52 protein-coding genes (2 of these 52 only partly in view) are annotated in these 56190 nt (G+C 64.9%); 17 read left to right on the forward strand and 35 right to left on the reverse strand.

Features of this window, described 5'->3' with window-relative positions:
• Both trpA and trpB read right to left on the reverse strand, forming a co-directional pair.
• Positions 1-409 carry the 5' portion of a tryptophan synthase subunit alpha gene (trpA, locus tag ACWKV7_RS07325; protein ID WP_483857003.1) on the reverse strand. It extends 401 nt beyond the left edge of the window, so only the first 409 of its 810 coding nucleotides appear in the window; its start codon is at positions 407-409; its stop codon lies off the left edge, out of view.
• The gene (gene trpB, locus ACWKV7_RS07330) at positions 406-1617 is read right to left on the reverse strand and encodes a tryptophan synthase subunit beta (RefSeq protein ID WP_483857004.1); all 1212 of its coding nucleotides are present in this window, start codon (positions 1615-1617) and stop codon (positions 406-408) included. Before trpB ends, trpA begins: the two co-directional genes overlap by 4 nt.
• 206 nt (positions 1618-1823) lie before the next feature.
• On the opposite strand from trpB, the gene ACWKV7_RS07335 reads away from it, so the two are divergent.
• Positions 1824-2729: a LysR family transcriptional regulator gene (locus ACWKV7_RS07335; protein ID WP_483857005.1), complete on the forward strand. Its 906-nt coding sequence runs from the start codon at positions 1824-1826 to the stop codon at positions 2727-2729.
• Between the two features lie 48 nt (positions 2730-2777).
• On the opposite strand, the gene ACWKV7_RS07340 is transcribed toward ACWKV7_RS07335, so the two are convergent.
• Positions 2778-3689: a LysR family transcriptional regulator gene (locus ACWKV7_RS07340; protein ID WP_483857006.1), complete on the reverse strand. Its 912-nt coding sequence runs from the start codon at positions 3687-3689 to the stop codon at positions 2778-2780.
• Between the two features lie 106 nt (positions 3690-3795).
• Between ACWKV7_RS07340 and ACWKV7_RS07345 the strand changes: the two genes are divergently transcribed.
• The 3 genes from ACWKV7_RS07345 (at position 3796) to ACWKV7_RS07355 (ending at position 5316) form a co-directional block, all read left to right on the forward strand.
• A complete protein-coding gene (locus ACWKV7_RS07345) occupies positions 3796-4677 on the forward strand; it encodes an MBL fold metallo-hydrolase (RefSeq protein WP_483857007.1) in 882 nt (293 codons plus the stop codon).
• Between the two features lie 89 nt (positions 4678-4766).
• Positions 4767-4889, forward strand: coding sequence for a hypothetical protein (locus tag ACWKV7_RS07350; protein ID WP_483857008.1), 123 nt, complete (start codon positions 4767-4769; stop codon positions 4887-4889).
• Between the two features lie 211 nt (positions 4890-5100).
• Positions 5101-5316 (forward strand): dodecin, encoded by a 216-nt coding sequence (locus ACWKV7_RS07355; protein WP_483857009.1) that lies wholly within the window; start codon positions 5101-5103, stop codon positions 5314-5316.
• A 68-nt stretch (positions 5317-5384) separates the two neighbouring features.
• On the opposite strand, the gene ACWKV7_RS07360 is transcribed toward ACWKV7_RS07355, so the two are convergent.
• The gene (locus tag ACWKV7_RS07360; protein WP_483857010.1) at positions 5385-5801 is read right to left on the reverse strand and encodes a PA0061/PA0062 family lipoprotein; all 417 of its coding nucleotides are present in this window, start codon (positions 5799-5801) and stop codon (positions 5385-5387) included.
• Positions 5802-5852: 51 nt separating this feature from the next.
• On the reverse strand, positions 5853-6272 hold the full coding sequence (locus ACWKV7_RS07365) for a PA0061/PA0062 family lipoprotein (protein WP_483857011.1): 420 nt from the start codon (positions 6270-6272) through the stop codon (positions 5853-5855).
• A 51-nt stretch (positions 6273-6323) separates the two neighbouring features.
• Here ACWKV7_RS07365 and ACWKV7_RS07370 point away from each other — a divergent pair, with 51 nt between their 5' ends.
• Positions 6324-7406, forward strand: a complete 1083-nt coding sequence (locus tag ACWKV7_RS07370; RefSeq protein ID WP_483857012.1) for an aminopeptidase — start codon at positions 6324-6326, stop codon at positions 7404-7406.
• On the opposite strand, the gene ACWKV7_RS07375 is transcribed toward ACWKV7_RS07370, so the two are convergent.
• Positions 7385-8353: a hypothetical protein gene (locus tag ACWKV7_RS07375; protein ID WP_483857013.1), complete on the reverse strand. Its 969-nt coding sequence runs from the start codon at positions 8351-8353 to the stop codon at positions 7385-7387. The genes ACWKV7_RS07370 and ACWKV7_RS07375 overlap by 22 nt on opposite strands.
• Positions 8354-8529: 176 nt before the next feature.
• Between ACWKV7_RS07375 and ACWKV7_RS07380 the strand changes: the two genes are divergently transcribed.
• Positions 8530-8700 (forward strand): hypothetical protein, encoded by a 171-nt coding sequence (locus ACWKV7_RS07380; RefSeq protein WP_483857014.1) that lies wholly within the window; start codon positions 8530-8532, stop codon positions 8698-8700.
• 58 nt (positions 8701-8758) lie between these two features.
• Here the strand turns inward: ACWKV7_RS07380 and ACWKV7_RS07385 are convergent, their stop codons facing one another.
• Positions 8759-9706, reverse strand: coding sequence for a hypothetical protein (locus ACWKV7_RS07385; protein ID WP_483857015.1), 948 nt, complete (start codon positions 9704-9706; stop codon positions 8759-8761).
• A 213-nt stretch (positions 9707-9919) separates the two neighbouring features.
• Complete coding sequence (locus tag ACWKV7_RS07390; RefSeq protein ID WP_483857016.1) at positions 9920-10462, reverse strand: gamma carbonic anhydrase family protein; 543 nt, start codon at positions 10460-10462, stop codon at positions 9920-9922.
• 130 nt (positions 10463-10592) lie between these two features.
• Here ACWKV7_RS07390 and prlC point away from each other — a divergent pair, with 130 nt between their 5' ends.
• The 4 genes from prlC (at position 10593) to ACWKV7_RS07410 (ending at position 14821) form a co-directional block, all read left to right on the forward strand.
• Positions 10593-12641, forward strand: coding sequence for an oligopeptidase A (gene prlC / locus ACWKV7_RS07395; protein ID WP_483857017.1), 2049 nt, complete (start codon positions 10593-10595; stop codon positions 12639-12641).
• On the forward strand, positions 12638-12913 hold the full coding sequence (locus ACWKV7_RS07400) for a YheV family putative zinc ribbon protein (protein ID WP_483857018.1): 276 nt from the start codon (positions 12638-12640) through the stop codon (positions 12911-12913). Before prlC ends, ACWKV7_RS07400 begins: the two co-directional genes overlap by 4 nt.
• A 51-nt stretch (positions 12914-12964) precedes the next feature.
• Complete coding sequence (locus tag ACWKV7_RS07405; protein ID WP_483857019.1) at positions 12965-13603, forward strand: Vat family streptogramin A O-acetyltransferase; 639 nt, start codon at positions 12965-12967, stop codon at positions 13601-13603.
• Between the two features lie 156 nt (positions 13604-13759).
• Entirely contained in the window at positions 13760-14821 is a 1062-nt protein-coding gene (locus ACWKV7_RS07410; protein WP_483857020.1) for a PA0069 family radical SAM protein, read from the forward strand.
• Between the two features lie 7 nt (positions 14822-14828).
• Here ACWKV7_RS07410 and ACWKV7_RS07415 read toward each other — a convergent pair whose 3' ends face one another.
• Complete coding sequence (locus ACWKV7_RS07415) at positions 14829-15734, reverse strand: HD-GYP domain-containing protein (RefSeq protein ID WP_483857021.1); 906 nt, start codon at positions 15732-15734, stop codon at positions 14829-14831.
• A gap of 130 nt (positions 15735-15864) precedes the next feature.
• On the reverse strand, positions 15865-16116 hold the full coding sequence (gene bufA2 / locus ACWKV7_RS07420) for a BufA2 family periplasmic bufferin-type metallophore (RefSeq protein WP_483857022.1): 252 nt from the start codon (positions 16114-16116) through the stop codon (positions 15865-15867).
• Positions 16117-16391: 275 nt separating this feature from the next.
• Here bufA2 and ACWKV7_RS07425 point away from each other — a divergent pair, with 275 nt between their 5' ends.
• Positions 16392-16784: a DUF4280 domain-containing protein gene (locus ACWKV7_RS07425; RefSeq protein WP_483857023.1), complete on the forward strand. Its 393-nt coding sequence runs from the start codon at positions 16392-16394 to the stop codon at positions 16782-16784.
• A gap of 164 nt (positions 16785-16948) precedes the next feature.
• Here the strand turns inward: ACWKV7_RS07425 and ACWKV7_RS07430 are convergent, their stop codons facing one another.
• The 12 genes from ACWKV7_RS07430 to tssB form a co-directional block, all read right to left on the reverse strand.
• Positions 16949-17497 (reverse strand): toxin-antitoxin system YwqK family antitoxin, encoded by a 549-nt coding sequence (locus tag ACWKV7_RS07430; protein ID WP_483857024.1) that lies wholly within the window; start codon positions 17495-17497, stop codon positions 16949-16951.
• Positions 17497-19503 (reverse strand): type VI secretion system Vgr family protein, encoded by a 2007-nt coding sequence (locus ACWKV7_RS07435; protein ID WP_483857025.1) that lies wholly within the window; start codon positions 19501-19503, stop codon positions 17497-17499. Before ACWKV7_RS07435 ends, ACWKV7_RS07430 begins: the two co-directional genes overlap by 1 nt.
• A gap of 46 nt (positions 19504-19549) precedes the next feature.
• Positions 19550-20212 (reverse strand): endonuclease/exonuclease/phosphatase family protein, encoded by a 663-nt coding sequence (locus ACWKV7_RS07440; protein WP_483857026.1) that lies wholly within the window; start codon positions 20210-20212, stop codon positions 19550-19552.
• Between the two features lie 46 nt (positions 20213-20258).
• Positions 20259-20528 carry a hypothetical protein gene (locus ACWKV7_RS07445; protein ID WP_483857027.1) on the reverse strand — a complete coding sequence of 90 codons (270 nt, stop codon included), beginning with the start codon at positions 20526-20528 and terminating at the stop codon, positions 20259-20261.
• 26 nt (positions 20529-20554) lie between these two features.
• Positions 20555-21163, reverse strand: coding sequence for a hypothetical protein (locus ACWKV7_RS07450; RefSeq protein WP_483857133.1), 609 nt, complete (start codon positions 21161-21163; stop codon positions 20555-20557).
• Between the two features lie 52 nt (positions 21164-21215).
• Positions 21216-23762, reverse strand: coding sequence for a type VI secretion system ATPase TssH (gene tssH, locus ACWKV7_RS07455; protein ID WP_483857028.1), 2547 nt, complete (start codon positions 23760-23762; stop codon positions 21216-21218).
• 1 nt (position 23763) lies between these two features.
• Positions 23764-24783 (reverse strand): type VI secretion system baseplate subunit TssG, encoded by a 1020-nt coding sequence (gene tssG / locus ACWKV7_RS07460; protein ID WP_483857029.1) that lies wholly within the window; start codon positions 24781-24783, stop codon positions 23764-23766.
• Positions 24747-26540, reverse strand: a complete 1794-nt coding sequence (tssF, locus tag ACWKV7_RS07465) for a type VI secretion system baseplate subunit TssF (RefSeq protein WP_483857030.1) — start codon at positions 26538-26540, stop codon at positions 24747-24749. The genes tssG and tssF overlap by 37 nt, the downstream gene beginning before the upstream one ends.
• Entirely contained in the window at positions 26524-26973 is a 450-nt protein-coding gene (gene tssE / locus ACWKV7_RS07470) for a type VI secretion system baseplate subunit TssE (RefSeq protein WP_483857031.1), read from the reverse strand. The genes tssF and tssE overlap by 17 nt, the downstream gene beginning before the upstream one ends.
• Before the next feature lie 3 nt (positions 26974-26976).
• The gene (locus ACWKV7_RS07475) at positions 26977-27474 is read right to left on the reverse strand and encodes an Hcp family type VI secretion system effector (protein ID WP_483857032.1); all 498 of its coding nucleotides are present in this window, start codon (positions 27472-27474) and stop codon (positions 26977-26979) included.
• 77 nt (positions 27475-27551) lie between these two features.
• The gene (tssC, locus tag ACWKV7_RS07480; protein ID WP_483857033.1) at positions 27552-29033 is read right to left on the reverse strand and encodes a type VI secretion system contractile sheath large subunit; all 1482 of its coding nucleotides are present in this window, start codon (positions 29031-29033) and stop codon (positions 27552-27554) included.
• A gap of 31 nt (positions 29034-29064) precedes the next feature.
• Complete coding sequence (gene tssB / locus ACWKV7_RS07485; protein WP_483857034.1) at positions 29065-29613, reverse strand: type VI secretion system contractile sheath small subunit; 549 nt, start codon at positions 29611-29613, stop codon at positions 29065-29067.
• A gap of 184 nt (positions 29614-29797) precedes the next feature.
• Here tssB and ACWKV7_RS07490 point away from each other — a divergent pair, with 184 nt between their 5' ends.
• The 5 genes from ACWKV7_RS07490 to tssA all read left to right on the forward strand — a co-directional run bounded on the left by ACWKV7_RS07490 (position 29798) and on the right by tssA (position 37389).
• Positions 29798-30268 carry a type VI secretion protein gene (locus ACWKV7_RS07490; RefSeq protein WP_483857035.1) on the forward strand — a complete coding sequence of 157 codons (471 nt, stop codon included), beginning with the start codon at positions 29798-29800 and terminating at the stop codon, positions 30266-30268.
• 69 nt (positions 30269-30337) lie between these two features.
• The gene (gene tssK, locus ACWKV7_RS07495) at positions 30338-31663 is read left to right on the forward strand and encodes a type VI secretion system baseplate subunit TssK (RefSeq protein ID WP_483857036.1); all 1326 of its coding nucleotides are present in this window, start codon (positions 30338-30340) and stop codon (positions 31661-31663) included.
• Positions 31664-31672: 9 nt separating this feature from the next.
• Complete coding sequence (locus ACWKV7_RS07500; protein WP_483857037.1) at positions 31673-32437, forward strand: DotU family type IV/VI secretion system protein; 765 nt, start codon at positions 31673-31675, stop codon at positions 32435-32437.
• On the forward strand, positions 32434-36300 hold the full coding sequence (locus tag ACWKV7_RS07505) for a type VI secretion system protein (protein WP_483857038.1): 3867 nt from the start codon (positions 32434-32436) through the stop codon (positions 36298-36300). Before ACWKV7_RS07500 ends, ACWKV7_RS07505 begins: the two co-directional genes overlap by 4 nt.
• A 15-nt stretch (positions 36301-36315) precedes the next feature.
• Positions 36316-37389 (forward strand): type VI secretion system protein TssA, encoded by a 1074-nt coding sequence (tssA, locus tag ACWKV7_RS07510; RefSeq protein WP_483857039.1) that lies wholly within the window; start codon positions 36316-36318, stop codon positions 37387-37389.
• A gap of 194 nt (positions 37390-37583) precedes the next feature.
• On the opposite strand, the gene ACWKV7_RS07515 is transcribed toward tssA, so the two are convergent.
• The 7 genes from ACWKV7_RS07515 to ACWKV7_RS07545 all read right to left on the reverse strand — a co-directional run bounded on the left by ACWKV7_RS07515 (position 37584) and on the right by ACWKV7_RS07545 (position 47084).
• Complete coding sequence (locus ACWKV7_RS07515) at positions 37584-38453, reverse strand: RHS domain-containing protein (protein ID WP_483857040.1); 870 nt, start codon at positions 38451-38453, stop codon at positions 37584-37586.
• A gap of 355 nt (positions 38454-38808) precedes the next feature.
• Positions 38809-38943, reverse strand: a complete 135-nt coding sequence (locus tag ACWKV7_RS07520) for a hypothetical protein (protein WP_483857041.1) — start codon at positions 38941-38943, stop codon at positions 38809-38811.
• A 221-nt stretch (positions 38944-39164) separates the two neighbouring features.
• Positions 39165-39842, reverse strand: a complete 678-nt coding sequence (locus ACWKV7_RS07525; RefSeq protein WP_483857042.1) for a DUF1963 domain-containing protein — start codon at positions 39840-39842, stop codon at positions 39165-39167.
• Positions 39832-40377 carry an imm11 family protein gene (locus tag ACWKV7_RS07530; protein WP_483857043.1) on the reverse strand — a complete coding sequence of 182 codons (546 nt, stop codon included), beginning with the start codon at positions 40375-40377 and terminating at the stop codon, positions 39832-39834. Before ACWKV7_RS07530 ends, ACWKV7_RS07525 begins: the two co-directional genes overlap by 11 nt.
• Before the next feature lie 4 nt (positions 40378-40381).
• Positions 40382-44602, reverse strand: coding sequence for an RHS repeat-associated core domain-containing protein (locus tag ACWKV7_RS07535; RefSeq protein ID WP_483857044.1), 4221 nt, complete (start codon positions 44600-44602; stop codon positions 40382-40384).
• 45 nt (positions 44603-44647) lie between these two features.
• Positions 44648-45097: a DcrB-related protein gene (locus ACWKV7_RS07540; RefSeq protein WP_483857045.1), complete on the reverse strand. Its 450-nt coding sequence runs from the start codon at positions 45095-45097 to the stop codon at positions 44648-44650.
• A 34-nt stretch (positions 45098-45131) separates the two neighbouring features.
• Complete coding sequence (locus tag ACWKV7_RS07545) at positions 45132-47084, reverse strand: type VI secretion system Vgr family protein (protein ID WP_483857046.1); 1953 nt, start codon at positions 47082-47084, stop codon at positions 45132-45134.
• 357 nt (positions 47085-47441) lie between these two features.
• Between ACWKV7_RS07545 and ACWKV7_RS07550 the strand changes: the two genes are divergently transcribed.
• The gene (locus ACWKV7_RS07550) at positions 47442-49226 is read left to right on the forward strand and encodes an HAD family acid phosphatase (RefSeq protein ID WP_483857047.1); all 1785 of its coding nucleotides are present in this window, start codon (positions 47442-47444) and stop codon (positions 49224-49226) included.
• A gap of 194 nt (positions 49227-49420) precedes the next feature.
• Here the strand turns inward: ACWKV7_RS07550 and glmS are convergent, their stop codons facing one another.
• The 6 genes from glmS to atpG all read right to left on the reverse strand — a co-directional run.
• Positions 49421-51256 (reverse strand): glutamine--fructose-6-phosphate transaminase (isomerizing), encoded by a 1836-nt coding sequence (gene glmS / locus ACWKV7_RS07555; protein WP_483857048.1) that lies wholly within the window; start codon positions 51254-51256, stop codon positions 49421-49423.
• A gap of 13 nt (positions 51257-51269) precedes the next feature.
• Positions 51270-52040: a DeoR/GlpR family DNA-binding transcription regulator gene (locus ACWKV7_RS07560; RefSeq protein WP_483857049.1), complete on the reverse strand. Its 771-nt coding sequence runs from the start codon at positions 52038-52040 to the stop codon at positions 51270-51272.
• A gap of 149 nt (positions 52041-52189) precedes the next feature.
• Positions 52190-53554, reverse strand: coding sequence for a bifunctional UDP-N-acetylglucosamine diphosphorylase/glucosamine-1-phosphate N-acetyltransferase GlmU (gene glmU / locus ACWKV7_RS07565; protein ID WP_483857050.1), 1365 nt, complete (start codon positions 53552-53554; stop codon positions 52190-52192).
• A 113-nt stretch (positions 53555-53667) separates the two neighbouring features.
• Positions 53668-54093, reverse strand: coding sequence for a F0F1 ATP synthase subunit epsilon (locus ACWKV7_RS07570; RefSeq protein WP_483857051.1), 426 nt, complete (start codon positions 54091-54093; stop codon positions 53668-53670).
• 39 nt (positions 54094-54132) lie between these two features.
• Positions 54133-55509: a F0F1 ATP synthase subunit beta gene (atpD, locus tag ACWKV7_RS07575; RefSeq protein WP_483857052.1), complete on the reverse strand. Its 1377-nt coding sequence runs from the start codon at positions 55507-55509 to the stop codon at positions 54133-54135.
• A 30-nt stretch (positions 55510-55539) separates the two neighbouring features.
• Positions 55540-56190, reverse strand: partial view of a F0F1 ATP synthase subunit gamma gene (gene atpG, locus ACWKV7_RS07580; RefSeq protein WP_483857053.1) — the 3' portion only. 210 nt of this gene lie beyond the right edge of the window; the window shows 651 of its 861 coding nt (coding positions 211-861); its start codon lies off the right edge, out of view — the gene reads right to left on this strand; it ends in the stop codon at positions 55540-55542.

The raw sequence follows: 56190 nt of genomic DNA on the forward strand, positions 1-56190 counted from the left end.
CGTTGTGCTCCGGCGGCAGGTCCACCACGATCAGGCCGTCGACGCCGGCGTCCTTGGCATCGGCGATGAAGCGCGGCACGCCGTACTTGTGGATCGGGTTGAAGTAACCCATCAGCACCAGCGGGGTGCTCCGGTCGTCCTGGCGGAACTCGCGAACCATCTGCAGGGTCTTGGCCAGGTTCTGCTTGGCCGCCAGGGCGCGAATGTTGGCCAGCTGGATCGACGGGCCGTCGGCCATCGGGTCGGTGAACGGCATGCCCAGCTCGATCACGTCGGCGCCGGCTTTCGGCAGGCCCTTGAGGATCGCCAGGGAGGCGTCGTAGCCGGGGTCCCCGGCGGTGACGAAGGTCACCAGGGCGGCGCGGTTCTCTTGCTTCAGCTCGGCGAAGCGGCTCTGCAGGCGGCTCATATGTGTTCTTCCTGTTCGTCGTAGTGGTGCATGACGGTCTGCATGTCCTTGTCGCCGCGGCCGGACAGGTTGACCACCATCAGGTGATCCTTGGGCAGGGTCGGCGCGCGCTTGAAGACTTCGGCCAGCGCGTGGGCGCTTTCCAGGGCCGGGATGATGCCTTCCAGGCGACAGCACTTGTGAAAGGCGGCGAGCGCTTCCTTGTCGGTGATTGAGGTGTACTCGACGCGGCCGATGTCGTGCAGCCAGGCGTGTTCCGGGCCGATGCCCGGGTAGTCGAGGCCGGCGGAGATCGAATGGGCGTCGATGATCTGGCCGTCGTCGTCCTGCAGCAGGAAGGTGCGGTTGCCGTGCAGCACGCCGGGTACGCCGCCATTGAGGCTGGCGGCGTGCTGGCCGGTCTCGATGCCGTGGCCGGCGGCTTCGACGCCGACGATCTGTACCGACTTATCGTCGAGGAACGGGTGGAACAGGCCCATGGCGTTGGAGCCGCCGCCGATGCAGGCGACCAGGCTGTCGGGAAGGCGGCCCTCCTTCTCCTGCAGCTGCTCGCGGGTTTCCTTGCCGATCACCGCCTGGAAGTCGCGCACCATCGCCGGGTACGGGTGCGGGCCGGCAACGGTGCCGATCAGGTAGAAGGTGTTGTGCACGTTGGTCACCCAGTCGCGCAGCGCCTCGTTCATCGCGTCCTTGAGGGTGCCGGTGCCGGCGGTGACCGGGATCACGGTGGCGCCCAAGAGCTTCATGCGGAACACGTTGGCCTGCTGGCGATCGATGTCGGTGGTGCCCATGTAGATCACGCAGTCGAGGCCGAAGCGCGCGGCCACGGTGGCGGTGGCCACGCCATGCATGCCGGCGCCGGTCTCGGCGATGATGCGCTGCTTGCCCATGCGCCGCGCCAGCAGGATCTGGCCGATGCAGTTGTTGATCTTGTGCGCGCCGGTGTGATTGAGCTCTTCGCGCTTCAGATAGATCTTGGCGCCGCCGCAGTGTTCGGTCAGGCGCTCGGCGAAGTACAGCGGGCTCGGCCGGCCGACGTAGTCGCGCTGGAAGTACGCCAGCTCTTTGGCGAACTCGGGATCGGCCTTGGCCTTCTCGTATTCAGCGGCGAGGTCGTGGATCAGCGGCATCAGGGTCTCGGCGACGTACTGGCCGCCGAACTGGCCGAACAGGCCGGTGGCATCCGGGCCGGTGCGAAGTGAAGTCATGGCAGGGCTCCTGCTTTTGCCCCCCTCTCCCCGTGGGAGAGGGGCTGGGGGTGAGGGTTAACGGCGGGCCGGGCTGGGCAATGCCTCATCCGGCCTGCGGCCACCTTCTCCCGGTAGGAGAAGGACATGGCCGCCATTCTACCCCTGGCCGATCCGTCGAAAAGCGATTAGATTGCCTCTACCTGTCAGAAAAACTCACAGATTACATGAGCCGAGACCTACCCCCGCTAAATGCCCTGCGCGCCTTCGAGGCTGCCGCCCGCCTGGGCAGCGTAAGCCGAGCGGCCGAGGAGCTGCATGTCACTCACGGTGCGGTGAGCCGCCAGATCCGGACCCTTGAGGAGCAGCTCGGCGCGAGCCTGTTCGACAAGGATGGACGCGGCGTAAAACTCACCGATGCCGGCCTGCGCCTGCGCGATGCGGCCAGCGAGGCCTTCGCCCGCCTGCGCAGCACCTGTGCCGAGCTGCAGCGCCAGCAGGTGGACGCGCCCTTCGTGCTCGGCTGCCCTGGCAGCCTGCTGGCACGCTGGTTCATTCCGCGGCTGGACCGGCTCAATCGCGAACTGCCCGACCTGCATCTGCAACTGGCCACCAGCGAAGGCGAGCCGGACCCGCGGCGGCCGGGCCTGGACGCCGCCCTGCTGTTCGCCGAACCGCCCTGGCCGGCGGACATGCAGGTGCACGAGCTGGCGGTGGAGCGCATCGGCCCGGTGCTCAGCCCGCGCTATGGCCGCTATGCCGAGTTGGCCGGCGCGCCCGCCGCCGCGCTGCTCGGCGAGCCGCTGCTGCACACCACTTCGCGGCCGCAGGCCTGGCCGACCTGGGCCACGGGAGTCGCGCTGGCTGCCGGCCAGTTGAAGCTCGGCCAGGGCTTCGCCCATCTCTACTACCTGCTGGAAGCGGCGGTAGCCGGCCTCGGGGTGGCCATCGCCCCACAGCAACTGGTGGCCGACGACCTGGCCGCCGGCCGCCTGGCAGCGCCCTGGGGCTTCATCGAGACGCCGGCACGGCTGGCACTGTGGCTGCCGGTACGCGGCACCGACCGGCGCGGCGAACGCCTGGCGGCCTGGCTGAAGCAGGAGCTGCGCGGCACTCCACCCCAAGCCGCGTAGCAAACCGCGAAGGCAAAGGCAGGAGCGCCACGGGCGTCGACCCGCCGCTCAGCGCGCCAGCAAGCGCTCCCCGTCGGCATCGGCCGCCAGGCGCTCGACCAGGAAGTCCAGCAGCGCGCGCAGCGCCGGCAGCATCTGCCGGCGCGAACCGTAGAGCGCATGGATGCCCAGGCTTTCCACCTCGTACTCCGGCAGCAGCGCCACCAGGCGCCCGTCGCGCAGCAGCGGAGCCACCGAATACAGCGGCTGCAGGCTGATGCCGGCCCCCGCCAGGGTGGCTTCCAGCAGCACGGTGGACTCGTTGGCGCTGATGTTGCCGCCCACCGCCACGCTGAGCGGCTCGCCGTCCCGGCTGAACTGCCAGAGGCTGCGGCCGAAGTAGGTGTAGGTCAGGCAGTTGTGCAGCGCCAGCTCCTGCGGTCGCTGCGGCGTGCCCTGGCGCGCCAGGTAGGCCGGCGCGGCGCAGACCAGCGAACGGCAGGTGCCGAGGCGCCGGGCGATCAGGTTGGGGTCGAGCTGGTTGGTGATGCGCAGCGCCAGGTCGATGCGTTCTTCCACCAGGTTCACCGCCTGGCTGTTCACCAGCAGGTCTACGGACGTGGCCGGGTAGCGCGCAACGAACGCGGTCACCGCCGCTGCCAGCCAAGCCTGCGCCAGCGACTGCGAACAGGTGATGCGCAACAGGCCGCTGGGGCTGTCGCTGGCCTGGCGGCCGGCGGCCTGCATGCCGTCGGCCAGGGCCAGCAGCTGCCGGCAGCTGGGCAGCATCTCGCTGCCGACGCCGGTCAGGCTCAGCCGCCGCGTGCTGCGGTGCAGCAGACGCGCCCCGACCCACGTCTCCAGCTCCGCCAGGTAGCGCGAAACCATCGCCCGCGACATGTCCAGGCGCTCGGCCGCAGCGGTCTGGCTGCCGCAGTCGACCACTTCGACGAAGACCCGGGTTGCCGTGAGCCGGTCCATGATTCGCTCGATCCATGCAATAGATTGCCGCAGATTACGGGGCTTTTTGCGGCGTTTCCAGCAACTAACATGGCCTCCTCTTCCCAGCCCCTATCGAGGTGCGCTCATGTCCCTTTCCCGTGTACGTTCCATCGTCGCCGCCGGCCTGCTGATCGCCGCCGGCAGCACCCAGGCCGCCCCGGCGCCGCTCGCCTTGCAGGTCTACAACCCCGGCGAGCAGGCGATCTTCCCGGTCAGCTCCACGTTGATCACCGGCGAAAACGATGCCCTGCTGGTGGATGCGCAGTTCTCCAGCCATGAGGCCAGACAATTGGTCGACCTTGTGCGCGCCAGCGGCAAGCGCCTGACCACCATCTACATCAGCCATGGCGATCCCGACTTCTACTTCGGCCTGGAAACGCTCACCAAGGCCTTCCCCGACGCCAAGGTGCTGGCCACGCCGCAGACCATCGCCCATATCGAGCACACCCAAGCCGGCAAGCTGGCCTACTGGGGGCCGATTCTCAAGGACGGCGCACCGACACGCGTCATCGTGCCGCGCCCCCTGGCAGGCGACAGCCTGAGCCTGGAAGGCCAGACCATTCAGGTGCTCGGCCTGGACGGCCCGGACCCGGAGCGCACCACCCTGTGGATCCCGGCGCTCAAGACGGTGGTCGGCGGCGTGCTGGTGGACGTCGGCGAACACGTCTGGACTGCCGACACCCAGACCCCGGCCTCGCGCCGGGCCTGGCTGGACATGCTCGCCCGCATCGAGGCGCTGCAGCCGCGGACCCTGGTGCCCGGCCACTACCTCGGCGACACCGCCCACGACCTCGGCGCCCTGCGCTTCACCCGCGACTATCTGCTGGCGCTGGAGGCCGAGCTGCCCGAGGCGAAGAACGCCGCCGCCCTGGTGCAGGCCATGCAGCGCCGCTATCCGGGCCTGCCGGGCGAATCCAGCCTGGAGCTGAGCGCCAAGGTGCTCAAGGGCGAGATGCAGTGGCCCTGAAGCCGGCCCTGCTTGCGCCGGCAGCCGCCTTTGGTTAGCGTTCGCGGCCGCCAGCCCGGCGGCCAACCAGCAGAACAGGGAAACGCAGCATGAGCGAAAGCAGAGACTATTTGGAAATGGCCTTCCGTTCGATCAAGTGCTTCGCCGACGACGGCAGGCTGCAGGTCGAGGAGCTGGAAAGCCTGGTGGACATCGCCCGCCGCGACGGCTAGGTCGACGACAACGAGAAGCGCATCCTGCAAGGCATCATCGGCCGCCTGAACAGCGCCGAACTGACCCCGGCGATGAACGAGAAGATCGCCAGCCTGCGGGCCGAGCTGCACCTCTGAGCCAGCGACTCGCCGCACTTTCCGACCTCGACTACTGTCAGTAAAAGAGCGCGCCATCCGGCGCGTCTCTTTTTCGGCAATCAAGGAGAGGCAGATGTCCAATCACCACACCTACAAGAAGGTCGAACTGGTCGGCTCGTCGCCCACCAGCATCGAAGACGCCATCAACAATGCCCTGGCCGAAGCGGCCAAGAGCATTCGCCATCTGGAATGGTTCGAAGTCACCGAGACCCGCGGGCACATCGCCAACGGCGCGGTGGCGCACTTCCAGGTCACCCTGAAGGTCGGTTTCCGCATTGCCAACAGTTGACCTGTAGGGGCGAATTCATTCGCCCGGATCGGCAGGCGAATCAATTCGCCCCTACGGAAACAGCCCCCCTAGAACGTCCCGCAGCGCACCACCTCGCCCCTGGCAAGCAGCCTGCGCTGGTCGTCGTACAACCAGGCCTGGGCACGCATCGCCAGCGGCCGCGCCTCGACCCGGTAACGCTGGCCGGCGGCGAAGTCGTCGTAGCGAACGCGCAACTGGCAGGTGATCTCCCGCGGTTCGGACGGCTCGTCCATGCCGCCGCCGCTGACTTCGTACTGGAAGCGCATCTGCAATTCATGAGCGCCCGGGGCGACCTGGAAATACCGACCGTCGGCGACCCGCGCGTCGTCCAACTGGTCGGCCATCAGCGTCTGACCCGGCGTGGCGTAGAGATCGACCCAGGCCATCTGCGCATTGTGCGGCGGCAGCGGGCTGGCGCAGGCGGTCAGCAGCCAGGTCAACGGCAACAGGGAAAGGGCACGCATGGCAACCTCTGCAAAGCCAGGGACGCTTCAGGATACCCCTGCGCGCCGTATTCAAACACCGCCGCAGCGGCTTTCCCGCGCGCGGGTCAGCAACCGCCCCTGCTGGTCGTACAGCGTGGCCCGCGGGCGGAAACCGACGCGGCCGGCCTCCAGGCGATAGCGCTGGCCCGCCTCGAAATCCTCGAAATGCAGCTCGAGCCGGCAATCGCGGGGCAGCGGCTGGTCGGTGAAACCGACGTTGCCCGGCTTGACCTCGAAGCGATAGCGCATCAGCAGCGCATGGCTACCGGGGCTCACCTGGAAATAGCGCGGATCGCGCAGCGGCTGGTCGTCCACCTCCAGCGCCAGCAGCTTGCTGCCTTTCGGCGCCTGAAGATCGATCCAGGCCTGCGCCGGATCGGGACGCGGCAAGGGCAACAGCGAGCAACCGCCCAACGCGAGCGCGGCGAATAGCAGGACAAGTGAGCGCATGACGAACTCCAACGGTTGAGCGCCGACAGCCGGCGGGTTAGGGTCGCCGGCATGATCCGACTACGCACCCCGTCACTCGACCGTAGCCGCACGCGCTGGGTTCCCCTGGCGCTCGCCGCGGCGCTCTCCGGCTGCTCCAGCCTCGGCTACTACGGCCAGTTGCTCGATGGCCAGCTCGACCTGCTGCGCCGCCGCGAGCCCATCGCCGAGGTCATCGCCGATCCGACACGCGCCCCCCAATTGCGCCAGCGCCTGGCCCTCGCGCTGCAGGCCAGAGCCTTCGCCAGCGCCGCACTGCATTTGCCGGACAACCGCAGCTATCGTCTGTATGCCGGGCTGGATCGACCCTACGTGGTGTGGAACGTCTTCGCCACGCCGGAGTTCTCCCTGGCGCCGAAGACCTACTGCTTTCCCATCGCCGGCTGCGTCGCCTACCGCGGCTACTACCGCCAGGGCGCCGCCCGTGGCGCGGCGGCCGTCTTGCAGCAGGACGGCTGGGACACCTACGTCGCCGGCATCCCGGCCTACTCCACCCTCGGCTGGTTCGACGACCCGATCCTCAGCAGCATGCTGCACTGGGACGACGACCGCCTGGCCGCGGTGATCTTCCACGAACTGGCGCACCAGCAGCTCTACGTGACGAACGACACCGCCTTCAACGAATCCTTCGCCAGCTTCGTCGAGCAGGAGGGCCTGCGCCAATGGCGCGCCAGCCGCGGCCTGCCACCGGTCGACCCGCGCGAGCAACGGCAGCGCGAGCAGTTCACCGCCCTGGTGCTGGACGCCCGCGAGCGCCTGCAGCGGCTGTATGCCCAACCCCTGGAAGAAGCGCAGATGCGCCCGCGCAAGCAGGCCGAGTTCGAGCGCCTGCGCCGCGACTATCGCCAGCTACGCGACCGCGAGTGGGCCGGCGACCGCCGCTACGACGCCTGGATGGAGGGCCCGCTGAACAACGCCAAGCTGCTGCCGTTCGGCCTCTACGACCAGTGGGTACCGGCCTTTGCCGCGCTGTTCGCGCAGGTGGGCGGGGATTGGCAGGCGTTCTACCGCGCAGCGCAGCGCCTGGCCGAGCAACCGGCAGCGATGCGACAACAGGCGCTGGAGCAATCGACTCACGCCGCCTCGGGGCGATAGGTCCATTTCAGCGCCAGTCGCGAGAACGACCACAGCAAGGCAACGTGCGCCAGGCCATAGAGCAATAACAGCCCCGCCGCCAGATCCGGCTCGATGTAGGTGGCGACTATGGCCGCTACCGCCATCGGGACCGAAACGACGGCCAGGAGCAGGAGCGCCACCCCGCTGGCCAGCAGCATGCTGCCAGGCCGCAAGCGGTGCGCATACCGGGGAAGACGGGCGCTTGCGCCCCGGTACAAGGTGACCACGATCAACACGACGAGGGCGAACACCAGCACGCCGTGGATCCAGTCGCCAAACACATCGCTCAGCATATTGCCGAACAAACAGTCGACCACCTCGAAATAGAGCGAACCGGTGCAAAAGGCGAAGAGCCACGCCACACGGGGCCCTGAGATGCGGTAGCCCGCCCGGTCGACCTGCGCCCTGCCCTTGAACAACGACAGGCTGATCCAGAGCGGCAACAGCGTGTCCACGGCCATCCAGAGCCACTCGATGAGCCGCGCCAACAGCTTTGCCACGGTCATGTCGAACTGCTCGTAGAGCGCCTCCATCAGCTTGAGGAAGTAATCCATGCTGGCCCAGGCCAGCCCGTGATAGAGAACGAGATTGAGCACCACAAAGCAGATCATCGCCGGCACCACGGCCGGATAGCCGACGATGCCGTAACGCTCCTCGAACACGCCAAGCAGCAATAGGCTCGCCGCGGCGACCTGGATGAGCACGCGCAGCCACATGCCCAGGCTCCAGGCGAACATCTCGAGGTCGAACAGGGTATTGCTGCTTCCCCCGTCATCCACCTGCAAGCTTTGCCAGGCGTACGATGCCAGCCAACTGAGCAGGCTCAGCACCACGACCGTCGTCACCACTGGCAATGCCAGCGACGAGGTCGGTGCGGGACGGCAGACGTCCGGGCGGGTAGCGTCGGCGAACGGATTGGCATGCATGGCTGGGGTCTTGTCCCATTGAAAGGCACGGGCGCCTGGGTGCAGGGAGGATAGGCAATGGCGTTTTGCCTCACCAGGCCGGCGGTGCCTGCCCGTGACGACCGTCACGAGCTACTGAACCTGCGGGCGTCGGATATTTCCAAACAAGGGCCTCTCGCGGTTTTCAGGAGCTAGCCATGACCACCCGTAAACCATCGTCCAGGAAGGCCACGCCCAACGGAACGCCAAAGCAACAGCGCGGCCAGCGCCAGGCCGAAGAACTCGCAATGCCGGACAACGACCGCATGGCCCCGGACCAGGAGCTACCCACCGATGATCCGGACATCATGGGCGGTACCGTGCCGTAGGCCGGCGCCGCCCTGCCGGGTTTGGCCGGAGGGCAAGCATTACCCTGCGGCGGCTGGCTCAGGTGGCGACCGGGCGGTAGATCCATTTCAGGGCCACGCGCGTCAGCGGCCACAGCAGCGCACACTGCGCGAGGCCCGCCAGCAGCAGCCACAATCCGCTCAGCGAGTTGCGGAAGTCCAGGGAGAACACCAGCAGCAGCCCGCCCAGCATCACCGCGGCAAGCAACAGCAGCACTGCGGTGAGCGCGGCCAGCAGCAGGCTCCCGGCCCGCAGCCGCGCCAGCCGGACCGGAAGCGCGGCCCGGGCAGCCAGCAGGATGATGACGCCGTTGATCAGCATGCCGCCCAGCCCGGCCAGCAGCTGCCAGGGCTCGTGCCTCAGTCCCGAGGCGCCCAGGCCGACCATGCTGAGGAACTGGTACGACAGCGCACAGACGCACAAGGCGAACACCAGCGCCACGAAGGCGCCGCTGACCGGATCGGCATCGGGCTTCCGTTGCGCATGGGGGCTGAACAGCGACAGGCACACCCAGAGCGGCAACAGCGTACCCACGGCGAACGAAGCCAGGCTGACCACGCTCAACACCAGCGTCTGCTGCACGAGATCCGGCAACCATTCGAATAGCCTCAAATAGAGCGGTTGCAGGACCAGCGGCAAGGTCAGCTGGCAGAGCAGGCTCAGCAATGCATAGCAACTCAGCAACTGTGCCGGTTGGCGGTAGCCGACGATGCCATGGCGTTCCTGGTAGCTGCGCGTCAGCAGCATGACCGTGGCGGCCGCCAGCAACGACCTGTACGCCCAGCCGGCGAGATACGTGGGCAGCAGCTCGAGCCAGAACGCCCCGGACCTGTCGGGGAACTGCTGCCACATCAGCAGCCAGGACAGGCAAGCGCTCACCAGCGCCATGCCAATCGCCACGCCGGCCATTGGATAAGCCAGCGGTGAACGCCGCGCCAAGGCAGGCTCGGCGGTGGCGACGGCTTCGCTGAACGGATTGCTGGCCAAGGGGAGGTCCTTTTCTCTGAGAGGGGCATGCGAGCCCGGGCGGCGCGAGCATAGGCAATGGCGTTTTGCCCCACCAGGCCACCGTTGCCCAGTCGTGACGCCAGTCACGGCCAGGTCGACGGCGGAAACCTTCGGACTCCCCCGTACGCCGGAATGATGTGCGGGGATACCGGCTATACCGACTCGACCCCGCGAGCGAAGACAGGCAACGCGTCAGCCCATGTAGGTCTCGGCCAGATGTTGGTCCTTCAAGCGCACGTAGTTGTCGGCGCTGTAGCGGAAGTAGCTGCGCTCCTTGTCGGTCAGCGGGCGCATCTGTTTTGCCGGGCTGCCGACATAGAGGAAGCCGCTCTCCAGGCGCTTGCCCGGCGGCACCAGGCTGCCAGCGCCGAGCACCACTTCGTCCTCGATCACCGCGCCATCCATGACGATGCTGCCCATGCCGATCAGCACCCGGCTGCCGATCTCGCAGCCGTGCAGCACCACCTTGTGGCCGACGGTCACGTCGTCGCCGAGGGTCAACGGGAAGCCGCCGGGGTTGAACGGGCCGGCGTGGGTGATGTGCAGCACGCTGCCATCCTGCACGCTGGTGCGCTGGCCGATGCGGATGCTGTGCATGTCGCCGCGGATCACCGCCAGCGGCCACACCGAGCTGTCTGCGCCGATTTCCACGTCGCCCAGCACCACGGCGGACGGGTCGACGAAAACCCGCTCGCCGAGCTGCGGGGTGAAGGTCTGGTAACTGCGAATGGTCACGATAGAAACCTCTTGGGCTGCGGTAAGCAGCGATTGTAATTAAGATGGCCACCATACACCCGGCTGTGCAAACCCGGCCCGCCGGCCATGGTCACAACAGCATTAACCGCATTCCTTCGAAGGTGAACCCTTGAGCGCGAACAATCCCCTGCTGCAAGACTTCGATCTGCCGCCTTACTCCGCCATCCGCCCGGAACATGTCGAGCCGGCCATCGATGCCATTCTCGCCGACAACCGCGCGGCCATCGCCAAGCTGCTCGGCGAGCGCAACGGCTCGCCGAGCTGGGACGGCCTGGTGCTGGCGCTGGACGAAATGCACGCCCGCCTCGGCCAGGCCTGGAGCCCGGTCAGCCACCTCAACGCGGTGTGCAACAACCCCGAGCTGCGCGCCGCCTACGAGGCCTGCCTGCCCAAGCTATCCGCCTACTGGACCGAGCTGGGACAGAATCGCGCGCTGTTCGACGCCTACCAGGCGCTGGCGCAGAGCGCGGAAGCGGCACACTTCGAAGTGGCCCAGGCGACCATTCTCGACCATGCCCTGCGCGACTTCCGCCTGTCCGGCATCGACCTGCCGGAAGCCGAGCAGAAGCGCTACGGCGAGATCCAGATGAAGCTCTCCGAGCTGACCAGCACCTTCTCCAACCAGCTGCTCGACGCCACCCAGGCCTGGACCAAGCACATCACCGACGAGGCCGCCCTGGCCGGCCTGACCGACTCGGCCAAGGCGCAGATGAAGCAGGCCGCCGAGGCCAAGGGCCTGGACGGCTGGCTGATCAGCCTGGAATTCCCCAGCTACTACGCGGTAATGACCTATGCCGACGACCGCGCGCTGCGCGAAGAGGTCTACACCGCCTACTGCACCCGCGCCTCCGACCAGGGCCCGAACGCCGGCCAGCACGACAACGGCCCGCTGATGGAGCAGATCCTCGACCTGCGCCAGGAGCTGGCGCGGCTGCTCGGCTTCGCTCACTTCGCCGAGCTGAGCCTGGCGACCAAGATGGCCGAGTCCACCGACCAGGTGCTGCACTTCCTGCGCGACCTCGCCGTGCGCAGCAAGCCCTACGCCGCCAAGGATCTGGAAGAGCTGCGCGCCTTCGCTGCCGAGCAGGGCTGCACCGATCTGCAGAGCTGGGACGTCGGCTACTACAGCGAGAAGCTGCGCGAGCAGCGCTACAGCATCTCCCAGGAAATCCTTCGCCCGTACTTCCCCATCGACAAGGTGCTCTCCGGCCTGTTCGCCATCGTCGAGAAGCTCTACGGCATCCAGATCGTCGAGCTGAAAGGCTTCGATGCCTGGCACCCGGACGTGCGCCTGTTCGAGATCACCGAGAACGGCCAGCATGTCGGCCGCTTCTTCTTCGATCTCTACGCCCGCGCCAACAAGCGCGGCGGCGCCTGGATGGACGGCGCCCGCGACAAGCGCCGAACCGCCAGTGGCGATGTGGTCAGCCCGGTGGCCAACCTGGTGTGCAACTTCACACCCGCCGTGAGCGGCAAGCCGGCACTGCTGACCCACGATGAAGTGACCACCCTGTTCCACGAATTCGGCCATGGCCTGCATCACCTGCTGACCCGCATCGAACACGCCGGCGCCTCCGGCATCAACGGCGTGGCCTGGGACGCGGTGGAGCTGCCCAGCCAGTTCATGGAGAACTGGTGCTGGGAGCCCGAGGGCCTGGCACTGATCTCCGGCCATTACGAGAGCGGCGAGCCGCTGCCGCAGCATCTGCTGGACAAGATGCTGGCGGCGAAGAACTTCCATTCCGGCCTGATGATGGTGCGCCAGCTGGAGTTCTCGCTGTTCGACTTCGAACTGCACGCCACCCACGGCGACGGCCGCAGCGTGCTCGACGTGCTCGAACGTATCCGCGACGAGGTCTCGGTGCTGCGCCCGCCGGCCTACAACCGCTTCGCCAACAGCTTCGCGCACATCTTCGCCGGCGGTTACGCGGCCGGTTACTACAGCTACAAGTGGGCCGAGGTACTGTCCGCCGATGCCTTCTCCAAGTTCGAGGAAGAGGGCGTGTTCAACCCGCAGACCGGCCATGCCTTCCGCGAAGCGATCCTCGCCCGCGGCGGCTCCCAGGAGCCGATGGTGCTGTTCGTCGACTTCCGCGGCCGCGAGCCGCGCATCGACGCCCTGCTGCGCCACCTCGGCCTGAGCGAGCAAGCGGCATGAGCCACACGCCCAAAGCCAGCAAGCGCTTTATCGCCGGCGCCGTGTGCCCGGCGTGCAGCGCGATGGACACCATCAAGATGTGGGACGAGGACGGCACCCCGCACCGCGAATGCGTCGCCTGCGGCTACGCCGACACCCTCAACGCCCAGGGCCAGTCGGTGCCCAAGGAGCTGGGCACGCGAGTCAACCAGACCGCGCCCAAACCGGCCGACCCCAAGGTGCAGCCGGTGCAGTTCTTCCCCAATCCGAAACTGAAGAAGCCGACGCCGTAGCCACGCACCGTGAAGGCACCGCCCCGGTGCCTTCGCCCCAAGGAGCAATGCATGCAGGGACCCGATCCACGCAACCCCTTTCCCATGGCCGGCTTTCCCCAGGTCTGCTTCATCAAGAACCGGGTCAGCAACCCGCAGATCGAGATCGGCGACTACACCTACTACGACGATCCCGACGGCGCTGAGAACTTCGAGCGCAATGTGCTCTATCTCTTTCCCTTCGTCGGCGACCGGCTGGTGATCGGCAAGTTCTGCGCCCTGGCCCGTGGGGTCAAGTTCATCATGAACGGCGCCAACCACAAGCTCTCCGGCTTCTCCACCTACCCGTTCCAGATCTTCGGCGGCGGCTGGGAACGGCACGCACCGGCGCAGGACGAGTTTCCCTTCAAGGGCGACACCCGCATCGGCCACGACGTGTGGATCGGCTACGACAGCCTGATCATGCCGGGCGTGCAGATCGGCCACGGCGCCATCGTCTCCTCGCGTTCGGTGGTCACCCGCGACGTGCCGCCCTACACCATCGTCGGCGGCAATCCCGCCGAGCCGTTGAAGCAGCGCTTTCCCGATGCCTTGGTGCAACGCCTGCTGGCGCTCGCCTGGTGGGACTGGCCGGTGGAAAAGATCAGCCGCCACCTCGCCGCCATCATGGCCGCCGATATCGACGAGCTGGAGCGCTGCGCCGCCGGCTGAGACCGCCAGCACGCGCCACCCGGCCGGAGCAGCGGCGCGCCGGAGCGAATTCCTTCGCTTGCTGGCCACGCCGAGCGAACGCTGGTCGGCAGGGGCTGACGAGAGCGGCAAGACGCGCCATACTGTATAAATACACAGTATACAGGAAGTCCCGTCATGTCCCAGCCAAGCCTGCCCGAACGCGGTCGCGGCACCGCCAGCAATCCGCACAATCGCTTCGCGCCGACCCGTTCGGTAGCCCAGGACGATGGCTGGTACCAGGAGGTGCCGCCCTCCCGCGCCACCGAGGTGCGCAGCGAAACGGCAAAGACCGTGATCACCCGCAACAACTCGCCCGACGTCGGCTTCGACCGCTCGGTGAACCCCTATCGCGGCTGCGAGCACGGTTGCGTCTATTGCTTCGCCCGCCCCAGCCACGCCTATTGGGACCTGTCGCCAGGCATCGACTTCGAGACCCGGCTGATCGCCAAGACCAACCTGGCCGCTTCCCTGGAGCAGGAGCTGAGCAAGCCCGGCTACGTGCCACAGCCGATTGCCCTGGGCATCAACACCGACGCCTACCAGCCGATCGAGCGCCAGCAGCAGCTGACCCGCCGCGCCCTGGAAATCCTGCTGCGCTACAAGCACCCGGTGCACATCATCACCAAGGGTTCGCTGATCCTGCGCGACCTCGATCTGCTCAGCGAGCTGGCCAGCCAGAACCTCGTCAGTGTGGCGGTCAGCCTGACCACCCTGGACGACGAGCTGAAACGCATCATGGAGCCACGCGCCGCCTCGCCCACGGCGCGCCTGCGCATCCTGCGCGTGCTGCACGAGCACGGCGTGCCGGTGAACGTGATCTGCGCGCCGATCATTCCGATGATCAACGACATGGAGCTGGAGCAGATGCTCGAAGCCGCCCGCGACGCCGGCGCACGCTCGGCCGGCTATGTGCTGCTGCGCCTGCCCCACGAGATCGCCGAGCTGTTCGAGCAATGGCTGCGGGCGCACTTTCCGGAGCGCGCCGAGCACGTGCTGAGCCTGATCCGCCAGTGCCGCGGCGGGCGCAACTACGACAGCCGCTACGGCACCCGCATGCGCGGCGAAGGGCCGTTCGCCGACCTGTTGGCCCAGCGCTTCGCCCTGGCAATCAAGCGCCTGGGACTGAACCGCCGCGACGGCTATGACCTGGATTGCTCGCGCTTCGCACCGCCGGGTGGGCAGTTGTCGTTGCTCTAGGTACGGCCTAGCGGACCGCCAGCGGCGCAAGCTGGCGCGCGGTGTCCCGCACGAAGCGGGCAACCAGCGCCTCGTCGGCCCGCGGTTCGAGATCGCCCGGTTTTCCACGGGCACCGGTAGGGCGGACATGCCACTGCTGATCCGCGCCCCGTTCCAGCCGATATTCGCCCCCGCAGGATCGGCAGAACAGTGGGTCCCCGGCCTGCTGTTCGCGTCGGCGCACCAGCGTCGGCCCGCATACCAGACAGCTATGCAGGGGAATACCGAGGTCGCTGTGGCCGACGATGTGGGTCAGCTCGCCCGCCTCGCCCAGCTCGATGAAGGCGCGGCCGAACTCGGCGTCGAACTGCCGGCCGAGGTTTTCCCCGATGATCGCCAGGGCCGCGGCCACAGGCATGCCACTGCGGTAGGGCCGGGTACTGGTCATTGCATCGAAGGCATCGCAGATTCCGACGATGCGCGCCATCTGCGGGATTCGCGACCCCGCCAGGCCCTGGGGATAGCCATTGCCGTCGGGTGTTTCGTGGTGCAGGCGCACGGCATCGACGACCAGCGCGCCGAGCGGGTGTCCTTGCAACATGCGATAGCCGACCTCGGGATGGGTCTTGATCACCGCGTATTCTTCCTCGCTCAGGCGATCGCGCTTGTTCAGCACCGCGTCGGGAATGCCGATCTTGCCAAGATCGTGCAGGAAGCCGCCGACCGTCACCTGGGCGGTTTGCGCCGTATCGAGCCCGAGCCGCCGCGCCAGCAGCTCGGAAAACCGCGCCACCCGCCAGAGATGCCCGCCGGTATAGGGGTCGCGGGCTTCCACCACCCAGGCCATGACCAGCAGGCTGGAGAGCAGTTGCTCATGCACCGGGCTCGGTTCGCGAGACGCCAGGCCGAGCAATTTCATCAGTCCCATAGGCATGTTGCCCCCGTCAAAGGGAATCGGTCGCCGACTCAAGGAGTAATGACCAGAACGCAGCCATTTGCCAGGCGCCACGGGAAACCTGGCCGGCTCTCAACCAACGGGCGGCCGTCTGGCCGCCCTTGGCAACTCACTCGCCGACGGTGCCCTTGGCGGCATTGCACTCGGCCAGGGTCATGCTCTTGAAGCCATGGCCCTTGCAGGACCCTTGACCTTTGCAGGCATTCTCGGCGGTCTTGCAATCGTTCTGGCCCTTGCAGGAGGTAACGCCGTAGCAGTGGATCATGGCTTCTTCGGCCATCACCTGGGTGGGAACGCTGGCGAACATACCGGCAGCGGCGAGAGCCAGGGCAGCGCCAGTGAGGGAGGTATGGATGCTCATGGGAAACTCCTCGAAGTAGTGGGTTGGCCGGCATTCAGCGCCGGACACACCACTAGAGCGACGAGCGCTGGCGGCGTTACAGCGTGACGTGAATTTTCGGGCAACCGATAACCGCGTAGGGGCGAATACATTCGCCTGCCGGGCCTCGATAGGAGAACGATTCGCCCCTGCAAACGCCACGCCTCGACCGCAGCCCACGAATCCAGTGCAGGAAAACGCCGCACAAGGGGCTAGGCTTCCAGGCAAGATCGCCAGTGCCCAACCAGGAGAGAACCATGGGCTGCCCACAAGTCTGCTCCGGCGCCACGCTGCAATGCAGCTTCGGCGTCGCCCCGGCGGTGCTCAATGTGCTGCCGACCAACCGCACCACGGTCGGCGGCATGCCGGCGGCGAACATCATGGATTACGTTCCGATGGTCAACGTCACCACCTTCGGCATGTGCCAGAGCCTGGCCAACCCGACGGTAGCCGCGGCCACCGCCGCCGCCCTCGGCGCGCTGACCCCGATGCCCTGCATCCCGGCCACCGCCAGCCCCTGGGTACCCGGCGCCCCGACCGTGCTGATCGGCAGCATGCCGGCCTTGGACGCCAACTGCACGCTGATGTGCAGCTACGCCGGGGTGATCACCATCACCTATCCAGGGCAGGTGCAGATGCTGATTCCCTGATCCGCCGCCCGTTGGGCTTCGTCGCTGCGCTCCTCAGGCTACGCGCCCCGCCGCAACCTACGGCCCACACCCGACCGTAGGTTGGTGCTGAGCGCAACGAAGCCCAACACGGAGCGCATCGCGCTCCCTCCGTGCCTGACCGCAGCCCGCCCTTGTTGATCTGCTCAGGCCTCCGGCGCCTGGGTCAGGCGGCGCCACCACCAGGCCAGGCGGGACATCGGTTTTCCCTGATCGTCCAGCGGCCGGCCATCGCTGCCGAAACGCTGCTCCGCTTCGGCGACCTGTCCCTGTTGGTACAGCTGCCGCGAGGACAGTCTGGAGCCCGGGTGGTAGCGCTGTTGCAGGCCATGCAGCAGGCCGCCGTGGTAGTGCTGCAACTCGGCCAGGGTGCCGTCGGCGAAGAAGGTCTTCACCTCGCCATGCAGCAGCCCGGCGCGGTAGTTGGCCTGGCGCTGCACCCAGCCCTCCGGGGCGTAGTAGGTGGCCGGGCCGTGCAACTTGCCGTTGTGAAAGTTCATGCGCGCAGAGGCCACTCCGTTCGGGTACAGCAGCACGAAGGGGCCGTGCAGCACGCCCTTGCGATAGGTCAGGCCGGCCTGGGGGCGACCGTCCTCGTCGATGCGCACCGGGCCGTCCAGGGCGCCGTCCTGCAGCGTACCGCTGAGCCGGCGCTCGCCGCTGTGCACGACGACATTGCCGTTGGAGCCGGCCATCAGTTCACCTGCACCATGCCGCCCTTGAGGGTCAGCATGCCGCCGCCGTCAACCGTCTGCGAGGCGCTGGCCTTGTTGGTGAGCGAAACGCCGGCGTCGTTGGTCAGGGTGGTGCCGGCCTTGTTGTCCAGCGTGGTGCCCGCCTGGTTGGTCAGCCCGGTGCCGGCTTTGTTGGTGAGGGCGGTGCCGGCCTGGTTGGTCAGGTTGGCATCGCTCTTGGCGGTAAGATCTCCGCTGCTCTGCAGGGTCAGGGTGCCGGTCACCTTGATGGTCAGGTTGCCCTTCACCGTCAGTTGGTAGTTGCCGGCGACCTCATGGCTGTAGTTGCCGCCGGTGCTGTGGGTCTGGTCGCCACCGACCGTGACCGTGCGGGCATCGGTCACCTCGAGCGAATCGCTGCCGGTCTGGATGGTCACGCTGCGGCTACCCTTCTCCAGGGTGATGGTTTCGTCGCCGTCCTTCACCGTGCGGGTGCGGGCGTTCTGCACGGTCTGCGTCTCGTCGTGGCCGATGGTGCTGGTGGCATCGTTGAGCACGTTGATCTTCAGGTCCTTCTGCGCCTGGAGGAACACCTCCTCGCTGTCCTTCTTGTCCTCGAAGCGCAACTCGTTGAAACCGCCACCGCCCTTGCTGGAGTTGGTCTTGATGCCGGATTGGGTCTGGTTGGCCGGCAGCGCGTAGGGCAGCGCGTTGTCGCCGTTGTACACGCAGCCGGTGACCAGCGGGCGGTCCGGATCGCCGTCGATGAAGGTGACGATCACCTCCTGGCCGATGCGCGGGATGAACTGCATGCCGAAGCCCTTGCCGCTCCAGGGCAGCACCACGCGCACCCAGCAGGAACTGGTCTCGTCGTTCTTGCCGTCGCGGTCCCAGGGAAACTGCACCTTGATGCGGCCGTACTGGTCGGTCCAGATTTCCTCGCCGCTCTTGCCGACCACGATGGCGGTCTGGGTATGCATGCGCGGCTTGGGCGTGGTGCGCGGCGGGCGGTAGTTGGTGCTCTTGGGAATGGCCTCGAAGCGGTTGCGATAATGTTCGTGACTGGCTTCATGATCGACCTGGGTCACCACCCACTCGATATTCGCCGTGTCATCTTCGTGGCCGCTGAGGGTGAAGCTGTGCCCAGGCACCAGCCAGCGGCAATCGCTCTCACCGATGAACCGCACTTCCTGGCTGCGCAGCGCATCCACCCGCAGCTTGCCGAGCGCATCGCCACGGGCCTTGGCGGTGTAGCCGCCGGGATGTTCGTAGACCATGCGCGGCCCGGCGACCGCCTGGGCCTGGCCGTAGAGCGAGGTGGTCGGCGTGGTGAATTCGTAGTCGGTGGCCCGGTAGGTACCGGACACCGCCTGCCGGCAGATCTGCCCCGAGCGAATGCCATGCAGCTCGCGCTCGCCGATCTGCTGGCCGAGGTAGGCGATGGTGGTTGCGTTCGGGCACGGCGGGAAGGCGTCGTTGCTGTCGCCCAGCACCAGCGTGTGCTTGCCGGCATCGTGGGTGAAGAACCAGAAGATGCCTTCTTCCTCCAGCAGCCGGGAAACGAAGGCGAAGTCCGTCTCGCCGTACTGCACGCAGTATTCGCGCGGGGTGTAGCTGCCGGTCAGCTTGAGTTCGTAATCGCTGAAGCCGTGCTCGTCGAAGATGCTGGTGACGATGTCGCTGGTCGCGAGGTTCTGGAACACCCGGTTGTTGCTGGCCAGGGTCAGCCACCACAGCCACGGGCGCAGCAAAAGCTGATAGCGGTCGGCGGTGGCGTCGCCGGGCAACTGGCGGATTTCCGCGCAGAGGAAGTCCACCGGGCGCTGCTTGTCGTCGTTGTGCAGGGTCGCGGTGAGGTGCGTGGCCACCGCGCTGTCCAGGGTCAGCGCGGTGGCGCTGTAGCCGTGCAGGGTCAGGCTGCCGAGGCTGTTCAGCGCCTCCTCGCCGGAAAGGCTCTCCGGGTAGAGATCGGCCACCGCCGAAGCGGTGAGGGAGAGGCTGGTGGAGGTATCGGTGGGGCGGGTCATCCAGGGTTTCCCTATAACGAGAGACTTCGCTCAGCTCAGCATGCGATCAGGCAGAGAAAACATCGAATACGATAGGACGATGGTCAGGCCCGCTCATATCGAATTCATTTTCCAGGCTTGTGATGTCGATCGGCACCACCTTTACGTCCACCGAAGCCAACACCCAGTCCAGTATTCCACCGCTCTTGTGCGTGGCTTTCCCTTTCCAGCAATCCTGCGCGATTCCCGGCGAATCCAGTTCGCCCACCTTAGTTATGTCCAGATTCAAGTCGCCGGTGGCAACCCAGCGCCCACCTAGCTGAGAGCAGGCATTCAACTGGCTCTTGGTCTGTCCGTTCTGTCCGGATTTGAAGTGCGCGAGAAAGACAAACCCCGAGTAACCATTGACGCTCCGCGCTTCCACGGCGATGAGATCCCTGTTCAAGCCGAAAAGATGACCCTGGCTGGCCACGCTCAAATCCACTGACTTTTTAGCCATCACGATGTAGCTATTGGAATGCCCTCCCTTGTGGCATTCGACCTTATAGCCTCGATAGATATCCCCCAAGTTGCTGACGTAGTTGTCTTCCTGTCCCGAGTGGACTTCACACAGGAAAATCAGATCCGCTTCCATCTGCACGCAAAGCGAAACGAAGAAATCTACTTGCGACTTCTTGCCCAGCGTCGAAGAAAGCCCACTTTTCTCGATATTGAAACTTCCAATTCGCATCTTCCAGCCCCCTAGCACGGGATAACAATATTACCCACCACCGCGTTCAGGTTTCTCTGAGCCAATACCTGCACCGGCGTGATGTTTCGGAAATCGCGGTTGCGGAATAGCGCATCAATTGGAGAATGCCCGTATCCACATCAAACGTAACATCCACGCCATCGGCACAACTGTCAGCGATGAATACGGCCGCCAGATTGGCCCGTGGGAAAGCCAGGAAGTCTTGCCAGCTTCTGACATCGCCAAAAAACAGCCGCGTTCTGTACCACACCAACGCACCATACAAGCATTCCTCAGATTCCTTGGACTGCTTCATCGATATTGAAATACCGCAAGGTCAGCCTAAAATGGTGCGGTCCAAATTCCAACATTCTGGCTGTGCCAATATGAGTAATCGACACCTTGACTCTCTAGGAAGTCAGCACATTGAAAGCAACAGGGTTTTGATACGCCCATGAACTTTCCATCTATTTTACTTCCTAGCGCTTGGATTATTTTCATTTCGGCATGTAGTTTGCGATTTCCTTGGCTGTTTTTAATTATCTCGAAGTCTATATACCCTGCAGACAATACGACCTGCTCTATAGCTGCCTTTTGAATTTCAATCTTGTCGCAGGCGACATAAATCTTTCCGGACAGCGAGGCAACTGCAACAGTTGGCATCCCAATCAACTGCTGATAAAGATAATCAGACTTCCCACCCTTATCTCCGGAAGAATATACTATCGCCAATATGTGCCTGGCGATTATATCGTACTCGTTTAAGGTGTTATATTTTAGGGCTGAGTAGTAGACCGGAGTCGTAATTTCCGTTCCTTCAGGATAATCACCCCTAAGTTTATCGATTGATTTCTTTTCTCCTCTGTCATCCCTATTTAAAGTGGTTATGAGCTTTCTGGATTCAGGGTGTAAAGCCTGCACTATATTTACCGGCTTCGCATATTTTTTCATGTTTGGCACTTGATAACTCCATTTTATTTGCCGGCTGGAAGCTTCCAATTGCTCACTCCAACACCCACTCCGCCAACTTCCCTGCCACTTCCGCCATCAATACGTTCTCGATATCCCGCACGCCCGCCGAGCTGCACTTGGCCAACACCGCCTTGACGATGCCGGGGTCGAAATCGAAGGTCTTGCCGGTGGCCGCCTTGTAGCGGTTCTGCAGTTTTTCCAGCTTGGCCCTGACGATGTTTTCCAGGGTGGCGTCGTCGAGGTTGCGATAGGGCACCACGGTCATGCGGGCGAGGAAGGCCGGGCGGAAGCTGCGCAGCAGCACCTGGCGCAGTTTGTCGTTGAAGGCTTCGCCGCTCTGTTGCTCGACGGGGGTGTCGAGGATCAGTTCGGCGCCGACGTTGCTGGTGGCGAGCATCACGGTGTTCTTGAAGTCCACTACCAGCCCGGTGCCGTCTTCCATAACGCCCTTGTCGAAGACGTTGTAGAAGGCTTCCAGCACGTCCGGGTGGGCCTTTTCGATTTCGTCGAGCAGCACAACCGAGTAGGGACGGCGGCGTACCGCTTCGGTCAGCACGCCGCCGGAGCCGTAGCCGACGTAGCCGGGCGGAGCCCCCTTGAGCTGGCTGACGGTGTGGGCTTCCTGGTACTCGGAGAGGTTGATGCTGATCAGGTTGCGCTCGCCGCCGTACAGGGCGTCGGCAAGGGCATAGGCGGTCTCGGTCTTGCCGACGCCGGTGGGGCCGAGCAGCAGGAACACGCCGACCGGCTTGGCCGGGTCGGTGAGGCCGGCGCGGTAGGCCTGGATGCGCTGGGCGATGGCGCCCAGCGCGGCGTCCTGGCCCATCACCCGCTGCGCCATGCGCTGGCCGAGGGTTCGCACCGCGTGGGCCTCGTCGGCGAGCATCTTGCCGACGGGAATGCCGGTCCAACCGGCGATCACCGCGGCGACGATCTTCGAGTCCACCTGTTCGGGCACCAGCGGGTCGTCCTGGCGAATCGCTTCCAGCCCATGCTCCAGCCGCGCCAGTTCGGCGGCCAGGTGGTCGATGCGGCTGTCCAGGTCTTCGACCGGCTTGCTGGCGTCGGCGCTTTCGCTCAGCGCCAGCAGTTCGCGACGCGCCTCCAGCAGTTCGCGCACGGCATCGCGCTCTTCACCCCAGCGGATCTCCAGCTCGCGAATGGCAGTGACATTGCCCGCCGTCTCGCTCTCCAGCTCGCCGATGCGCGCACCGTGATCGAGGCCGGTGGCCTGTTCGCGGCGCAGCCGGTCGAGTTCTTCCCGTACCGCGACCTGCCGGTGGCGCAGGCTTTCCAGCGGCGGCGGCACGTCGTGCTGGCCGAGGGCGACCCGGGCACAGGCGGTGTCCAGCACGCTGATAGCCTTGTCCGGCAGCTGCCGACCAGAAATATAGCGGTGGGAGAGTTTCACCGCGTCGTGAATGGCCGCATCGAGCACCTGCACGCCATGGTGCTGTTCGAGCTTGGCGGCAACGCCGCGCAGCATCTCGACGGCGGTGGCCTCGTCCGGTTCTTCCACCTGCACCAGTTGAAAGCGCCGGGTCAGTGCCGGGTCCTTCTCGAAGTATTTCTTGTATTCCAGCCAGGTGGTGGCGGCGACGGTGCGCAACTCGCCGCGGGCCAGGGCCGGCTTGAGCAGGTTTGCCGCGTCGCTGCCACCCTCGGCACCGCCGGCGCCGATCAGGGTGTGGGCTTCGTCGATGAACAGGATGATCGGCTTGTCGGCGTTGCGCACCCCGTCGATCACACCTTTCAGGCGCTGTTCGAACTCGCCCTTCACCCCGGCACCGGCTTGCAGCAGCCCGAGGTCGAGCACCCGTACGCTGACCTCCTTCAGCGGCGGCGGCACATCGCCAGCGGCGATGCGCAGCGCCAGACCCTCGACCACTGCGGTCTTGCCGACACCGGGGGCGCCGACCAGGATCGGGTTGTTCTGCCGCCGGCGCAGCAGGATGTCGATGGTCTGGCGGATCTCGCCGTCGCGGCCGACGATGGGGTCGATGCGGCCGTTGCGCGCATCCTCGGTGAGGTCCTGGGTGTACTGGTCGAGCAGCGACGGTTCGGTGCCGGCCTTGGCGCCCTTGCCCGGCTTGCCGGCTGCAACGGCGCCGCTCTCCCGCGAGGGCGCGGTCCATTCCTGCAGGTTGCCGCGCAGTGCCTCGCGGGGGATTCGCAGCAGCGAGGAAGCGCTGTTGAGCAGCAGCGCGCGACGTTCGTCGCGGTCGAGCACCGCCAGCAGCAGCATGCCCGAACGCACGCTGGGCAGGTTCTGCACGCTGGCCTGCAGCACCGCGTCTTCCAGCACCGCCACGGTCTGGCTGGAGAACGCCGGCGTGCGGGTGTTGCCGCCCTTGAACAGCTCCAGCGCCTGGTTGATCTCGGCGGTGAGAGTATCCCGTTCCAGGCCGAAGCGCGGCAGCAGGCAGGCCAGGTCGCCGCCCTCGATGTCCAGCAGCTCCAGCAACAGGTGCTCGATTTCCACGTAGTGATGGCTGCGCTGCATGCAGCGCTGGGCAGCGCGCTCAAGAGCGCGCCGGCAGTCGCCGTTGAGGCGGGTGACCAGGGTTCCGAGGTCCATGTCAGGCACTCCCCGCCGGAGACAGGCGCGTATCGATATGCCGCAGTTGCTGTTTCGGTCCGCGCTCCAGCCAACTGCTCCAGGCCGCACGCGGCGGGGCCTGGCGGTTCAATGCCAGGCCTGGAGTCTCGCTGACCACCAGGCGCAGCGAGCAGTCGAGGTCTGGGCCGAAATAGAAGCTCGCCAGCGCCGCCAGTTGGCGATGGGCCGGGCCGTCCGGCAGAAAGCTCGGGTAGCGCTGGCCATTCAGCGGGCCAAGCACGATGCGAATGCCGGCGTGCTCGTCCCAGACCCGCTTGCCGGCCACCGCGGTCTGCCCAAGGCACAGGTTGCGGCCAGGACGCCCGAGCTGGCTGCGGCTGGCCTCGGGAATCTCGCGCCAGGCACCCTGGAACTGCTCCAGGCGCACGGTCACCGCAAAGTGATGGCGAACGATGGTTTCGAAGCCGGCCAGCGAGCGTCGTGCTCCGGCGAACAGGGCGGTGCGGGCGACGATCAACCCGTCGGGAATCGCCTGGCGCCCCTGCAAGGGCTTGGGCAACAGGCCGGTGAGCGCGCGCAGCTGATCCTGTACCGGGCTGTTCTTCGGCGAGTCGAAGCCGATCGCCACGCGGTACTTGCGCAGGATTCGATAGAGCAGCGACAGCAGGCGGTGCTGGAACAGATCGAGGAATTCCCCCGGCCCGTAGTCCTTCAACCGGGCACGCTGTTGCAACCATTCCTGGTAGGCGTAGGGCAGCGGACCGTCCGGCCCGCCGAGGCCGAACACCGGCGTGGTCAGGATCGGTTGCGCCTGCGCCGGCAACTCCAGCTGCGCCACCTGGCTGGCGGAAAACACCGGCGTCAGCGGCCCGCGCAGGCGCACCGCCTCGCGGCGCGGATCGATGCCCTGCCCCAACGACGTAGCCTGTGGCCGGGCGCGCTCCAGCAGCAGCAGGGCCTGCAGCAGTTCGAATGCCTGCGGCTCGTCGCGCAGGCGCTCGCCTACAGGGACAAGGGTTCGCCGACCTGGGGACGCCATGTCTTGATCTCCTTGTCCCCGAGCAGCAGCACGGTGCGCACGAAGCGGTTGGTATTGGCGTAGAGCGAGAAGAAGTGCGCCAGCACGCCGGAAAACAGCAACGTGCTGGCACCGACGAAGTGCTGCGGATCGAGGCTCAAGCGCACCTCCAGCCCATTGCGCCAGCCACGCCAGGCATCCTGGCCGACCCGTTCGACGATGCGCGCACTGGCGATGCCGTGCAGCCCGGCGATCTGTCGCCGCGCGGCGGCCTCGTCACGCAGGTTGTGCAGACTGAGCATTTCCTTGAGTGCGGCGAGGGACTGCTCGCCCTCCACCAGCGACAGGTGATTGAGGGTCAGCTGCGATACCAGCCGCCAGCGCGAGGAGCCGCCCAGGGCCGGCAGCGATTGCGCATGGGGCGAGCGCAGCAGGCTGACCCGCAATACCGGGCCGGGCCGCTCGAAATCCAGCCGGGTTCCGGCCGGCAGGGTTTCCGCCAGGTGACGGTTGGTGCACAGCAGCTCGGCGGTGAGGCTGAAGTCGGGCACATCCACGGCCGGGTTGAAGTGGGTATCCACCAGGCTCAGCAGCATGTCGGTGCCGTGCCGCCCGGGGTTGCGTCCGGAGACCCGTCGCGCATGCCAGTACAGGCGGCCCTCACCCATGCCGTGCAGGCAGGCGAAATAGGGCGCGATCCACTGCGCCCGCTGGCCGGCGCCAGCACGCAGGCTGCGAATGCTATGGATCTCCACACTGTTCTCGCGGTAGGCATCGGCGACCAGGCGGTATTCGCTGCGCGTCCCGTCCGGGCGCAGCGGCTCGGAGGTCCGTGGGAACAGGTTGATCACCGGCGCACAGCCGAGGGCGATGTCTTCCTGGCGCAGGCTCAGTCGCGCGGACGGCAGGCGGTCGAGCAGGATATACACATCGAGCATCGCCTCGGCATCGGCAGGTATCGTCAGCGGCACGTCGAAGAAGGCGAACTTCTCCGGGCAGGCGAAGTATTCGGCGAGCAGGCGCAGCCCCGGATGCAGGCCGTCCTCGTCCGGCAGCAGGGCCTCGTCGCTGCCGAAACCGACCGTTTCGGGACGCCCGGACATGGCCCGCGGCTGGCTGCCCGGCACGCCGCACAGGGTATGCAGGGCGCTGCCGCAGAGCAGGTCGTAGAGCACCGCGGCGGTGACCGGCGAGCCACCCAGGTGGATGCGCAGGGTGCGGATCGGCAGGGCGCTCCAAGGCTCCTCGCCCGTGTTGCGCAGGCTCAGGCGCAGCGCCGCGCGGGCCAGCGGCACGCCGGTCAGGGCCTGGGTCTCCTCGGTGTCGTGCAGCACCACGTCGGCCACTTCCAGTGGCCACAGGGTGACCGGGGCGGTGCTGCGAAAGTGCACGCTGTCGCCGCTGGCGGTGGTGACAAACAATGGAGTGTCGCGGGGCAAGGAATAGCCCTCGCTGAGGTTGCCCTTGCTCGGATCCGGCTCGAAGCGGGCAATGGCGCAGGATGGCAACGGCCGCAGGGCCAGCGGGTAGAGCTGTTCGAGCAGGGCATCGCTGAATTCCGCATAGCCATCGTCGAGGCGCCGTTGCAGGCGCGCGCAGAGCAACGAGAAGCCCTCCAGCAAACGCTCGACATGGGGGTCCGGGCATTCACCGTCCGACAGCTCCAGGCGGCTGGCGATCTTCGGATAGCGCTCGGCGAAACCGGCGCCGGCCTGGCGCAGCCAGGTCAGTTCGCGCTGGTAGTAATCCAGCAATTCCTCGTCAATCGAGTCGCTCATGCACCTCTCCGTCGGCCATGTCCATCACGAAGGCCACCGGCCAGGTTTCCTCCCCGCCACGCAGTCGGCCGGCGATGCGTATGCGCATGGCCTGGCGACTGCCGTCCAGCGGTTGCACATCCACCTCGGACAGCTGCAGGCGCGGCTCGAAATGGTTGATCGCCAGGCGGACTTCCCGCGCCAGCTTGAGGCGGTCGTCGCTGCGGTCGGCATACAAGCCGCTCCAGTCGGCGATGCCGTAATCGATCACCGTCGGTTGCTTGAGCCGCGAGCGCAGCCCGCGCCGGGTATTGAGCAGCCGCAGCAATTCCTGGCGAACCGATTCGCCGAGGGCCTGACGATCGTAGACGGGCGCCTGGCCGAGCCCGGCCCCGTCGGACGAGGCCAGGCGGTCGAGTAGCGGCGCCCGGCTCCGTTTCCGGAGCGAGACCACCGCTTACTTGACGACCTTGTTGGCCGCCAGATCCCAGGTGGACGCCGCGGTGCCTTCCTTGGTGCCGTCGTCCTTCTGCGCGGTCAGCTCCCACTTGATCTTGGTGAAGTTGAGGGACAACGTCTCCACTGGCTTGCCGCCAGTACCGCCACTGACGCTGACGTTGGACAGCACCACGTTGGACAGCGTGTAGACGATGAACGGCAGGATCTGCCCGCTGCCTTCGGCGGCGTTGCGGCCGATGGTGATCTTGGCTTCGGTGATCGGCTTGCCGGAGCAGCAGTATTCGTTGAGGGTCGGGGTCGAGGTGTCGATGAACTTGGTGAGGGTGAACTCGCCGATGTGAGGCCGGCCGGAGGTGCGCTCCGAGTTGCTGACGTCGTTGGTCACCTGCATGGCGACGTTATGGCTGTAGGACATCAGTTCGATCTTGTCGGCGAAACCTTCGAGCAAGCTGTCGCCCTTAATATCTGCGCCCAGATCGAGAATGATCGCATCCATCGCATGGAACTCCTGAAGCTAAAAAGAAGAAGAAGTTGGCGAAGAAGACCCGCCGGCCCGGGGGCCGGCGGGCGACCTCAGGCCGCGGCCGGCGGCGGCAGGCTTGCCACCAGTCGGATGGAGGCGGTCAGTTCCTCGAGCTGGAAGTGCGGCCGCAGGAACACCGTCGCCCGATAGGCGCCGGGCTTGCCGGCCACCTCGGTGACATCCACCCGGGCTTCGCGCAGCGGGTATTGCGCCTTGATCTCCTGGGGCGCGTTGTCGTTGATCAGCACGTAGTCGGCGATCCAGTTGTTCAGGTAGGTCTGCACGTTGTCGCGGGTCATGAAGCTGCCGATCTTGTCGCGCATGATCACCTTGAGATAGTGGGCGAAACGCGAAGCCGCCAGTACGTAGGGCAACATGGCCGAGATGCGCGCGTTGGAGTTGGCCTCGGCGGTGTTGTAGGTCTTCGCCAGGTTGGTGGTCTGGCCGCCGAAGAACACCGCCAGATCGCTGTTCTTCTTGTGGCAGAGGGAAATGAAGCCAAGCCCGTCGAGCTCCTTCTCGCGGCGGTCGGTGATCGCCACCTCGGTCGGGCACTTGAGCGCCAGGTCGCCTGAGCTGGTGGTGAAGGTATGCGCCGGCAACCCCTCCACCGCACCGCCGCCTTCCACCCCACGAATCGCCGCGCACCAGCCGTACTTGGCGAAGGCGTCGGTGATGCGCTGGGTCAGCGCCCAGGCGGCATTGCCCCACAGGTACTTGCCGTGGTCGGTGCCGTCGACGTCCTCGATGAAGTTCATGCCTTCCACCGGCAGGGTTTCCGGGCCATAGGGCAGGCGCAGCAGGACGTGCGGCAAGGCCAGGGATACGTAGCGCGAGTCCTCGCTGGCACGGAACGAGCGCCACTTGATCAGCTCCAGGCTCTCGAAGACCTTGGCCAGGTCGCGCGGCACGGCCAGCTCGGTGAAGCTGCTCATGTCGAACAGCCGCGGGCTGGCGGCGGCGATGAACGGCGCGTGGGCGGCGGCGGCGACGTTGGAGAGTTTCTCCAGCAAGGCGATGTCCTGCGGATGGCGGCCGAATTCGTAGTCGCCCATCAACACACTGAAGGGATGCCCGCCGAAGGTGCCGTATTCCTCTTCGTAGATTTTCTTGAACAGCACGCTCTGATCGAATTCGACGGCTTTCTCCAGGTCGTTCAGCAACTCCTTCTGGGTCACGTTGAACAGGCGCAGTTTCAGCCGGGTGCTGGTCTCGGTGTTCATCACCAGGTAGTGCAGGCCGCGCCAGGAGGCTTCGAGCTTCTTCACGTCCGGGTGGTGGAGGATTTCATTGAGCTGGCCGCTGATCATCTCGTCGATCTGGTTGATGCGATCGTTGATCATGGCCACGGTGTCTTTGTCGACGACCATGCCTTCATCGAGGACCTGGGTGGCGAATTCGGCCAGCATGTCGCGAGCGTAGGCCTGCTGGCTGTCGTCGTGGGCCATGCGGCCTTCGGCAACGATGCGATCGAGCAGGGACAGGGTGGCAGGTTGTGCACTGCCTTGAGTGCCGGGTTCTGTTTCGGCCATGACGAGTTACTCCGTGTACTGGTTCAGACGATCAGGCTTGGGGTTCTTCAGGCTGGTCGGCAGGCGCCTCGCCCGCATCCGCGGCGGCGTCGGGACGGGCGGCCTTGATTTCCTGCAGACCCTCGGTGTTGGCCACCACTTCCTGCAGCAACTGGTCCAGATCGTCATTGCCGTCGAGCTTGGTGAGCAGGTCGCGCAAACGCTGGCGCGCCTCGAACAGACGCCGCAGCGGCGTCACCTGCTTGACCAGATTGACCGGATCGAAGTCGTCGAAATGGGCGAAATTGAGTGCGACGTTGAGCTTGCTGCCGTCGCCGCTGATGGTGTTTTCCACTTGGACGGCTACCCGTGGCGCGGTGGAAGCAAGCACCTCGTTGAAGTTGTCGCGGTCGATCTCGACGAAACGACGTTCGCCCATTTTCGGCAGGGGATTTTCGGGCTTTCCGGACAGATCGGCGAGGATGCCGACCACCAGGGGCAGCTCCTTCTTCTCGATGGCGTCGCCGATTTCGACGTCGTAGGTGATCTGCACGCGGGGGGGACGGACTCGGTCGAGCTTGTGCTGGGTACTCTCAGCCATGTTCCTTCTCCAAACATTGAGCATCCGCGCAATGTTCGGTTTCCCTGGTCATCGCGCTCCTTGCGGACCTCTCGTCCATAGCTGAACCGGACGGCAGCGATCCTTTCATTCGTCCTGACGGCGAACTACCAAAGACGCTAGAACAGGTCTATAAAAATGCAAATCAAACCGGCCTTAGGTACCCATGAAACCAGGACGTTTCATTTTCTCGATCAAAGTCATGTGCTGTGTCTGCCTGATGCTGCTCGGCGCCTGCTCGTCCACCCCTTCCATCGAACTGCGTTCGCTCACCCTCGACGTGGCACCGCGCGCCAACGCCGACACACCGCTGGCAGTGGACTTCGTCGCGGTACAGGACCCGGAATTGTTCAAGCTGCTGCTGTCGATCCCGGCCAAGCAATGGTTCGAGCAACGCGAGCAGTTCCGCCGCGACTACCTCAAGGCCATCGACGTGTGGAGCCTGGAACTGGTCCCGGGCCAGTTCATGGAGTCGCGCGAGGTGCCCTTCTCCGGCGACCCCGCGGTTGGACTTTTGGTATATGCCGGCTATAACAATCCCGGTACGCACAGACTGCGCCTGGATCAGCAGAAGACGGCCTGGCTGCGCTTCGAAAGCAAGAATATGCGGTTGCTCGGCGACGCCTCTCGAGAGTGAGCAGCGCACGGACACGCGGGCGGGGAAGGTTCCTCGCAGGACGAAATGGACGTAGGAGTGGGGCGCTGTATGAGTGGCATACCCGATGCGATCTGTTGGCATGAAGGCATGCACCTGTTGCCCCAGCATTTCCAGCTACAGGGCCTGCGTGCGGAAACCCTGGCTGCCCGGCAGGCATCGGCGGCGCAACCCTGGTTCTGGGGCATCGACCTGCTGGAGGTCGACGAAGCGGCCCTGAGCACTGGCAAGGTGCGCATCACCGCCCTCGATGCCATCCTGCCCGACGGCCTGCCCGTCGCCTTCGACGCCGCCAGCCACAGCGCGCTCGAACTGGATGTGGTGGAGGCCATCGATGCCTCGCCGCAAGGCATGACCACCGTCTACCTCGCCGTCGCTCCGCTCTATCGCGCCGGCCAGCTGGCCCCGCTCGGCGGCCGCTTCCTCTCGGTGCAGGGCGACCCCGTACCGGACCTGGCCAGCGGCCAGTTTCCCGAACCCATCAACGTCTGGCGCCCGGACCTGCACCTGGTGTGCGAGAGCAACAAGGCCGACTCGGTGTGCCTGCCGCTGCTGCGCCTCGGCAAGCAGGGCGGCGGCTATGCGCGTATCCCCTACGTGGCGCCTACGCCGCGGGTGCTGCCGGAGTCGCCCCTGGGCCACAAGGTCGCCGCGCTCTGCGCCCGCACCCGCGAGAAATGCATGTTTCTCGCCGGGCGCCTGCGCCAGGCGCAACAGGCCGGCAATCCCGAAGATGCCCAGGAAATCGGTCGCCTGCTCAATGCCCTCTGGTTGCGCCTGCCGGAGGTCGAGGCCGCGCTCGGCAGCCGCGTGGTCGATCCGGCCACCCTGCATCGCCTGCTCAATGGTATGGCCGGCGCGCTGTGTACCCTCAACCCGCTGGCTGGCGTGCCGGCCTTCAAGCCACTGGCCTACGATGAACTACTGGACGGCTTCGCCGAAGTGCTCGATTGGCTGAATGCCACGCTCGACCTGGTCCGCGCCGGCTACCGCACCCTGGCCTTCTCCCGCGACACTCACGGCTTCTGGATCGACCTGCCGGCACGCGAGGAGCCCTGGCAGCGCCTGGTGGTGGGCCTGCGCATGCCGGCCGGGGCCGGCGAGCGTGCCGCCAGCCAGTGGATGGAAAGCGCCATCATCGCTTCCCAGCCCCAGGTCCCCACCCTTGCCCGGCAACGCATGCACGGCATGCCGCAACAACCCTTGAGCCGCAGCGAACAGATCGCCTACAGCGTCAGCGAGGAAACCCGTCTGTTCGCCCTGCAGGGCGACCCGGAGTGGTTCGACCCCAGCCAGCGCCTGCGCATTCTGGTACCCGGCGGCGGCGCCGGTATCGAGCCCTGGGAAATCGTGCTGTTCGTCACTGGTGACGAGTGAGGCCGGGCCATGTCCGATAACCCGCCGCGCCTGCGCCTCGGTTCGATGAACGAAGCGCCGCTGAGCGCCGCCTTCGGCAAGGCCTGGGCGCAATGGCTCGACATCTGGTCCGGCCTCTCCGGCAGTGCCGAAGGCGCCGAACAGATCGCTGCAAGGGCTGCCGTCGAGGCCAGCCGACTGACCCGCCGGCTCTGGCGCGATGCCTACGCCGCGGTCGGGGACGCCCCCGGCGGCCAGGCCAAGGCCATGGTCTATGCCTTCGTCGCGCTGCTCGACGAGACCCTGGTATTCGGCACCTGGCCGGGGCAATCCCGCTGGCAGGAGCAGCCACTGGAATTTCGCCTGTTCAACAGCCGCGCCGCTGGCGAACGCGTGCCGCGCGCCATCAACAAGCTGCTGGGTGAGAGCGACCCGGCCAATCGCGACCTGGCCAACGTCTATCTGCAATGCCTGACCCTGGGGTTCCAGGGCCGCCTGCGCGGCCCGCGTGGCCAGGCCCTGCACGAAAAATGGCGCCACGCGCTGTTCACGTTCGCCTGGCAGCGCGACGCCGACGACCGACGCGTCGGCGCCATGCTCGAGCAGCCGGCCAGCATCCCGCCGATGCGACTGCCGGTGCGCCGCATGCTGCCCGACGGCCTGCGCCTGAGCATGGTCATCGGCCTCGGCCTGGTGCTGATGCTCGGTGTCGGCCATCTGTTCTGGCACGATATCGCCCAGCGCGTCGAGCGCGGCCTCTACCAGACCGAGCCGACCCAGGAGCAGCACCCATGAGCGGCCTGGAGATCGCCGTCGTGGTGTTCGTCGTACTGTTACTGGTGGTCCTGCTCGGTGTGCTCGCCTGGTGGCTGCGCAGGCGTATCGACGGCGCCGCGCGCAGTTGCTACCTGGCCGTGCAGCAAATGGAGCGCGACCTCGGCATCAAGGACCGCTACCAGACCCCCTGGGTGATGCTGCTCGGCGACGAACAGCAGACCGAGCTGCTGTGCCGGGGTTGGCGGTTGTCCGCCTCCGGCAAGCCCGGCTGGTTCGGCCGCTGGTGGTACGACAGCGACGCCGCGGTACTGGCGGTGCCCGGGGCCATGTTCAACCATCGCGAGGGTGCGCTGGTCCAGATCGCCGCCTGGTGGCGCCTGCTGCGCATGCTGCTGATGATGCGCGCCGGCCGCCCGCTGGATGCGGTGGTCTGGACCGTGCCTGCCGAGCAGCTGTGGGCCGCCGACCAGGCCGGCGCGACCGGTCTTGCCGCGCGCCGCAAGTTCAACGAGATGCTTCAGCGCCTGGGCCTGAGCGTGCCGGTCTACCTGCTGGTCACCGGGCTGGAAACCGTGCCGGGCATCAAGGAGCTGGCCGACGCCCTGCCCGATGACGCCCGCGACCGGGTGTTCGGCTGGTCCTCGCCGTTCGCGCCGGGCACCGCCTGGCATCCCGAGTGGAGCGAAATCGCCCTGGACCAGCTGGTGCGCGTGCTCTCCGAGGAGATTACCGAGCTGGGCGTGCTCTCCGGCAAGATCGACGACGCGCTCTACCTGCTGCCGCGCCAGTTCGACACCATCCGCAGCAACCTCCAGGCTCTGTGCGATCCGGTGTTCCAAGGCACGGCCCTGGGCGAGGCGCCGCAGCTGCGCGGCATCTACTTCTGCGCGGCGATGCCGGTGCTGGGCATCGATGCCGATCCGCTCACCGAGGTTGAGGAGCTGCCGCGCCAGCCGATGTTCGTCGGGCGGCTGCTGCGCCAGCGGGTGCTGGCCGAACAGGGCCTGACCCGGCCGGTGCCGCGCATCCTGCACCTGCGCCAGCGCTGGCAGCGCATCGCCGGTGCCAGCGCGGCGGTCATCGGCGTGTTCTGGCTGATCGGCATGATCTGGATCTGGCAGGCCGAGCAGCAGCAGGCCGACACCCTCGCCGGCCTGCTGCACGAACTGAATACCGACAACCGGCCCGGCCTGCTCAGCGACGCCGGTGCGCGCAAAAGCATCAGCGGCTTCTGGACGCTGTTGAACGATGCCCCGCGCTGGCGTTTCGCCTCGGTGCTGCTACCCAGCTCGCTGTTTTCCTCGCTGGACAGCCGCCTCCAGCAGCAATTGCGCGACATCGCCAGCCACGAGCTCTATCAGCCGCTGCAGGCCGCGCTGCAACGCGACATGCGCGACCTCGGCGCGATTCGCTCGAGCAACCGGCGCCACCGGAGCGGCGACAACGATTCGCCGGAAGACTGGCCGAACTACGTGCTCGCTCAGCAACTGGTGGAGAAGGCCCAGGCCCTGGAGCAGCAAAGCGCGCGCTTCAACCAGATGCTGGCCGGCAGCAAGACCCCGCTTGACGACGCCGCCTTGCTATCCGGCGAGCTGCTCGGCCTCGAACTGAATGCCCAGGCCCTGCCGCTGCACAATCGCTACAACTGGTTCTTCGCCAACGTGCCCCAGGCACTGGCCAGCCCGGTGGAGCCGATCAAGATCCGCCAGGAAACCGGCAAGCAGTTCGTGCTGCTGATGCGTCTGTGGCTCGACCGCCTGTTCGCCGACGAGAGCTTCAGCGCCACCGCCGGCCAGGTCAGGCGCCACCTGCAGTACCTGCAGAACGGTCAGCGCAATTCGATCCTCGATCTGGAGGAACTGAGCCTGAACATCGCCCAGTTGCGCCGGCTGGTAAACGCCACCAACATCGCCTGGAGCCGCAGCTCCGGAGACGACCTGGCGCCGGGCTATACCGCCCTGCTCGACGGCGCTCGGCAAAGCAGCCTGATCGGCCCGGCGATGGTCGACCAGGTGCTCGACCACGCCAGCCTGCTGCAGAAGGTGTTCCGCGAACAGTGGCTGGTGGAGGACGATCCGCACAACAGCATCCTGCGCCAGCAGAGCAGCGGCAGCATCGAGTTCCAGCCCAGCCTGAGCAAGCTCGATACCGCCATCGACATGCTGCTACGCCAGGACTTCGCCGCCGCCGCGCTCTCCGGCGAAGGCATCGACTTCCACTTCGGACCGATGCCGGGGGTCGATGCCTCCAGCCTCGACTCGGCCTTGCGCTATTTCTCCAGCTACCGCCAATACCTGGAGCAAGGGGTGGCCAAGGTGCCCTACGAATACCGCGCGGCCCTTACCGCCGCTGCGCAATCGGGCACGGCCACCACCCTGTGGCGGCTGCTCACCTCGCCCAACGCCACCTCCGGTGCCGCGCCGGGCAGCAATCGCGCCTTCAACGTTCCGGCGCAGGATGCCCGCGACGTGGCCTCCGCCTTCCAGTCCATCGGCCGTGCCGACATGGCCAACGCGCTGCTGCAGGAACTGGACCGACGCGCGCTGCAGGATCTCGACAACGCCGACGCGGAATTGCGCACTCTGGCCCTGTACCAGCCGCTGCATGGAGACTTTTCCTGGTGGGATGGCGGCCAGAACGCCGGGCTGCGCGCCTACCGCTCGGCCAATCCGCAGGACATGCAGCAATACCTGGCGGGCCAGACCAACCTGATCGCCGATCTGACCAGTCGCATCGCACCGGCACTGGATTGGCTGCAGAGCCAGCGCGCCAGCCTCGCCGCCGGCAATGTCCAACAAGTGCGGCGCTGGCAGGCGATGGCCGCGGAGCTGAAGAAATACAACGAGAAGAACCCCACCAGCGCACCGGCATTGTTCGAACGTTTCGCCAATACCCTCAACGGCATGGAGCTGAGCAATTGCCGCACGGTGCTCAGCGAAGCCGAGTTGCCCAACGGCGTGGACGAGTTCTCCCAACGCGCCCGTGACGTCGCCGGCCTTGCCGCGCAGCGCTGCGCCTATCTGCAGGAGCAGACCGCGGCGGCCGCCTGGAACCGTCTGTCCACCTACTTCTCCCAGTACCTGGCCGGGCGCTTCCCGTTCGCCTTCAACCTCAACGCGCCGGATGCCGATCCCGACCGCGTGCGCCTGTTCCTGAAACTGCTCGACGAAAACCTCGCCCAGGCCAGGGCCGGGCTGGCGCAGAGCTTGTCGCCGGATGCGCTGGCGGCTGTCGATTTCCTCGACAACCTGCAAAAGGCGCGGGTCTGGCTGGACCCGCTGTTCGAGCGCAACCAGGACGGCGTCAAGGGCATCGACCTCGCCGTGCGCTGGCGAACCGATCGCGAAGCGGAGCTGGGCGCCGACCAGGTGATCGAATGGACGCTGCTCTCCGGTAGCGACCAGATCCGCTATCCCGGCGAAGACAACACGCGTATTCGCTGGACACTCGGCGAGCCGGTCAAGCTGCTGCTGCGCTGGGCCAAGAACGCCGCGCAGAAGCCGGCAGACGATCCCCTGCAGTCGGCCTTGGCAGTCTTCGACTACGAAGCCGGCTGGGAATACGACGGCCCCTGGGCACTGCTGCGTCTGTTGCGGGCCCACGTCGCCTTCGAGCGCCTGCCGACCATCGACTACAGTGAAACGCCGTTGGCCTTCCGCCTGCCGGTGTACGCCCCCTACAGCAGCGAGAACCACGCGCAGATGTTCGTGCGCGTAGCGCTGATGAGCGCCAGCGGCAAGACCCCGCTGGCCATCGCGCCGCTGCCGGTGAAGGCGCCCACCTCGCCGTTCTCGAACGGCACTGCGCCGGCCACCGTGGCCGTCTCACCAGAGGCCCCCTGGCCCACCTCGTTCTCCGCCAACCAGCCAGGCACACCGTAGGAGTTCGCCCCGACAATGGACGCCGTCGCGCTTCAAGCCGCAGGCCTGCTGGAACCGATCGCCGGCCCGCAGCCCTGCGGCACCAACATCCGCCACCAGCCGGAGTACGACGCCCTGCGCGAGGCCCGCCGGGAAGACGATGAGAGCCTGCCCACCGGCGTCTGGCAGGCCGATGTCAAACGCGCCGACTGGGTCGCCGTGGAACGCATGGCCAGCGGCATTCTCAGCCACAAGAGCAAGGACCTGATGGTGGCCGCCTGGCTCGGCGAAGCCTGGCTGCACCGTCATGGCTTCGCCGGGCTGGCGGCGGCACTGACGCTACTGGCCAACCTCTGCGAACGCTTCTCCGATGAGCTGCACCCGCAACCGGAGGACGGTGACCTGTCCTGGCGCTCCAGCCCGCTGGAATGGCTGATCCGCCGCTATGCCGAAGTCCTGCTGACCCGCGTTCCGCTGCTCGGCGAGGTGGGCCAGGAATTCGCCAAGTTCAGCTTCGCCGACTGGCAGCAGGTGCAACGCAAGCTGCTGATCGGCGGCGACAGCAAGGCCGCCAAGGCCGAGCGCGAGGCCGCGCAGAGCACCCAGCGCCAGCTGAACGACACCTTGCGCATGTTGCCGGGCGTGCAGTTTCGCCAGAATGCCGCCTGGCTGACGGAAAGCCTGGCCGCCCTGGCCCGGCTCGAAGCCTGGAGCGATGCGCAGCTGGCGTTCGACTCACCGTCCTTCACGCCGTTGCGCCAGACCATCGAGCAGTTGGCCAAGCTCATGCAGGAGTTCCTCGCCATGCACCCCGCCGCCCCGACCCAGCCGGCCGTCGAAGACTCCGCTCTCTTCACCGAGGAAGAGAGCCCTACCCAACCAACCGCCGTCGGCCGCGCGCCTGCCAGCCGCGACGAAGCCTACCGGCAACTCGCCCTGATTGCGGACTACCTGGCCAAGACCGAGCCCCATAGCCCGGTTCCCTACCTGATCAACCGCGCCGTCGAGTGGGGGCAGAAACCGCTGCGCGACCTCCTTGCCGAACTCATCAGCGCCGATGCCGAAGCGCGACGACTCTGGGCGCTACTCGGCGTGCTACCGAAGCCCTGAAACGAAAGAGCCCACCGTAGTGGGTCTTCTCCTGGCAGGGCCCATGGGTTCCACGTGGAACCTAGCGGCAAAAAAACAGCTGCACGGCGCTTCTGGATAGGGCTTCTCCCGAACGGTGGAACAAGCACCTGCATCTACCGCACCGCTTGGGCGCGGCGTTCCTCCCGCTTCGGTAGCGGCAGGCGCCCCACTTTTTACCCAGCCTGGCCGGGACAGTGATATTTCTGAAGATGTCTATTGTTGAGTCCGCGCGCTTCAATGGACCCACCTCCTTCAAACGCACCGCAGCGTGAAAGGTCATCAATACCGTGAAACCCCAGAGCGCAGGTCCTACAGCGGAGATAGGGCAGAGAACGAAGAAGCCAACCACCGCCGTAGCAACGGCAGCGATCTTCTTGTCCAGCGTGATGGCAAGCAGGCTGTTTGATAGCGCGGCCCCGTTTCGCGGTCGTGGTACTGACCTTGGAAGCGCAGGTTCTGGCCTCCAGGCTACGCCAGGCCTTGTAGAAGGCCCGCCAGCCCACTTGGCCGTCGGCGTCGGTCAGCTCCTGCGGGGTGCCGATCTGGTCGGTGTGGAAGTAGTAGCGCTTGGCTGGGCGTTCGGGCAGCTCGGGATCGGTATCGATACGCGCCAGTGGGGCGTAGCTGCCGGGCTCGTAGACGTAGAGGCTGTGCAGACTCGGTGCCTGTTCCTGGAGCAGACGCAGGCCCTGCCAGAGGAAGTCGGTGCTCTGGTCCTGGCCGTTCTGGCTGACGGTCTTGCCGATACGCCGGCCTAGGCTGTCGTAGCGGTAGTGCGCCTCGCTGTGCAATTGCGTGCCGTGCCAGGTTTCGGCGCGGATCAGGCGGTTCTCGCTGTCGTAGTGGAAGCGCTGGTAGGCGCCGCTGCCGTTGCTCTTCTCGCTGAGGTTGCCCCAGGCGTCGTAGCCTCTTCCGACTTGCTTGCTGCCGAACGCAGCCGGGACAGTTGGAGTTAATGTGAAAATCGGACGGGCGTCGCTGCCAGGTGTGGCCTTGCGGGCAGCGGAAACCATAGCGTGCCGTGGCGCCACGCCATTGATCATCTAGGCATTCGGTCTGAGCCTTGCAGGCGGCAGCATGCAAGCGATCCAAATGCCCCTGACCGATGCAGACCGGACAGACATCAGTGCCCTTGGCTCCAACAAGCGATTTCGGTGTCCGCTCGAATACATGCCCTTGCGCGCAACTAAAACGGTGCAACTCCTGCCAACCGAGCCAGGCCGTTTCCGGGCACGAAAGGTTGAAGTGGCCGGCGACAGCGCGGACGGAATCTGACTTATCGAGCACGGGATGACGCGAGGTCACATCAGAACCCTAGTTTTCCTTGAGCGAGAGATGCTTGGAGTAATTGGGGCCACACTTGGTTTTGCTACCCCACTTCAAACCAGTCCCATGAGTTCAAGCCTTTTTCAAACGCGCCGCCGCGAGAAAGGTCACCAGTACCGCAGCGAAGCCCCAGAGGGCCGGGCCGACGGTGGGAATCGGGCGCAGTACGAAGAAACCAACAACCGCCGTAGCGACGGCAGCAGCCAAGGCGATCTTCTTATCCAGTGTGATGGCGAATAGGTTGTTGCACTGTTTGCACGCCCTTGCCCCGCCAGGCTTGGATGGCCCCATGATAGCGGGGGAAAAGAGGCTGATCTTGGCGGAGCAGTGAGGGCATTGCATTTAATTGAGGCCCTGTTCGTTTAGTTGACAAATGTCACTATTGCACGCAGTTTTTGCAGCATGCAGCGTAGCACCAGAAGTTTACACTACGCTGTTTGAACAAAGAACAAACCAAACTGACCACTTTTGCTCTGCGGTTTTCTTATAAAAAGAAAACCAAGCGCATCAGTTAAATATAGAGCATCTTGGAATGGCTGGGGGAAGTCAGAAGAATATATTTGGCAGACAAAATTGTAGTCTTCGCTCAGCGAACTAGCAGCGAGCACCCCATTGGGGATTACCTCAGAGAAAAGCGAAGCTACAGAAAATTCGCCCTCCCCGATCTCATAGTCCAAGAGTTCCATATTAAGCCGCGGCATGCTCTCTACAGGGCTTTTTATGGATTGTTCAGCATCACTATAAACTACCGAAGTATAGCCGCTACTGATTAGCTTTAACTCCTCGGAATCGCCTGAGTAGGTGATATAATCCAAGAAGTAGTCCTGCCTATTGTACGTTGAAAAGACATGAATAAAGCCGCTGAAGGGTAAATCGCCCCTCTTCATTTCCCTCTGAAGGGCTTGACAATCAATGCTAAAAAGCAACGTCAAGCAATCTCCGTCTGGATTTTTTGGCCATTCATTTAGCCTCGCCTCATCTCCTCCAAAATAAATTGCAGGATGAGCGATAGATTGATCAGATGCCGGAACAATTCTCTTCGTTGCCATCATGATTTCCTCCCTAGTAGCTCCCGCAGGGCCACAGAACGGAAAATCAACCAACATCAACCTTCCTGAAGGCAACTCCTTTAAATCCGCCAGCCTTGTATAAATCTACAAATGACGATGACACAAAAACCTTGCTTGGAGACTCACTCAATCTAAAAATATCAAGATCTCCTATCGCCTCCCTATGCAGTACATGTTTAAAAACCACATAGCCTTCATCATACTCATCGTAGTCTGAATTTTCTTTGTCTAGAGCATCATGTATCACCAGATCCAAGTAGTACGCCGCCAGATCAGGGACTGGCAAACGCAAGCTAAGCTTCTTTAAATGCTCACACCCAATCAGGCATGACGCTTTTTCCATCAGCGCATTGCTAAATACTATGATTGGAGAGAAAGCAACGTCCATATCTGCACCCACCGGCAACCGGGCGTCTTCTGAGTTGTATTCAATTCGAAATTCGCCTCCGTGATCCTCAACAAAGCCAACCGGATCGGAGTCTTCAAATGTGCTCCAAATCGAAATACCCCCTTCTTCTTCGACGAGCCCTTTGTAATCGTCTCCTTGCAGAGGCAAAAAGTACTGTTTCATATGCTTATCCAAATAAATCACTCCAAGCACCGTCTCTTGGGGAATTAAGTAATTTGTCCCTTATTCTGTCAATAGTCTTCAGGACGGCCTTTTTCCCGCCAGCCTTGTCGGCAGCCTGAATCAAGTCGTTGACAGAGTCAAAATATGCATTCGGGTGTTTCCCATTGTGCAAAATACCCTTCACAGTGTCATCAATATTGTTTCTATTCGGCAAAAACACACCGTTAACAGCATCGTCCACATGAATCCCATGCTTTGCTAAGATGTCTCTGGCAATTTTTGCCCTTTTCGACGTATCACCAACGATATGGTGTGCAGCTGTATTGGCTGGGCGCGCTGTGCCGCTCTTGACCATATTTCTGCTGAGAGCCTGTGAGCAGAGTCCCCACGGATCAACCCACCCCAACGCATTCGGCGCGTACTGGTACAGGTTGGCTCCGCCCAGCAACCCAATCGGGTCTTGAGTAGTAAACCGCCCCACCACCGGATCGTAGTACCGAAAGGTGTTGTAATGCAGCCCCGTTTCGCGGTCGTGGTACTGACCCTGAAAGCGCAGGTTCTGTTCGATCAGGTTCGGCGACAGTGCCTCAAGACTACCCCAGGCCTTGTAGAACGCTCGCCAGACCACTTGGCCGTCGGCGTCGGTCAGCTCCTGCGGGGTGCCGATCTGGTCGGTGTGGAAGTAGTAGCGCTTGGCTGGGCGTTCGGGCAGCTCGGGATCGGTATCGATACGCGCCAGTGGGGCGTAGCTGCCGGGCTCGTAGACGTAGAGGCTGTGCAGACTCGGTGCCTGTTCCTGGAGCAGACGCAGGCCCTGCCAGAGGAAGTCGGTGCTCTGGTCCTGGCCGTTCTGGCTGACGGTCTTGCCGATACGCCGGCCTAGGCTGTCGTAGCGGTAGTGCGCCTCGCTGTGCAATTGCGTGCCGTGCCAGGTTTCGGCGCGGATCAGGCGGTTCTCGCTGTCGTAGTGGAAGCGCTGGTAGGCGCCGCTGCCGTTGCTCTTCTCGCTGAGGTTGCCCCAGGCGTCGTAGCTAAAGCGCAGGTCGCGCCAGGCCACCAGGCGGTTGCTGGGTAGCGACTCGAACTGCCAGGCACCGGTCCCGCACAGGTTGCCGGCGGCGTCGTAGCTGAAGTTTTCAGGCTGCAGCTGGGGATGGTCCGGTTCGCGGCTACGCAATTGCCCGCTGGCGTCGTAGCCGTAGTCGGTCACACCCCGGTATTTGTCCGCTACACGCTTGAGTTCACCGCCGGGACTGTACTGGTAGCGCCGGTGCAGCACGGTGGCCGGGTGTTCCGGCAGTCCGAGCAGGCGGTCGCCCTGCTCGCGAAGCTGGCTGAGTTCTTCATGTGGCAGCCGTATCGTCGATTGCCAGAACTTGCGGCCCTTGCTGTCATAGCCGAAGCGGCTGGTCAGCGCGCCCTGGGTGCGCAGGGTTTCCCGGTGCAGGGCGTCGCGCTCGAAGTCGCTGATCAGCAGGCCGTCCAGGTTGATCTGGTGCAGGTGGCCGCTGCCGTAGTGCAGATGGTTAAGTTGGCGGCCATCAGGTAGGGCCAGGCTGGTGAGACTACCCAGCGCGTCGTACTGATAGCCAAGCGTGCCTCGCGCACTGCGCTCCTCGGTCAGCCGGCCATTGGCGTCGTAGGTGAACGCCAGTTGGTCGGGCTGGATGCCCAGGGCCTTGCCGGCCTCGCTCGGCAAGCGCTCGATGGCCGTGATGCGGTCCGCGTCGTCGTAGTGGTAGTCCAGACGGGCATCCGGGGTGATGCGGCTGAGCAAGCGGCCGCCGGCATCGTGCTCGAACAGCTGCAGGCGACTTAAGGAATCCACACCTTGTTCGGCGATCTCCTCCAACTCGGCCAGGGTGCCGCTGGCACTGTAGCGGTAACGGCGACGCAGACCATCGACACGAATTTCCTCCTGCAGGCGGTCGCTCGCGTCGTAGCTGAAGCGGTAGGCGGCTTGGTTTTCGTTGACCAGTTGAGTCAGGCGCTGGGCCTCATCGTAGTGGTACTGCACCTGCTGGCCTCGGGCATCCTTGCGGCGCTTGGGCAGGCCGCGCAGGTTGCGCTCCAGGTAGGTGGTATGGCCATCGGCATTGGTGTGGCTGACTACTTGGCCCAGGGCGTTGCAGGTGTAGCGATCCTGAGTGCCGTCGGGATGATCAACCCGTAGGATTTCGCCACTGGCCCGGCGTGTCAGGCGGGTGGTCTGGCCCAGCGCATCGGTGATGCCGGTCAGGTGCAGGCGCTCGTCATACTCATAGCGGGTGCGTTGCCCCGAGCAGTCCTGATACTGCTCCAGTTGGCCGAAGGCGTTCCACTGCAGATGGGTGCTGTTGCCCAATGGATCATGGCGTGTGTAGGGCAGGCCATCGTCGGTATTCAGGTAGCGGGTCAGGTGGCCCAGCGGGTCGATGCTTTCCAGCAGGTTGCCGCTGCGGTCGTAAGTCCATTGCTCGCGGCTGCCGTCCGGGCGCTCGATGGCGCTGACCAGACTGGTATCGAGGTGGTACTCATAGCGCGTGCTGCGGCCTAGCGGATCGGTTTCCTCGATCAGGCGGGAGAAGTCGTCGTAGGCCAACGTGAGGATGCTGCCGCCTGGCAGGGTAAGGCCGGTCATGTTGCCGGCATCGTCCAGTTCGATGAGATAGTGCTCGCCACCGAAATCCTGGCTGGCGATCACGCGGTGCTGTTCGTTGTAATAAATCCTCGCGGTCCGGCCGAGGGCATCGGTAATCGTCGTCTCGCGGTGATCGAGGTCGTAGTGGAAGCGATAGCGTTCGCCGTCGCTAGTCCAGTGCTCTTCCACCCGCCGGGTCCCGTCGGAACATTTGATCCATTGGTACTGGCAGACCAGCCCGAGGGCATTTTCGTGGGCGACCATCAGGCCCTGATCGTAGACGAAGCGACGGGTGCGCTCGCCGTTGCGGTCGGTGACCTGTGCCAGTTGGCCATGGGCGTCGTACTGGTAATGCACCAGGGTTTCCACCGGGCGGTTGTCGACGACCCGCTCAACGCGCGTCAGGCGGTCGTCACCGCGCTCGTAGCACAGGTGCAAGCGCAGACCGCCGGTGGCACAGATGTCGCTGAGTCGCTGCTCGCGGTCGTAGCTGAAGTTGAGGAAATGCCCCAGCGCGTTTTCGATGCGCCGTAGTGGCGCGGGCTCGCCATTAGGCAGTGGCTCGCCGAAGTAGAAGAAGTGGTTATCGAGGGTCTGCAGCAGGTAGTGGCCGCCCTCGGTACAGACAAGGAAGAATTGCTGATCGGTCAGGTACAGGCGCTCGCCTGGGTTCAGTGTCGGCAGAGGCAGCTCTCTGCCCTGGTTGTCGCGCAGCAGCAGTTGCTCGCCATCCAGGCGCAGGCTCTGCTCCCAGGGCAGCACCCAGCCGCGGCCGAGCAGGCCTTCGTGAGTCAGGTTGCTGGCGTAGAAGCGCGACCAGACGATCGGCATCAGTCCCGGCAGGGTGAAGTCGGTTTCGTTTTCCTCCAGCAGCAGCTTGCGTCCGCTCACTGCATCGACCGGGTTGCCGAACAGGCCGCCGATAGCGCGGCCAATCGCCGGGCCGATGATGTAGCGGCCGGCGACTTCCCCCGCCGCAAAGCCGGCGGCAAACTTCAGCGCACAGGGCAGGACCGCCTTGAAGCCGACCTTGCCGGCCATCAGCGCCATCTTCGCGATGCCTGCCGCCGAGCCGGCCAGCGCCATAAGGATGTCCACCGTGGTGCGCAGCCATTCTGGCACTTCGTCCTGGATCTCCAGGTACTGCACGCTCTCGGCGCCGACGAAGGTGTTTTCCGACCCGCTGTCGATGACGCCGCCGCAGGTCAGCTTGTCGCCTTTGCGCGCGGCGGCCAGGCCGTTGTAGAAGACCTTGGCCGAGCCTTCGGCCACCAGGGGTGGCGGGTTCGGATGCTTGTCGCACAGCCCGGTACTGCCCTCGACCTGAGCCGCGTTGAGGCCGTTGATGAAGACATCCGGCGAGCCGGTCAGGATTCCGCCAGCGGGCGAACTGATCATTCGCCCTATGCCTTCGCCGAGGGAGGTCAATGCCATACCTCCGATCCCGGCCGCCAGCCCCGCCAGCAGTGCGACACCCAGGCCGCAGGTGGCCGTGGCGAAGGCCACCGCGACCACCAGCGCCAAACCCAGCGCCGCGCCCATCAGGAAGCCCGCCAAGGCGCTGGTATGGGCGAGTTCGTCGTTCAATCGCGCCGCTTCGAACATGCGAACGCCTCCCTGTGTGCCGGCCGCTCGGCGACCGGGGTGTCCTTACGGGTTGGTTACTGCCGGAGGATGCGCCTGGAAGCTGGCCAGCACATCTGCCCATAGCTGGTTGAGAACGTCGTCGAAGGGGTTCTGGCAGGTGCCGGAGAACACCAGGACCCGATCAGCCGCGATGGGAAACACGGACTGCCGTTGGTAGATGGTGCGACCGTCGCTCTGGTAGTGCGCATCGACCTGCAGGCCGGTGATCGGCGACTGCGCGCCGAGCTGGGCATCGCGCGTGCTTTGCCGCTTGTACTTGCGCAGCTTGGCGGCGATCAGCCCGACCTGGCGATCGACGTAGTCGGGCAGGGCCTCGCCCGGCAGGGTCGTGTCACGGGCGATGGTCAGGCTGAACGGTGCCGGCACGACGTTGCCGGGAATGAACATGTTGACGCTGCGGTCCTGGAAGCCGGCCGGCAATGTGAGCCGGCCCTCGTGCAGTAGGTAATCCATGGAGGGTGCGTTTCCTAGAGCGTGGATCTTCCGGTTAGGTGGCTGGCGGCGGTGGGTTGGCGAAGACGGCCTCCACGTTCGCGTCGATGGTGCCCTTGACGCCGTGCGGGCCTGGTGCGGTCGCCGCGGCGCCGCCGGGCATGTTGAGGTCGAGCTTGCCGCCGGTGTTGATCTGGCCGTCGCCTTCCACGGAGAAGTTGAACTGGGTGCCGTAGAGGTTGATCACGCCATTGGCATGCATTTCCAGCACGCTCTGGCCGCAGACCAGGCGTATCTGCTCGCCGGCCTCGACGAGGTAGACGGTGCTGATGCTGTCCTGCTTGGCGCCACCGGCCAGCAGGGTGTCGTCCACCTTCACCACGCGGATGCGGTTCTGCCCGATGATGACGGTCTCGTCCTGGCCGATATTGTGGAGTCGGTTGACCCCGACGAAATGGCTCTCGTTGTTCTCCACCACGCTGTCCTGGTCGCGTTGCGCGTGGATGAAGATCTGTTCCTGGCCGGCGCGGTCCTCGATGCGCAACTCGTTGAAGCCGCCGCCGCCGGGGCTGCTGCGGGTCTTGAAGACGGTGCGCGTCTTGTTCGCCGGCAGGTCGTAGGGCACCAGGTTCTTGGCGTGGTGCAGGCAGCCGGTGATGATCGGCTGGTCGGGATCGCCCTCGAGAAACTGGACCACGACCTCCATGCCGACGCGCGGAATGGTGACGGCCCCATAGCGTTCGCTCGCCCAGTTCGACGCCACCCGGACCCAGCAACTGCTCTGGTCGTTGTTGAGGTCCCGGCGATCCCAGAACAGCTGGATCTTCACCCGGCCGTATTCGTCGCAGTGGATTTCCTCGCCCGGCGGACCGGTTACCACGGCGGTCTGGGTCGCCAAGACCCTGGGCTTGGGGTGGCGCACGGGTGGCCGATAGGGCACGTCCCACGGCGTGGCGGTGAAGCGATTGCGATACCCCTGCTGGAAGCCATCGGCGGCCTCGGTCTGGCTGGTGATGGACTCCTCGAGCACCTGCGGCTGGCGCCCCTCGTGCTGGATACTTACCAGCAGCCAGAGGTCATTCCACTCCGCCTTGGGGTGGTCCGACAACGTCAGGAAGTGGCCGCTGCGCAGCGTGGGCTGGTCACCCTCGCCTTCGACGATGGCCTGATCGGCGCGGTCGCGCTCCAGGATGCGCTTGGACAGGTGCTTGCCGCGGCCGTTGTCGGCGAAGCGCCCGGGGTATTCGTAGCGCTCCAGTAAGGGCGAACCCTCCGTGGCGGTATTGGCGACCATCTGCACCGACGGTTTCTCGAAGTTGTAATCGCGATGGGCAGTGTGACTAATGCGGGTGGCAACGCGCTTGCCGAAGCGCTTGATGACGGGTTCGTCGGCCACCAGACCCGTGTCCTGCACATAGGCGGTGGGCTGGTCCAGCTTGGTGAACGCAGCCTGATCGTCACCGAATATCAGCACATGGCGGTCCGGCTGATGATTGAAGAAATACGAGATGCCCTCTTCCTCGCATAGCCGCTGGATGTAGTGCAGGTCGGACTCCCCGTACTGCACGCTGTACACGCGCTCCGGATAGACCGTAGGGCCGAGTTGGAAGCGATAGTCGCCGGCGAGGATGCCGTGCTCCTCCAGTATTTGGGCGACGATCTGGGGGACGGTCAGATGCTGGAAAATGCGGTGGTTGATGCGATACGCCAGGTGATGCAGCCGCGGCACCAGGGTCAGGTGATAGCGGGTCAGGCGCTTGCCGGATTCGCCCTGGGATGCTTGGTGGATGACGCCATGGACGCCTTCACCGCCGATGCCGAAACGCAAGAAGGTCGGCCGGTTCAGCAGGCTCTCCAGCTCCAGGTCGTCACGCTCGCTCACGCATTCGATGTGGAAGGCATAGGGCGTGCTGATCGCTTCTTCGCCGGAAAAGGCCAGCACCTGCAAATCATGGACGAGCCCTTCGATGGACAGGGTGAACTGGGGCATATCGGCCGGCTTGAACATCCACTGTTCCTCTTGATGAAACTGTATCGGCGGAACCTAAACCATTCCGTTTGCGCAACTATTTGCGCACCGCGCACGCAGCCCGCGCCGGAGCTGCGCACCATCAAATTGAAACAATTTGTTACTGAGAAACGCTTCACATGAAGGCATAGCGCCAGCCTTTGGTGCGGCGGTGGGGAAGCGCAAGGGAAAGGGTGGCGATCCGCGCGGAATCGAGGCATACGCTCCGGACGGTCAAGCCCATTCGAGGTTGAGCAATTCGAGCGCTGAGCGGGTCATATACGCGGCGCGATTGAAAGCGCGCACTCAGACGGCTATACCCTCCGGGCACCCCGCCAATGGAGATGGAGTTGGGCAATGAAACGAAACGGATTTCCCCTCGCACTGACCCTCGCGGTCTTGACCTCTTCCGCTCTGGCTGACGTGCCCATCGCTCAGCGCCAGATGCTCAACAGCGTGCTGTGGGTCCAGAAGGCCCTCGAGTACCGCATCGCCGCCGGCACCACCTACCAGCTGGCCACGGAGAAGTTGCCGGAGGCGGTTGCCGGCACGGAAACCGCCGCGCTGGAACAACAGGGCGCCGCGAATCGCGAACGGCTGCCGCCGGCGGTCATCCTGGATATCGACGAAACCGTTCTGGACAACTCGGCGTTCAGTGGCTGGCAGCTCGCCACGGGCTCGCCCTTTGACGAAAACGCCTGGGCCGACTGGATGGCGCATATGCAGGCCGGAGCGGTCCCCGGAGCGCTCGCATTCACCCGCGCGGCAGCGCGGCAGGGCGTCGCGATCTTCTATGTCAGCAACCGGAGCTGTGTGGCACCGGACAGTTGCCCGGCAAAGCAGCAAACCATGGCCAACATGGCGAAGCTGGGTTTCCCGGGTGCGGATAACCCGAGCGCCTTCTTGCTGAAGAACGAGCGCGCGGAATGGACGAGTGACAAGTCGAGCCGGCGCCGCTCGATTGCCCAGACGCATCGAATCGTCATGCTGCTGGGCGACGACCTGACGGACTTCCTGCCGCCGGACGTCGTGGCCGCTGAACGCAGCGGCGTGTCCGCGCCGACGTTCCAGCACTGGGCGGACCACTTCGGTACACGCTGGTTCTTGCTACCCAATCCCGTCTACGGCTCGTGGGAGCGCAGTCTTCCCGCCGCGCTGGAGGACAAGTACGCCAGCCTGGTGGTCGCTGAATTGCCGGCCGATTCCACTCGGTCGCCGGGTGCGGCGCGCCCTTCGCTGAAGCTCGCCACCTGGAATCTGGAGTGGCTCATGACGCCGGACACCTATGACGCGCTCAAGCCCGCCTGCATGCCGACACAACCCAGGAGCGACCAGCGAGCCTTCCCGTGCAGCCCAGGTCGCCTGCCTCCGCCTCGTCACGCGGATGATGATCTGGCGGCGCTCTCCCGCTACGCAACTCGACTTGATGCGGATGTCGTCGCGCTGCAGGAGGTTGACGGCCCAGAGGCAGCGGGCAGGGTGTTCGGCCCTGGCTATGTGGCCGATTGCTTCGTCAGTCGCAGGCATCCCCAGAAGACCGGATTCGCGATTCGCAAGGGCATTCCCTATCGGTGCAATCGCGAGCTATCGGCGCTGGATGTGGATGGCAGTGTTCGTGCGGGCGCCGATGTCACACTGTTTCCCGGGACCGATGAAGAGATTCAGCTGTTGTCCGTGCACTTGAAGAGCGGCTGCTTCGCGCAACGCCTGGACAACACCAACGGCGCTTGCCAGGGGCTGCGTCGGCAGGTGCCGGTGCTCGAACGCTGGGTCGACGAGCGGGTCGAGCAAGGCCAGCGTTTCGCGATCCTGGGCGACTTCAATCGCATTCTCGAAAAGGACGCCCGGCATGCCGCCGGGCCGGACGAAGCCGCGCCGCTCAACCTGGTCAATGCCCTGAGCGACAACCAGCCGACGGGTGCCGTGCTGTTCCGATCCACCGAAGGCGCCGACTACATCCCCTGCAGCAACCGGGACAAGCACGACGCCTATATCGATGCGGTGCTGCTCAGCCAGTCCCTGGCAGCCCGCTCCCAGCAGGTGGAATTCTTCCGGCAACCCTACGAGGATGGCGACGTTGCCCGGCATGTCTTGTCGGACCACTGCCCGACGGGTGTCATCCTGTCGGGAGGCGCCAATTGACGGTTGGGCGTATCGCGCCCAGCGGGTGATGGGGTGAAGCGGCTCTGACGGCCGACCGGGCGGGTGAAAGCGCCCGGTTCGTTCTGCAAACCCGGGAGCGCACCGCCTGAAGGTTGAAAAACCCTTAGCAGCGGGGGTGGCCAGGCCGGCTCCCCCGCTGCGGAGACTTACTTAAAACCAGTCCTTGCTCGCCGTCACTCCACCGTAACCGACTTGGCGAGGTTGCGCGGCTGGTCGACGTCGGTGCCCTTGAACACCGCTACATGATAGGACAGCAGCTGCAACGGCAGGGTGTAGAGGATCGGCGCCAGCAGGTCGTGGATGTGCGGCATGGCCACCACCAGGGTGCCCTCGCCGTTGCCGATGCCGGCTTCGCGGTCGGCGAAGACGATCAGCTCGCCGCCACGGGCACGCACTTCCTGCAGGTTGGATTTGAGTTTTTCCACCAGCTCGTTATTGGGCGCCACGGTCACCACCGGCATGCTCGCGTCGACCAGGGCCAGTGGGCCGTGCTTGAGTTCGCCGGCCGGGTAGGCCTCGGCGTGGATATAGGAAATTTCCTTGAGCTTGAGCGCCCCTTCCATCGCCACCGGATACTGGGCGCCGCGACCGAGGAACAGGGTGTGGTGCTTCTCGGCGAAGTGCTCGGCGACCTTCTCGATGGTGGCATCCATCGCCAGCGCCTCGCCCAGGCGGGTCGGCAGGCGGCGCAGTTCTTCCACCAGTTCCGCCTCCGTGCCCTTGCCCAAGGTGCCACGTACCTGGCCGAGGGCCAGGGTCAGCAGCAGCAGGCCGACCAGCTGGGTGGTAAAGGCCTTGGTCGAGGCCACACCGATCTCCGGGCCGGCCTGGGTCAACAGGGTGAGGTCGGACTCGCGTACCAGCGAACTGGTGCCGACGTTGCAGATCGCCAGGCTGGCCAGGTAACCCAGCGCTTTCGCATTGCGCAACGCAGCCAAGGTGTCGGCGGTTTCGCCGGACTGGGAAATGGTGACGAACAGGCTGTCCGACTGCACTACCACCTTGCGGTAGCGGAACTCGCTGGCCACCTCGACCTGGCAGGGAATGCCGGCGACTTCCTCCAGCCAGTACCGGGCGACCATGCCGGCGTGGTAGCTGGTGCCGCAGGCGACGATCTGCACGTTGCGCACCTTGGCGAACAGCTCGGCGGCCTGGGGGCCGAATGCCTGGACCAGCACATGGTCGCCGCCCAGGCGACCTTCCAGGGTGCGCTGCACGACCTTGGGTTGCTCGTGGATTTCCTTGAGCATGAAGTGGCGGTACTCGCCCTTGTCGGCCGCTTCGGCGCCCTCGTGGTACTGCACCGCTTCGCGCTGGACCTCCTCGCCCAGGACGTCCCAGATACGCACCTGGTCGCGCTGGATCTCAGCGATATCGCCCTCTTCCAGGTAGAGGAAGCGGTCGGTGACCTGGCGCAGCGCCAACTGGTCGGAGGCAAGGAAGTTCTCGCCCAGGCCCAGGCCGATCACCAGCGGGCTGCCGCTGCGAGCGGCGAGCAGGCGGTCCGGCTGACGGCTGGAGATCACCGCCAGGCCATAGGCGCCATGCAGTTCCCGAACGGCGGCCTTGAGCGCGGTGGCCAGGTCGCCGCTTTCCTTCAGCTTGTTATCGAGCAGGTGGACGATGACCTCGGTGTCGGTGTCCGACTCGAAGACATAACCCAAGCCCTTGAGCTGTTCGCGCAGCGGTTCGTGGTTCTCGATGATGCCGTTGTGCACCACCGCCAGCTCGCTGCCGGAAAAGTGCGGGTGGGCGTTGCGTTCGCAGGGGGCACCGTGGGTGGCCCAGCGGGTGTGGGCGATGCCCAGGCGTCCCGGTAGCGGCTGGTCGGCAAGGGCCTGCTCCAGCTCGGCGACCTTGCCCGAGCGACGGCAGCGTTCCAGGCGTCCATCGTCTCCCAGCAGCGCAACGCCGGCGCTGTCATAGCCGCGGTATTCCAGACGCTTGAGGCCCTCCAGCAGGATGGCGGTGATATTGCGCTCGGCGACGGCGCCAACGATGCCACACATGATTTGCTCTCCTTTAGACGTCGATGCTCGCGCAGATCAGTTTGATGCCGCGGGCGCTAAGTTGTTCGCGGGCCGCCTGGGGCAGGCGGTCGTCGGTGATCAGGGTATGCACGCTGCTCCAGGGCAGCTCCAGGTTGGGTATCTTGCGGCCCACCTTGTCGGCTTCGGCCATGACGATGACTTCGCGGGCCACCTCGGCCATGACCCTCGACAGCCCCAGCAATTCATTGAAGGTGGTGGTCCCGCGGGTCAGGTCGATGCCGTCGGCGCCGATGAAGAGCTGGTCGAAGTCGTAGGAACGCAGCACCTGCTCGGCCACCTGGCCCTGGAAGGACTCCGAATGGGGGTCCCAGGTACCGCCGGTCATCAGCAGCACCGGCTCATGCTCGATATCGCGCAGGGCATTGGCAACGTTCAGCGAGTTGGTCATCACCACCAGGCCAGGCTTGTGGCCGAGTTCGGGGATCATCGCCGCGGTGGTGCTGCCGCTGTCGATGATGATGCGCGCATGCTCGCGGATCAGCGCCACGGCGGCTCGGGCGATGGCCTGCTTGTAGGGGGACACCGGTTGCGCGCTCTCGCCGATCAGCTCCTGCGGCACTGGTACTGCGCCGCCATAGCGGCGCAGCAGCAGGCCATTCTTTTCCAGCGCGGCGAGGTCCTTGCGCACCGTGACTTCCGACGTAGCGAACCGCCTGGCCAGCTCGTCGACACTCACCTCGCCCTGCTCGGCGAGCAGGGCGAGAACGGCGTGGCGACGTTGCGGGGTATTGCGTTTCGACATTTATAAGTTTCGATTCGAAAGATAATGGCGCGAATCAAAACCTAACGATGCTTTTTCGTCAAGCGGGAAGTGCTTGGGCGGTCATAGGCTGGGTTGCTGGGTGAAGCCCAACGAGCATTTCGGCTTTCGTCGCTGCACGCAGATCGCCTTCACTTGGGCTGTTTGACCGGCCGCTTCCAGCCCTCGATATTGCGCTGCTTGGCTCGTCCGACCGCCAGGGCCCGGGCCGGCACGTCAGCAGTGATGGTGGAGCCGGCGCCGGTGGTGGCGCCATCGCCGAGGGTCACCGGCGCCACCAACGCACTGTTGGAACCGATGAACACATCCTCGCCCATCACCGTGCGGTGCTTGTTGGCGCCATCGTAATTGCAGGTGATGGTGCCGGCACCGATGTTGGTCCGCGCACCGATCTCGGCGTCGCCCAGATAGCTCAGGTGCCCCGCCTTGGCGCCTTCGCCCAGCACCGCGTTCTTAAGTTCGACGAAGTTGCCGACATGAGCCTTGGCGCCGAGCACGCTGCCGGGGCGCAGGCGGGCGAACGGGCCGCAGTCGCTGCCCTCGCCCATCTCGGCACCTTCCAGATGGCTGTTGGCTTTGACGATTGCGCCCTTGCGCAGGGTGCTGTTCCTGATCACGCAGTTCGGGCCGATCTCGACGCCATCCTCGATGACGACCTGGCCTTCGAGGATCACATTGACGTCGATCAGCACATCGCGGCCGACGGTGACCTCGCCACGCAGGTCGAAGCGAGCCGGGTCGAGCAGGGTCACGCCCTGGGCCATCAGGCGGCGCGCTGCGCGCAACTGGTAATAGCGCTCCAGCTGCGCCAGCTGGATGCGGTCGTTGGCGCCCAGCACTTCCATCTCGTCCTGGGCGGTTTCGGTGGCCACCACCAGGCCGTCGGCCACCGCCATGGCGATCACATCGGTGAGGTAGTACTCGCCCTGGGCATTGCTGTTGGACAGGCGACCGAGCCAGTCGCCAAGGCGCTTGCCCGGCACAGCGAGGATGCCGGTGTTGCCTTCACGGATGGCACGCTGGGTTTCGTTGGCGTCCTTGTGCTCGACGATGGCCTGCACCACGCCAGCAGGGTCGCGAATGATGCGACCGTAGCCGGTAGGGTCGGCGAGGTTGACCGTCAGCAGGCCGAGCTGAGCGTCGCTGGCCTGAGCCAGCAGGCCCTGTAGGGTCTCGACCCGGGTCAGCGGCACGTCGCCATAGAGGACCAGCACCTTGTCCGCCTCGATATGCGGCAATGCTTGGGCCACGGCATGGCCGGTACCCAGCTGCTCGGCCTGCAGCACGAAGTCGACGTCATCCGCCGCCAGGCGCTCACGCACTAGTTCCGCGCCATGGCCAATCACCACATGAATTTTGCGCGGCGAAAGCTGGCGGGCCGTGTCGATGACATGAGCGAGCATGGGCTTGCCCGCGACCGGGTGCAGCACTTTGGGCAGGGCCGAGCGCATGCGGGTGCCCTGGCCGGCGGCGAGGATGACGATATCGAGGGACATGCTGAAGATCCTGAGCAAGCACAGGCGTATGCGCGCCTGTGGATAAAAACGGCAGAAAAGAAAAAGGGTAGCCAAGGCTACCCTTTTACTCGCATGCGAAGAAGCCGGTGCCGTTAGCCGCCGAACTTCTTGCGCAGCTGCTGGACGGTGCGCAGCTGGGCTGCGACCTCGGCCAGGTGAGCGGCGGCGGAACCGTAGTCGAACTCCGCGCCATGCTCGTGCAGGGCTTTCTCGGCGGCCTTGAGGGCCTCCTGAGCGGCCGCTTCGTCGATATCTGCAGCGCGCTGCACGGTATCGGCGAGCACCTTCACCATGCTCGGCTGTACTTCGAGGAAGCCACCGGAGATGTAAAACACCTCGGCTTCGCCGCCTTGCTTGATCAGACGGATCGGGCCCGGCTTCAGATCGGTGATCAACGGCGCGTGACCCGGGGCGATACCAAGATCACCCAGGTTGCCGTGCGCGACCACCATCTCGACCAGACCGGAGAAGATTTCTCCTTCCGCGCTGACGATATCGCAATGGACTGTCATAGCCATATCTAACCTCACGTGAGCGCCCGTTGCCGGGCGCACCGATTACAGCTTCTTGGCTTTCTCGATGGCTTCTTCGATGCCGCCGACCATGTAGAACGCCTGCTCCGGCAGGTGATCATAGTCGCCGTTGAGGATGCCCTTGAAGCCCGCGATGGTGTCCTTCAGGGAGACGTACTTGCCCGGCGAACCGGTGAAGACCTCGGCCACGAAGAACGGCTGCGACAGGAAGCGCTGGATCTTACGAGCACGGGATACCAGCTGCTTGTCGGCTTCGGACAGTTCGTCCATGCCGAGGATCGCGATGATGTCCTTCAACTCCTTGTAGCGCTGCAGCACGTACTGCACGCCGCGAGCGGTCTCGTAGTGCTCCTGGCCGATCACGTTCGGGTCCAGCTGGCGCGAGGTGGAGTCGAGCGGATCGACCGCCGGGTAGATACCCAGGGAAGCGATGTCGCGGGACAGAACCACGGTGGCGTCCAGGTGGGCGAAGGTGGTCGCCGGGCTCGGGTCGGTCAAGTCATCCGCCGGCACGTATACGGCCTGGATGGAGGTGATCGAACCGGTCTTGGTGGAGGTGATGCGCTCCTGCAGAACGCCCATTTCCTCGGCCAGGGTCGGCTGGTAACCCACAGCGGACGGCATACGACCCAGCAGCGCGGACACTTCGGTACCGGCGAGGGTATAGCGGTAGATGTTGTCGACGAACAGCAGAACGTCGCGGCCTTCGTCACGGAACTTCTCGGCCATGGTCAGGCCGGTCAGCGCCACGCGCAGACGGTTGCCCGGCGGCTCGTTCATCTGGCCGTAGACCAGGGCCACTTTGTCGAGAACGTTGGAGTCCTTCATCTCGTGGTAGAAGTCGTTGCCCTCACGGGTACGCTCACCCACACCGGCGAACACGGAATAACCGCTGTGCTCGATGGCGATGTTACGGATCAGCTCCATCATGTTCACGGTCTTGCCGACGCCGGCGCCGCCGAACAGGCCGACCTTGCCGCCCTTGGCGAACGGGCACACCAGGTCGATTACCTTGATGCCGGTTTCCAGCAGCTCGTTGCCGCCAGCCTGGTCCGCGTAGGAAGGCGCCGGGCGGTGGATGCCCCAGCGCTCTTCTTCACCGATGGGACCGGCTTCGTCGATCGGGTTGCCCAGCACGTCCATGATCCGGCCGAGGGTCGCTTTGCCGACCGGCACGGAAATGGCGGCGCCGGTGTTGTCGACGTTCAGACCACGCTTGAGGCCCTCGGTCGAACCCATGGCGATGGAACGGACGATGCCGTCGCCCAGCTGCTGCTGGACTTCCAGGGTGGTTTCCGCGCCGACGACTTTCAGCGCGTCATAGACGTTCGGCACCTGATCGCGCGGAAATTCCACGTCGATAACGGCGCCGATGATTTGAACGATACGTCCGCTACTCATGTTTGGTTCCTCTGAATATTTGAACCGTTCTTAAACCGCGGCAGCGCCGCCGACGATTTCCGAGATTTCCTGGGTGATCGCAGCCTGACGCGCCTTGTTGTAGATCAGCTGCAAATCACTGATCAGCTCGCCGGCGTTGTCGGTAGCGTTCTTCATCGCGATCATCCGCGCCGCTTGTTCAGCAGCGTTGTTCTCGACCACCGCCTGGTAAACCTGCGATTCCACGTAACGCACCATCAGGCCGTCCAGCAGCTGCTTGGCGTCGGGTTCGTAGAGGTAGTCCCAGTGGTGTTGCAGTTCCTGACTTTCGTCGGCCACCAGCGGAACCATCTGTTCCACGGTCGGCTTCTGGGTCATGGTGTTGACGAACTTGTTGGAGACCACGTACAGGCGATCGATACGGCCATCCATATAGGCATCGAGCATCACCTTGACGCTGCCGATCAGATCGTTGATCGATGGCTCTTCGCCCAGGTGACTGATGGCAGCGACGACGTTGCCGCCGAAGTTGCGGAAGAACGCCGCACCCTTGCTGCCGATCACGCAGAGGTCGACCTCTACGCCTTGCCCACGGTAACCCGCCATGTCCTTGACCAGAGCCTTGAACAGGTTGGTATTCAAGCCGCCGCACAGGCCACGGTCCGAACTCACCACGATATAGCCGACGCGCTTGACGTCGCG

It is taken from the genome of Zestomonas ipomoeae, from assembly GCF_057128665.1.

Excerpts from the sequence above, each read along its gene's own strand:
- trpB (WP_483857004.1), bottom strand. The coding sequence starts at position 1,617 with ATGACTTCACTTCGCACCGGCCCGGATGCCACCGGCCTGTTCGGCCAG.
- ACWKV7_RS07335 (WP_483857005.1), top strand. The coding sequence starts at position 1,824 with ATGAGCCGAGACCTACCCCCGCTAAATGCCCTGCGCGCCTTCGAGGCT.
- ACWKV7_RS07340 (WP_483857006.1), bottom strand. The coding sequence starts at position 3,689 with ATGGACCGGCTCACGGCAACCCGGGTCTTCGTCGAAGTGGTCGACTGC.
- ACWKV7_RS07345 (WP_483857007.1), top strand. The coding sequence starts at position 3,796 with ATGTCCCTTTCCCGTGTACGTTCCATCGTCGCCGCCGGCCTGCTGATC.
- ACWKV7_RS07350 (WP_483857008.1), top strand. The coding sequence starts at position 4,767 with ATGAGCGAAAGCAGAGACTATTTGGAAATGGCCTTCCGTTCGATCAAG.
- ACWKV7_RS07355 (WP_483857009.1), top strand. The coding sequence starts at position 5,101 with ATGTCCAATCACCACACCTACAAGAAGGTCGAACTGGTCGGCTCGTCG.
- ACWKV7_RS07360 (WP_483857010.1), bottom strand. The coding sequence starts at position 5,801 with ATGCGTGCCCTTTCCCTGTTGCCGTTGACCTGGCTGCTGACCGCCTGC.
- ACWKV7_RS07365 (WP_483857011.1), bottom strand. The coding sequence starts at position 6,272 with ATGCGCTCACTTGTCCTGCTATTCGCCGCGCTCGCGTTGGGCGGTTGC.
- ACWKV7_RS07370 (WP_483857012.1), top strand. The coding sequence starts at position 6,324 with ATGATCCGACTACGCACCCCGTCACTCGACCGTAGCCGCACGCGCTGG.
- ACWKV7_RS07375 (WP_483857013.1), bottom strand. The coding sequence starts at position 8,353 with ATGCATGCCAATCCGTTCGCCGACGCTACCCGCCCGGACGTCTGCCGT.
- ACWKV7_RS07380 (WP_483857014.1), top strand. The coding sequence starts at position 8,530 with ATGACCACCCGTAAACCATCGTCCAGGAAGGCCACGCCCAACGGAACG.
- ACWKV7_RS07400 (WP_483857018.1), top strand. The coding sequence starts at position 12,638 with ATGAGCCACACGCCCAAAGCCAGCAAGCGCTTTATCGCCGGCGCCGTG.
- ACWKV7_RS07405 (WP_483857019.1), top strand. The coding sequence starts at position 12,965 with ATGCAGGGACCCGATCCACGCAACCCCTTTCCCATGGCCGGCTTTCCC.
- ACWKV7_RS07410 (WP_483857020.1), top strand. The coding sequence starts at position 13,760 with ATGTCCCAGCCAAGCCTGCCCGAACGCGGTCGCGGCACCGCCAGCAAT.
- ACWKV7_RS07415 (WP_483857021.1), bottom strand. The coding sequence starts at position 15,734 with ATGCCTATGGGACTGATGAAATTGCTCGGCCTGGCGTCTCGCGAACCG.
- bufA2 (WP_483857022.1), bottom strand. The coding sequence starts at position 16,116 with ATGAGCATCCATACCTCCCTCACTGGCGCTGCCCTGGCTCTCGCCGCT.
- ACWKV7_RS07425 (WP_483857023.1), top strand. The coding sequence starts at position 16,392 with ATGGGCTGCCCACAAGTCTGCTCCGGCGCCACGCTGCAATGCAGCTTC.
- ACWKV7_RS07430 (WP_483857024.1), bottom strand. The coding sequence starts at position 17,497 with ATGGCCGGCTCCAACGGCAATGTCGTCGTGCACAGCGGCGAGCGCCGG.
- ACWKV7_RS07435 (WP_483857025.1), bottom strand. The coding sequence starts at position 19,503 with ATGACCCGCCCCACCGATACCTCCACCAGCCTCTCCCTCACCGCTTCG.
- ACWKV7_RS07440 (WP_483857026.1), bottom strand. The coding sequence starts at position 20,212 with ATGCGAATTGGAAGTTTCAATATCGAGAAAAGTGGGCTTTCTTCGACG.
- ACWKV7_RS07445 (WP_483857027.1), bottom strand. The coding sequence starts at position 20,528 with ATGAAGCAGTCCAAGGAATCTGAGGAATGCTTGTATGGTGCGTTGGTG.
- ACWKV7_RS07450 (WP_483857133.1), bottom strand. The coding sequence starts at position 21,163 with ATGAAAAAATATGCGAAGCCGGTAAATATAGTGCAGGCTTTACACCCT.
- tssH (WP_483857028.1), bottom strand. The coding sequence starts at position 23,762 with ATGGACCTCGGAACCCTGGTCACCCGCCTCAACGGCGACTGCCGGCGC.
- tssG (WP_483857029.1), bottom strand. The coding sequence starts at position 24,783 with ATGGCGTCCCCAGGTCGGCGAACCCTTGTCCCTGTAGGCGAGCGCCTG.
- tssF (WP_483857030.1), bottom strand. The coding sequence starts at position 26,540 with ATGAGCGACTCGATTGACGAGGAATTGCTGGATTACTACCAGCGCGAA.
- ACWKV7_RS07475 (WP_483857032.1), bottom strand. The coding sequence starts at position 27,474 with ATGGATGCGATCATTCTCGATCTGGGCGCAGATATTAAGGGCGACAGC.
- tssC (WP_483857033.1), bottom strand. The coding sequence starts at position 29,033 with ATGGCCGAAACAGAACCCGGCACTCAAGGCAGTGCACAACCTGCCACC.
- tssB (WP_483857034.1), bottom strand. The coding sequence starts at position 29,613 with ATGGCTGAGAGTACCCAGCACAAGCTCGACCGAGTCCGTCCCCCCCGC.
- ACWKV7_RS07490 (WP_483857035.1), top strand. The coding sequence starts at position 29,798 with ATGAAACCAGGACGTTTCATTTTCTCGATCAAAGTCATGTGCTGTGTC.
- tssK (WP_483857036.1), top strand. The coding sequence starts at position 30,338 with ATGAGTGGCATACCCGATGCGATCTGTTGGCATGAAGGCATGCACCTG.
- ACWKV7_RS07500 (WP_483857037.1), top strand. The coding sequence starts at position 31,673 with ATGTCCGATAACCCGCCGCGCCTGCGCCTCGGTTCGATGAACGAAGCG.
- ACWKV7_RS07505 (WP_483857038.1), top strand. The coding sequence starts at position 32,434 with ATGAGCGGCCTGGAGATCGCCGTCGTGGTGTTCGTCGTACTGTTACTG.
- tssA (WP_483857039.1), top strand. The coding sequence starts at position 36,316 with ATGGACGCCGTCGCGCTTCAAGCCGCAGGCCTGCTGGAACCGATCGCC.
- ACWKV7_RS07515 (WP_483857040.1), bottom strand. The coding sequence starts at position 38,453 with ATGATCAATGGCGTGGCGCCACGGCACGCTATGGTTTCCGCTGCCCGC.
- ACWKV7_RS07525 (WP_483857042.1), bottom strand. The coding sequence starts at position 39,842 with ATGTTGGTTGATTTTCCGTTCTGTGGCCCTGCGGGAGCTACTAGGGAG.
- ACWKV7_RS07530 (WP_483857043.1), bottom strand. The coding sequence starts at position 40,377 with ATGAAACAGTACTTTTTGCCTCTGCAAGGAGACGATTACAAAGGGCTC.
- ACWKV7_RS07535 (WP_483857044.1), bottom strand. The coding sequence starts at position 44,602 with ATGTTCGAAGCGGCGCGATTGAACGACGAACTCGCCCATACCAGCGCC.
- ACWKV7_RS07540 (WP_483857045.1), bottom strand. The coding sequence starts at position 45,097 with ATGGATTACCTACTGCACGAGGGCCGGCTCACATTGCCGGCCGGCTTC.
- ACWKV7_RS07545 (WP_483857046.1), bottom strand. The coding sequence starts at position 47,084 with ATGTTCAAGCCGGCCGATATGCCCCAGTTCACCCTGTCCATCGAAGGG.
- ACWKV7_RS07550 (WP_483857047.1), top strand. The coding sequence starts at position 47,442 with ATGAAACGAAACGGATTTCCCCTCGCACTGACCCTCGCGGTCTTGACC.
- glmS (WP_483857048.1), bottom strand. The coding sequence starts at position 51,256 with ATGTGTGGCATCGTTGGCGCCGTCGCCGAGCGCAATATCACCGCCATC.
- ACWKV7_RS07560 (WP_483857049.1), bottom strand. The coding sequence starts at position 52,040 with ATGTCGAAACGCAATACCCCGCAACGTCGCCACGCCGTTCTCGCCCTG.
- glmU (WP_483857050.1), bottom strand. The coding sequence starts at position 53,554 with ATGTCCCTCGATATCGTCATCCTCGCCGCCGGCCAGGGCACCCGCATG.
- ACWKV7_RS07570 (WP_483857051.1), bottom strand. The coding sequence starts at position 54,093 with ATGGCTATGACAGTCCATTGCGATATCGTCAGCGCGGAAGGAGAAATC.
- atpD (WP_483857052.1), bottom strand. The coding sequence starts at position 55,509 with ATGAGTAGCGGACGTATCGTTCAAATCATCGGCGCCGTTATCGACGTG.